The 57,178-nt window shown below is 73.0% G+C and carries 45 protein-coding genes and 10 pseudogenes (2 of these 55 only partly in view); 18 read left to right on the top strand and 37 right to left on the bottom strand.

All coding sequences use genetic code 11. From position 1 onward, the window contains the following. The 6 genes and pseudogenes from nuoF to ABEB13_RS23545 all read right to left on the bottom strand — a co-directional run. Positions 1–570: the 5' end (the start) of an NADH-quinone oxidoreductase subunit NuoF gene (nuoF, locus tag ABEB13_RS23570; RefSeq protein ID WP_345707088.1), read on the bottom strand. It extends 789 nt beyond the left edge of the window; 570 of the gene's 1,359 nt are visible here — the first part of the coding sequence; the start codon lies at positions 568–570; its stop codon lies beyond the left edge, outside the window. 154 nt (positions 571–724) lie between these two features. After that, positions 725–1,252 (bottom strand): annotated as a pseudogene (nuoE, locus tag ABEB13_RS23565) (NADH-quinone oxidoreductase subunit NuoE); the annotation flags it as partial. 53 nt (positions 1,253–1,305) lie between these two features. Further along, positions 1,306–2,634: an NADH-quinone oxidoreductase subunit D gene (locus ABEB13_RS23560; RefSeq protein ID WP_345707087.1), complete on the bottom strand. Its 1,329-nt coding sequence runs from the start codon at positions 2,632–2,634 to the stop codon at positions 1,306–1,308. Beyond that, positions 2,634–3,350, bottom strand: coding sequence for an NADH-quinone oxidoreductase subunit C (locus tag ABEB13_RS23555; protein WP_345707086.1), 717 nt, complete (start codon positions 3,348–3,350; stop codon positions 2,634–2,636). Before ABEB13_RS23555 ends, ABEB13_RS23560 begins: the two co-directional genes overlap by 1 nt. Beyond that, entirely contained in the window at positions 3,347–3,901 is a 555-nt protein-coding gene (locus ABEB13_RS23550; RefSeq protein WP_100888904.1) for a NuoB/complex I 20 kDa subunit family protein, read from the bottom strand. The genes ABEB13_RS23555 and ABEB13_RS23550 overlap by 4 nt, the downstream gene beginning before the upstream one ends. Positions 3,902–3,961: 60 nt before the next feature. Further along, on the bottom strand, positions 3,962–4,321 hold the full coding sequence (locus ABEB13_RS23545; protein ID WP_095873518.1) for an NADH-quinone oxidoreductase subunit A: 360 nt from the start codon (positions 4,319–4,321) through the stop codon (positions 3,962–3,964). A 444-nt stretch (positions 4,322–4,765) separates the two neighbouring features. On the opposite strand from ABEB13_RS23545, the gene ABEB13_RS23540 reads away from it, so the two are divergent. From ABEB13_RS23540 to ABEB13_RS23530, 3 genes and pseudogenes are all read left to right on the top strand, one after another. Further along, a complete protein-coding gene (locus tag ABEB13_RS23540) occupies positions 4,766–4,978 on the top strand; it encodes a hypothetical protein (protein WP_345710014.1) in 213 nt (70 codons plus the stop codon). Continuing rightward, complete coding sequence (locus tag ABEB13_RS23535) at positions 4,978–5,220, top strand: MazG-like family protein (protein WP_425559906.1); 243 nt, start codon at positions 4,978–4,980, stop codon at positions 5,218–5,220. Before ABEB13_RS23540 ends, ABEB13_RS23535 begins: the two co-directional genes overlap by 1 nt. After that, positions 5,217–5,734: pseudogene (locus ABEB13_RS23530) on the top strand (GNAT family N-acetyltransferase). Before ABEB13_RS23535 ends, ABEB13_RS23530 begins: the two are co-directional and overlap by 4 nt. Here the strand turns inward: ABEB13_RS23530 and ABEB13_RS23525 are convergent. The 8 genes and pseudogenes from ABEB13_RS23525 to ABEB13_RS23490 form a co-directional block, all read right to left on the bottom strand. Then, complete coding sequence (locus ABEB13_RS23525) at positions 5,721–6,266, bottom strand: FHA domain-containing protein (RefSeq protein ID WP_345707085.1); 546 nt, start codon at positions 6,264–6,266, stop codon at positions 5,721–5,723. The pseudogene ABEB13_RS23530 and the gene ABEB13_RS23525 overlap by 14 nt on opposite strands. Before the next feature lie 79 nt (positions 6,267–6,345). Then, complete coding sequence (locus ABEB13_RS23520) at positions 6,346–7,626, bottom strand: geranylgeranyl reductase family protein (protein ID WP_345709790.1); 1,281 nt, start codon at positions 7,624–7,626, stop codon at positions 6,346–6,348. An 81-nt stretch (positions 7,627–7,707) separates the two neighbouring features. After that, positions 7,708–8,400: a demethylmenaquinone methyltransferase gene (locus ABEB13_RS23515; RefSeq protein WP_100888907.1), complete on the bottom strand. Its 693-nt coding sequence runs from the start codon at positions 8,398–8,400 to the stop codon at positions 7,708–7,710. Between the two features lie 134 nt (positions 8,401–8,534). After that, positions 8,535–9,038, bottom strand: a complete 504-nt coding sequence (locus tag ABEB13_RS23510; protein ID WP_345707084.1) for a hypothetical protein — start codon at positions 9,036–9,038, stop codon at positions 8,535–8,537. 261 nt (positions 9,039–9,299) lie between these two features. Continuing rightward, positions 9,300–9,940 (bottom strand): annotated as a pseudogene (locus ABEB13_RS23505) (amidohydrolase family protein). Further along, a complete protein-coding gene (gene mqnC / locus ABEB13_RS23500; RefSeq protein WP_345709789.1) occupies positions 9,940–11,130 on the bottom strand; it encodes a cyclic dehypoxanthinyl futalosine synthase in 1,191 nt (396 codons plus the stop codon). The pseudogene ABEB13_RS23505 and the gene mqnC overlap by 1 nt, the downstream one beginning before the upstream one ends. A 143-nt stretch (positions 11,131–11,273) precedes the next feature. Further along, on the bottom strand, positions 11,274–12,989 hold the full coding sequence (locus ABEB13_RS23495; RefSeq protein ID WP_345707083.1) for a serine/threonine-protein kinase: 1,716 nt from the start codon (positions 12,987–12,989) through the stop codon (positions 11,274–11,276). A gap of 196 nt (positions 12,990–13,185) precedes the next feature. Next, positions 13,186–14,034, bottom strand: a complete 849-nt coding sequence (locus ABEB13_RS23490) for a menaquinone biosynthetic enzyme MqnA/MqnD family protein (RefSeq protein ID WP_380230237.1) — start codon at positions 14,032–14,034, stop codon at positions 13,186–13,188. Between the two features lie 377 nt (positions 14,035–14,411). On the opposite strand from ABEB13_RS23490, the gene ABEB13_RS23485 reads away from it, so the two are divergent. Both ABEB13_RS23485 and ABEB13_RS23480 read left to right on the top strand, forming a co-directional pair. After that, entirely contained in the window at positions 14,412–14,615 is a 204-nt protein-coding gene (locus ABEB13_RS23485; RefSeq protein ID WP_030287184.1) for a cold-shock protein, read from the top strand. A gap of 159 nt (positions 14,616–14,774) precedes the next feature. Next, a complete protein-coding gene (locus ABEB13_RS23480) occupies positions 14,775–15,845 on the top strand; it encodes a bile acid:sodium symporter family protein (protein ID WP_345707081.1) in 1,071 nt (356 codons plus the stop codon). A 130-nt stretch (positions 15,846–15,975) separates the two neighbouring features. Here the strand turns inward: ABEB13_RS23480 and ABEB13_RS23475 are convergent, their stop codons facing one another. After that, positions 15,976–16,992, bottom strand: coding sequence for a hypothetical protein (locus ABEB13_RS23475; RefSeq protein ID WP_345707080.1), 1,017 nt, complete (start codon positions 16,990–16,992; stop codon positions 15,976–15,978). A gap of 597 nt (positions 16,993–17,589) precedes the next feature. Between ABEB13_RS23475 and ABEB13_RS23470 the strand changes: the two are divergent. Continuing rightward, positions 17,590–18,102 (top strand): annotated as a pseudogene (locus ABEB13_RS23470) (YbhB/YbcL family Raf kinase inhibitor-like protein); the annotation flags it as partial. Positions 18,103–18,443: 341 nt separating this feature from the next. Here ABEB13_RS23470 and ABEB13_RS40720 read toward each other — a convergent pair. From ABEB13_RS40720 to ABEB13_RS23450, 4 genes and pseudogenes are all read right to left on the bottom strand, one after another. After that, positions 18,444–19,615 (bottom strand): annotated as a pseudogene (locus tag ABEB13_RS40720) (transglycosylase family protein). 192 nt (positions 19,616–19,807) lie between these two features. Beyond that, positions 19,808–19,978 carry a hypothetical protein gene (locus ABEB13_RS23460; RefSeq protein WP_345707079.1) on the bottom strand — a complete coding sequence of 57 codons (171 nt, stop codon included), beginning with the start codon at positions 19,976–19,978 and terminating at the stop codon, positions 19,808–19,810. Between the two features lie 573 nt (positions 19,979–20,551). Next, the gene (locus ABEB13_RS23455) at positions 20,552–20,974 is read right to left on the bottom strand and encodes an RCC1 domain-containing protein (RefSeq protein WP_345707078.1); all 423 of its coding nucleotides are present in this window, start codon (positions 20,972–20,974) and stop codon (positions 20,552–20,554) included. A gap of 207 nt (positions 20,975–21,181) precedes the next feature. After that, positions 21,182–22,522, bottom strand: coding sequence for a dicarboxylate/amino acid:cation symporter (locus tag ABEB13_RS23450; RefSeq protein ID WP_345707077.1), 1,341 nt, complete (start codon positions 22,520–22,522; stop codon positions 21,182–21,184). A 406-nt stretch (positions 22,523–22,928) separates the two neighbouring features. Between ABEB13_RS23450 and ABEB13_RS23445 the strand changes: the two genes are divergently transcribed. After that, entirely contained in the window at positions 22,929–23,768 is an 840-nt protein-coding gene (locus ABEB13_RS23445; protein ID WP_345707076.1) for an MFS transporter, read from the top strand. Next, the gene (locus tag ABEB13_RS23440; protein WP_345707075.1) at positions 23,705–24,145 is read left to right on the top strand and encodes an MFS transporter; all 441 of its coding nucleotides are present in this window, start codon (positions 23,705–23,707) and stop codon (positions 24,143–24,145) included. Before ABEB13_RS23445 ends, ABEB13_RS23440 begins: the two co-directional genes overlap by 64 nt. Before the next feature lie 102 nt (positions 24,146–24,247). Here ABEB13_RS23440 and ABEB13_RS23435 read toward each other — a convergent pair whose 3' ends face one another. The 5 genes from ABEB13_RS23435 to ABEB13_RS23415 form a co-directional block, all read right to left on the bottom strand. After that, entirely contained in the window at positions 24,248–25,210 is a 963-nt protein-coding gene (locus tag ABEB13_RS23435; protein ID WP_345707074.1) for a LacI family DNA-binding transcriptional regulator, read from the bottom strand. A 37-nt stretch (positions 25,211–25,247) separates the two neighbouring features. Then, positions 25,248–25,574 carry a DUF4229 domain-containing protein gene (locus ABEB13_RS23430; RefSeq protein WP_100888913.1) on the bottom strand — a complete coding sequence of 109 codons (327 nt, stop codon included), beginning with the start codon at positions 25,572–25,574 and terminating at the stop codon, positions 25,248–25,250. A 181-nt stretch (positions 25,575–25,755) separates the two neighbouring features. After that, positions 25,756–26,283, bottom strand: a complete 528-nt coding sequence (locus ABEB13_RS23425; protein WP_345707073.1) for a GNAT family N-acetyltransferase — start codon at positions 26,281–26,283, stop codon at positions 25,756–25,758. A 38-nt stretch (positions 26,284–26,321) separates the two neighbouring features. Beyond that, the gene (locus tag ABEB13_RS23420) at positions 26,322–27,623 is read right to left on the bottom strand and encodes an MFS transporter (protein ID WP_345707072.1); all 1,302 of its coding nucleotides are present in this window, start codon (positions 27,621–27,623) and stop codon (positions 26,322–26,324) included. Between the two features lie 107 nt (positions 27,624–27,730). Further along, positions 27,731–28,975, bottom strand: a complete 1,245-nt coding sequence (locus ABEB13_RS23415) for an MFS transporter (protein WP_345707071.1) — start codon at positions 28,973–28,975, stop codon at positions 27,731–27,733. An 84-nt stretch (positions 28,976–29,059) separates the two neighbouring features. On the opposite strand from ABEB13_RS23415, the gene ABEB13_RS23410 reads away from it, so the two are divergent. Continuing rightward, positions 29,060–30,121, top strand: a complete 1,062-nt coding sequence (locus tag ABEB13_RS23410; protein ID WP_345707070.1) for a GlxA family transcriptional regulator — start codon at positions 29,060–29,062, stop codon at positions 30,119–30,121. Between the two features lie 444 nt (positions 30,122–30,565). On the opposite strand, the gene ABEB13_RS23405 is transcribed toward ABEB13_RS23410, so the two are convergent. Further along, entirely contained in the window at positions 30,566–31,039 is a 474-nt protein-coding gene (locus ABEB13_RS23405; protein WP_345707069.1) for an ATP-binding protein, read from the bottom strand. A 555-nt stretch (positions 31,040–31,594) separates the two neighbouring features. Here ABEB13_RS23405 and ABEB13_RS23400 point away from each other — a divergent pair. Next, the gene (locus tag ABEB13_RS23400) at positions 31,595–32,149 is read left to right on the top strand and encodes a sigma factor (RefSeq protein WP_345707068.1); all 555 of its coding nucleotides are present in this window, start codon (positions 31,595–31,597) and stop codon (positions 32,147–32,149) included. Beyond that, a complete protein-coding gene (locus tag ABEB13_RS23395) occupies positions 32,146–33,261 on the top strand; it encodes a zf-HC2 domain-containing protein (protein ID WP_345707067.1) in 1,116 nt (371 codons plus the stop codon). Before ABEB13_RS23400 ends, ABEB13_RS23395 begins: the two co-directional genes overlap by 4 nt. A 54-nt stretch (positions 33,262–33,315) precedes the next feature. On the opposite strand, the gene purU is transcribed toward ABEB13_RS23395, so the two are convergent. After that, positions 33,316–34,182 carry a formyltetrahydrofolate deformylase gene (gene purU / locus ABEB13_RS23390; protein ID WP_345707066.1) on the bottom strand — a complete coding sequence of 289 codons (867 nt, stop codon included), beginning with the start codon at positions 34,180–34,182 and terminating at the stop codon, positions 33,316–33,318. Positions 34,183–34,297: 115 nt separating this feature from the next. Then, on the bottom strand, positions 34,298–34,816 hold the full coding sequence (locus ABEB13_RS23385; RefSeq protein WP_345707065.1) for an SCO4402 family protein: 519 nt from the start codon (positions 34,814–34,816) through the stop codon (positions 34,298–34,300). 173 nt (positions 34,817–34,989) lie between these two features. Between ABEB13_RS23385 and ABEB13_RS23380 the strand changes: the two genes are divergently transcribed. After that, entirely contained in the window at positions 34,990–36,300 is a 1,311-nt protein-coding gene (locus ABEB13_RS23380; protein WP_345707064.1) for an ABC transporter substrate-binding protein, read from the top strand. Positions 36,301–36,366: 66 nt separating this feature from the next. Here the strand turns inward: ABEB13_RS23380 and ABEB13_RS23375 are convergent, their stop codons facing one another. Further along, complete coding sequence (locus ABEB13_RS23375) at positions 36,367–36,972, bottom strand: hypothetical protein (protein WP_345707063.1); 606 nt, start codon at positions 36,970–36,972, stop codon at positions 36,367–36,369. 729 nt (positions 36,973–37,701) lie between these two features. Further along, positions 37,702–39,077: pseudogene (locus ABEB13_RS23370) on the bottom strand (NsdA family TPR-like regulatory protein). 316 nt (positions 39,078–39,393) lie between these two features. Between ABEB13_RS23370 and ABEB13_RS23365 the strand changes: the two are divergent. Next, positions 39,394–40,095 (top strand): bifunctional DNA primase/polymerase, encoded by a 702-nt coding sequence (locus tag ABEB13_RS23365; protein ID WP_345707062.1) that lies wholly within the window; start codon positions 39,394–39,396, stop codon positions 40,093–40,095. Positions 40,096–40,648: 553 nt separating this feature from the next. Here ABEB13_RS23365 and ABEB13_RS23360 read toward each other — a convergent pair. Continuing rightward, positions 40,649–41,341, bottom strand: a complete 693-nt coding sequence (locus ABEB13_RS23360) for an iron-dependent transcriptional repressor DtxR (protein ID WP_345707061.1) — start codon at positions 41,339–41,341, stop codon at positions 40,649–40,651. Between the two features lie 197 nt (positions 41,342–41,538). On the opposite strand from ABEB13_RS23360, the pseudogene ABEB13_RS23355 reads away from it, so the two are divergent. The 3 genes and pseudogenes from ABEB13_RS23355 (at position 41,539) to ABEB13_RS23345 (ending at position 44,302) form a co-directional block, all read left to right on the top strand. Next, positions 41,539–42,286: pseudogene (locus ABEB13_RS23355) on the top strand (sugar isomerase domain-containing protein). A gap of 164 nt (positions 42,287–42,450) precedes the next feature. Further along, positions 42,451–43,422, top strand: a complete 972-nt coding sequence (locus tag ABEB13_RS23350) for a DUF4231 domain-containing protein (protein ID WP_345707060.1) — start codon at positions 42,451–42,453, stop codon at positions 43,420–43,422. Positions 43,423–43,513: 91 nt separating this feature from the next. Further along, positions 43,514–44,302: an alpha/beta fold hydrolase gene (locus ABEB13_RS23345; RefSeq protein ID WP_345707059.1), complete on the top strand. Its 789-nt coding sequence runs from the start codon at positions 43,514–43,516 to the stop codon at positions 44,300–44,302. On the opposite strand, the pseudogene ABEB13_RS23340 reads toward ABEB13_RS23345, so the two are convergent. From ABEB13_RS23340 to pdxH, 7 genes and pseudogenes are all read right to left on the bottom strand, one after another. After that, a pseudogene (locus ABEB13_RS23340) lies at positions 44,262–45,259 on the bottom strand (2-hydroxyacid dehydrogenase). The gene ABEB13_RS23345 and the pseudogene ABEB13_RS23340 sit on opposite strands and share 41 nt — an antisense overlap. Positions 45,260–45,323: 64 nt before the next feature. Beyond that, positions 45,324–49,319, bottom strand: coding sequence for an FxSxx-COOH system tetratricopeptide repeat protein (gene fxsT, locus ABEB13_RS23335; RefSeq protein ID WP_380230215.1), 3,996 nt, complete (start codon positions 49,317–49,319; stop codon positions 45,324–45,326). 175 nt (positions 49,320–49,494) lie between these two features. After that, positions 49,495–50,559 (bottom strand): annotated as a pseudogene (locus ABEB13_RS40715) (TIR-like protein FxsC); the annotation flags it as partial. A 210-nt stretch (positions 50,560–50,769) separates the two neighbouring features. Next, a complete protein-coding gene (locus ABEB13_RS23325) occupies positions 50,770–51,579 on the bottom strand; it encodes an AAC(3) family N-acetyltransferase (protein WP_345707057.1) in 810 nt (269 codons plus the stop codon). Positions 51,580–51,788: 209 nt separating this feature from the next. Continuing rightward, positions 51,789–54,224 (bottom strand): FxsB family cyclophane-forming radical SAM/SPASM peptide maturase, encoded by a 2,436-nt coding sequence (locus ABEB13_RS23320; RefSeq protein ID WP_345707056.1) that lies wholly within the window; start codon positions 54,222–54,224, stop codon positions 51,789–51,791. Between the two features lie 5 nt (positions 54,225–54,229). Then, positions 54,230–54,412 (bottom strand): FxSxx-COOH cyclophane-containing RiPP peptide, encoded by a 183-nt coding sequence (gene fxsA, locus ABEB13_RS23315; protein WP_345707055.1) that lies wholly within the window; start codon positions 54,410–54,412, stop codon positions 54,230–54,232. Positions 54,413–54,673: 261 nt separating this feature from the next. Then, positions 54,674–55,297 (bottom strand): pyridoxamine 5'-phosphate oxidase, encoded by a 624-nt coding sequence (pdxH, locus tag ABEB13_RS23310; RefSeq protein WP_345707054.1) that lies wholly within the window; start codon positions 55,295–55,297, stop codon positions 54,674–54,676. Positions 55,298–55,695: 398 nt separating this feature from the next. Here pdxH and ABEB13_RS23305 point away from each other — a divergent pair. Both ABEB13_RS23305 and serC read left to right on the top strand, forming a co-directional pair. Then, positions 55,696–56,795, top strand: a pseudogene (locus tag ABEB13_RS23305) (citrate synthase 2). Positions 56,796–56,913: 118 nt separating this feature from the next. Next, on the top strand, positions 56,914–57,178 hold the beginning of the coding sequence (gene serC / locus ABEB13_RS23300) for a phosphoserine transaminase (protein WP_345707053.1). Its footprint extends 854 nt past the window's final position; only the first 265 of its 1,119 coding nucleotides appear in the window; it begins with the start codon at positions 56,914–56,916; its stop codon lies beyond the right edge, outside the window.

The raw sequence follows: 57,178 nt of genomic DNA, 5'->3' as shown, positions 1-57,178 counted from the left end.
CTCCAGCGAGTCGAGGAGGGCGGTCTCCTCGCCGCAGATGTACGCGCCGGCGCCGGCGTGCACGGTGATGTCGAGGTCGATGCCGGAGCCGAGGATGTCCTTGCCGAGGTAGCCGGCCTCGTAGGCCTCGGCGACGGCGGCCTGCAGGCGGCGCAGCACCGGGACGACCTCGCCGCGCAGGTAGATGAAGGCGTGGTCGCAGCGGATCGCGTACGAGGCGATGACCATGCCCTCGATGAGGGAGTGCGGGTTGGCGAAGAGCAGCGGGATGTCCTTGCAGGTGCCCGGCTCCGACTCGTCGGCGTTGACGACGAGGTAGTGCGGCTTGCCGTCGTTCTGCGGGATGAACTGCCACTTCATGCCGGTGGGGAAGCCGGCGCCGCCGCGGCCGCGCAGGCCGGAGTCCTTGACGAGGGCGATGACGTCGTCGGGGGGCATGGCGAGCGCGGCGCGCAGGCCGGCGTAGCCGTCGTGGCGCAGGTAGGTGTCGAGGGTCCAGGGGCGGTCGTCGTCCCAGGAGGCGGAGAGGACCGGCGTCAGGAGCTTCTCGGCCGGCTCGGCGGAGGTCATCACGCTTCGGTCCCTTCGTGCCGGGGGGCGACCACCTTGGTGCCCGGGGTGCCGGGCAGGGCCTCGCCCTTGGCGAGGCGCAGGCCGGCGAGGGAGGGTCGCCGCCGGCGCCGGACTCGTCGACGGCGCCGGTGCGCCCGTCGGGGAAGCCGGCCAGGATGCGGGCGGTCTCCTTGAAGGAGCAGAGCTTGGCGCCGCGGGTGGGGCTGACCTCGCGGCCGGCGCGCAGGTCGTCGACGAGCTGCCGGGCGCTGTCGGGCGTCTGGTTGTCGAAGAACTCCCAGTTGACCATCACCACGGGTGCGTAGTCGCAGGCCGCGTTGCACTCGATGTGCTCGATGGAGATCGCGCCGTCGTCGGTGGTCTGGTTGTTCTCGATGCCGAGGTGCTGCTTGAGCTCGTCGAAGATCTGGTCTCCGCCGAGGACGGCGCAGAGCGTGTTGGTGCAGACGCCGACGTGGTAGTCGCCGGCGGGCCGGCGGCGGTACATGGTGTAGAAGGTGGCGACCGCGGTGACCTCGGCGGTGGTCAGGTCGAGCTGCTCGGCGCAGAAGCGGATGCCGGTCGGGGTGACGCAGCCGTCCTCGGCCTGCACCAGGTGGAGCAGCGGGAGCAGGGCGGAGCGGGCGACGGGGTAGCGGCCGATCAGTTCGGCGGCGTCCGCGGTGAGGCGCTCGTGCACCTCGGTGGGGTAGGGCTTGGCCGGCAGTGCCGGCAGCCCGAGTTCGACGTTGCTCACCGGTCCACGCCTCCCATCACCGGGTCGATCCCGGCCACTGCGACGATGACGTCGGCGACCTGGCCGCCCTCGCACATCGCCGCCATCGTCTGCAGGTTGGTGAACGAGGGGTCGCGGAAGTGGACCCGGTAGGGCCGGGTGCCGCCGTCGCTGACCACGTGCACCCCGAGTTCGCCCTTGGCCGACTCGACGGCCGCGTAGGCCTGGCCGACGGGCACCCGGAAGCCCTCGGTGACCAGTTTGAAGTGGTGGATCAGGGCCTCCATGGAGGTGCCCATGATCTTCCGGATGTGGTCGAGGGAGTTGCCCATGCCGTCGGGGCCGATGGCGAGCTGGGCGGGCCAGGCGATCTTCTTGTCGCCGACCATGACCGGGCCGGGGGCGAGCCGGTCGAGGCACTGTTCGACGATCCGCAGGGACTGCGCCATCTCCTCCAGCCGGATCAGGAACCGGCCGTAGGAGTCGGCGGTGTCGGCCGTGGCGACCTCGAACTCGTAGTTCTCGTAGCCGCAGTACGGGTCGGTCCTGCGCAGGTCGTGCGGCAGGCCGGTGGCGCGCAGGATCGGGCCGGTGGCGCCGAGGGCCAGGCAGCCGGCCAGGTCGAGGTGGCCGACGTCGACGAGGCGGGCCTTGAAGACCGGGTTGGTGGTGGCGAGCTTGTCGTACTCGTGCATCCGGGAGCGGAACAGCTTGACCGCTTCGCGGATCTGGTCGACGGCGCCGGGCGGGAGGTCCTGGGCGAGGCCGCCGGGGCGGACGTACGCGTGGTTCATCCGCAGGCCGGTGACGAGTTCGAAGATGTCCAGGATGAGCTCGCGGTCGCGGAAGCCGTAGATCATCAGCGTGGTGGAGCCGATCTCCATGCCGCCGGTGGCGAGTGCCACGAGGTGGGAGGAGATCCGGTTGAGCTCCATCATCAGGACGCGGATGACGGTGGCGCGCTCCGGGATGTCGCCGGTGATGCCGAGCAGCTTCTCGACGGCCAGGCAGTAGGCGGTCTCGTTGAACAGCGGGGTCAGGTAGTCCATGCGGGTCACGAAGGTGGTGCCCTGGACCCAGTTCCGGAACTCCATGTTCTTCTCGATGCCGGTGTGGAGGTAGCCGATGCCGCAGCGGGCTTCCTTCACCGTCTCGCCGTCGATCTCCAGGATGAGCCGCAGCACGCCGTGGGTGGACGGGTGCTGGGGGCCCATGTTGACGATGATCCGCTCGTCGTCGGCGCGGCCGACGGCCTCGACGACCTCGCCCCAGTCGCCGCCGGTGACGGTGAAGACCCGTCCCTCGGTGGTCTCGCGGGCGGCTGCCTCTTCGTAGTGAGTGGTCATCAGCTGTACGACCTCCGCTGGTCGGGCGCCGGGATCTGGGCACCCTTGTACTCGACGGGGATGCCGCCGAGCGGGTAGTCCTTGCGCTGCGGGTGGCCCAGCCAGTCGTCCGGCATCATGATCCGGGTGAGGGCGGGGTGGCCGTCGAAGACCAGGCCGAAGAAGTCGTAGGTCTCGCGCTCGTGCCAGTCGTTGGTCGGGTAGACGCTGACGACGGACGGGATGTGCGGGTCGGCGTCGGGTGCGGTCACCTCGATGCGGATCAGCCGGGTGTGGGTGATCGAGCGCAGGTGGTAGACGGCGTGCAGTTCGCGGCCGGTCTCGGCCGGGTAGTGGACGCCGCTGACGCCGAGGCAGAGCTCGAAGCGGAGCGCCGGGTCGTCGCGCAGGGTGCGGGCGGTCTGCAGGAGGTGCTCGCGGGCGATCTGGAAGGTGAGTTCGCCGTGGGCGACGACGGTCTTCTCGATCACGTCGGCGACGTCGAGGCCCTGCTCCTCCAGGGCGCCCTCCAGCTCGTCGGCGACCTCGTCGAACCAGCCCCCGTACGGGCGGACGGCGGCCGGCGGGAGGGCGATCGGGCGGGTGAGCCCGCCGAAGCCGGAGGTGTCGCCGGAGCCCTGGGCGCCGAACATGCCCTGACGGCTGCCGACGACCTCGACCGGGATCTCCTTGCGGGTGGCGGGCACGGTCTCCGCCGGGGTGTTCTGCTCGCTCATCGCAGCAGCCCCCGCATCTCGCTGACCGGGGTGGCCTGCAGGGCGAACTGCTCGGCCTGCTCCTCCTCGCGGCGGCGGTTCACGCCGAGCTTCTCGTGCTGGATCTTCTCGTGCAGCTTGATGATCGCGTCCAGCAGCATCTCCGGGCGGGGCGGACAGCCCGGCAGGTAGATGTCGACCGGGACGATGTGGTCGACGCCCTGGACGATCGCGTAGTTGTTGAACATGCCTCCCGAGGAGGCGCACACGCCCATCGAGATGACCCACTTGGGGTTCGGCATCTGGTCGTAGACCTGGCGCAGCACCGGCGCCATCTTCTGGCTCACCCGTCCGGCGACGATCATGAGATCGGCCTGCCGCGGCGAGCCGCGGAACACCTCCATGCCGAACCGGGCCAGGTCGTAGCGGCCGGCGCCGGTCGTCATCATCTCGATCGCGCAGCAGGCCAGACCGAAGGTGGCGGGGAAGACCGACGCCTTCCGCACCCACCCTGCGGCCGCCTCCACGCTGGTGAGCAGAAAGCCGCTCGGCAGCTTCTCCTCGATACCCATCAGATCCCTCTCAATGCCCTCAAGTCCGGTGGCTTGTCCGCCCGTTCACAAAGTCAGCGGTCAGTCCCACTCCAGACCGCCGCGGCGCCACACATAGGCGTACGCGACGAAGACGGTGGCGATGAACAGGAGCATCTCGACCAGCCCGAAGATCCCCAGGGCGTCGAAGCTGACCGCCCAGGGGTAGAGGAAGACGATCTCGATGTCGAAGACGATGAAGAGCATCGCCGTCAGGTAGTACTTGATCGGGAACCGCCCGCCGCCCAACGGCTGCGGGGTCGGCTCGATGCCGCACTCGTACGCCTCCAACTTGGCCCGGTTGTAGCGCTTCGGGCCGGTCAGTGAGGCCATCACGACGGAGCCGACCGCGAACGCCGCCGCGATGGCACCGAGTACGAGGATCGGCGCGTAGGCATTCATAGCCCCCGCTCCCTCCGTCCAGTCGTCCTTGACTGCAGATAGGAATCGCCGGGTCACACTGGGGTGATCCCGTGATCCATTCCTTGAGATCCACCGCATGTGAGGCAGTTCACAAAGCCTGGAACGAGCGCATCCTATGCCTCCCGGCTTGTGATCTGCGACACGCGGTTCGGAACGATCTTTGTGATCTGCGCCACCTGACAAACGACCACCAAGGCGGTCGAGCCACGGCGTAACCACCCAACGAAGGCATATGGTCACAAACGGTCGCATTCATTTGTGAAGCGACTGGTCAGAGCCGTGCGCCTATATCAATCATGCGGCGGCCATCGCAAATTTCGGAGGCCCTCGGTTGACGTGATATAGGTCCTCACCCTTCGGGGGAGGGGGTGCTGCACGCGTTTGACCCTTTGTTCACAAGCTCACGAGAACCGCGCTCACGCCGTGGCGGACGCAGCAGGAACGGCCGCGCCGAACCCGGCCGCCACCGCGGCCACCCCGGTGACCGGAACGTCACCGGCCCTGCCCTACGGTGGGAGGCCCGCCGCCGCAGCGCAGAGGAGCCGCCGCATGGAGAGCAGCCACTGGGAGACCGTCGACCGGCTGGTCGGCCGGCTCGACGAGGCGGCCGCCCTGCCCCCGGCGAGCAGCGGCTGATGCGGATCCTCAAGCTGTCCGAGGAGGTCGGCGAGGTCGCCGCGGCGGTGATCGGCGCCACCGGGCAGAACCCGCGCAAGGGCGTCACGCACAGCTGGGACGACGTCCGGTCCGAACTGTGCGACGTGATGATCACCGCGATGGTCGCGCTGCGCACCCTCACCCCGGACGCGGAAGCGGTGTTCGCCGAACGGCTGCGCTTCGTCGACGCCCGCGCGGCGGCCGCCGGGAGCACGCCGTGACGGCCGGCGGGACGCCGGAGCCGGCACCCACCGGCCGCCTCGACCTGGTGCCGCTGCGGGTCGAGGACGCGGACGAGATGGCCGTGGTGCTGGCCGACCCGGCGTTGCACGCCTTCATCGGCGGGGAGCCGGAGGACGCCGAGCTGCTGCGGGCGCGCTACGCGCGGCAGACCGCCGGCTCGCCCGACCCCGCGCAGGCCTGGTTCAACTGGGTGCTGCGGCTGCGCGCCGAGGACCGGTTGGTCGGCTACGTCCAGGCGACCGTCACCGAGCGGGGCCGGGTCGCGGAGGTCGCCTGGGTGGTGGGCACCCCTGGCAGGGCCGCGGGCTGGCCGGCGAGGCCGCCCGGGCGCTGGTCGACGCGCTGGCCGCGGCGGGGGTCGAGCTGGTGGTGGCGCACGTCCACCCGGGGCACCGGGCGTCCGGCGCGGTCGCGGCCTCGGCCGGGCTGCACCGGACGGGCCTGGTGCACGACGGCGAGGACCGCTGGGAACTGCGGCTCAGCCCCCGCTGAGCCGGAACGACGTCCGGCCGAAGCCGACCTGGTCGCCGGGCCGGACCCGGACGGCGCCGGTCACCCGGCTGCCGTTGACGTAGGTGCCGTTGGCAGAGCCGAGGTCGTGCAGCACCCAGCCGCCGTCCTGGTGCCGCAACTCGGCATGGGTGCGCGAGACGGTGGCGTCCGACAGCCGCAGGCCGCTGCCGTGGTTGCGGCCGATCAGCAGCGGTGCGGGCCCCGGCGGCGGCAGCGCGAGCTCGGGGAGCTGCTGCACCCGCCACGTCCGGCGCAGCCGTACGTGGAAGGCGGAGACGCCGGCCACGGCCCGCAGCACCGCGCGCGACAGCGGGCCGCCGGCGGGCAGCCCGGTGAGCGCCTCGTCGATGTCGGCCCGGGTGCGGGCGACCAGGACGAGTTCCATCCGGCGCATGAAGGTGTCGTGCGAGAGCCGGCCGCTGCCGACGCCGTCGCGCAGTGCGCCGAGCGCGCGCTCCCGTTCGGCCTCCGAGGGCCTGGCCGCCCGCGCGCCGATTTCTGCTGACACCATGGGCCGATTGTCGGGCCCCTGACCTGGCCTGTCCAGCGGCCCGTCACCGGCGGTGCCGGGACGGGGCCGTGGTGGAGTCTCAGGCGTTCGGGGCGACCTTGGTGAGGCCGTTGATGATGCGGTCCATGGCGTCGCCGCCCCGCGGGTCGGTCAGGTTGGCGAGCAGCTTGAGCAGGAACTTCATCAGGATCGGGTGGGTGAGGCCGCGTTCGGCCGCCATCTGCATGATCTTCGGGTTGCCGAGCAGCTTCACGAAGGCCCGGCCGAGCGTGTAGTAGCCGCCGTAGACGTCCTTGAGGACCTGCGGGTAGTGGTGCAGGGCGCGCTCCCGGCCGGCGTCGGTGATCCGCGCCATGGCCTGGACGATGACGCCGGCCGCGATCTGGCCGGATTCCATCGCGTAGGCGATGCCCTCGCCGTTGAACGGGTTGACCATGCCGCCCGCGTCGCCGACGAGCAGCAGGCCGCGGGTGTAGTGCGGCTGCCGGTTGAAGGCCATCGGCAGGGCGGCGCCGCGGATCGGGTCGGTCATGTTCTCCGGGGTGTAGCCCCACTCCGCGGGCATGCTCGCGCACCAGCTCTTGAGCACCTCGCGCCAGTTGAGGTCGCCGAAGGCGGGCGAGGAGTCGAGGATGCCGAGGCCGACGTTGGAGGTGCCGTCGCCCATGCCGAAGATCCAGCCGTAGCCGGGCAGCAGCTTGCGCTGGCCGCCGCGGGTGTCCCACAGCTCCAGCCAGGACTCCAGGTAGTCGTCGTCGTGCCGGGGCGAGGTGAAGTACGTCCGGTAGGCGACGCCCATCGGACGGTCCTCCTTGCGGTGCAGGCCCATCGCGACCGACAGCCGGGTGGAGTTGCCGTCCGCGGCGACCACCAGCGGGGCGCGGAAGACCACGGGCCGCTTGTCCTCGCCGAGCTTGGCGGTGACCCCGGTGATCCGGCCGGTGCGCTCGTCCAGGACGGGGCCGGTGACGTTGCAGTTCTCGTGGAGCCGGGCGCCCGCCTTGACGGCCTGACGGGCCAGCAGCTCGTCGAAGTCGGCCCGCTTGCGGACCAGGCCGTAGTCAGGGAAGGAGGCCAGCTCGGGCCAGTCCAGCTCCAGCCGGACGCCGCCGCCGATGATCCGCAGGCCCTTGTTGTGCAGCCAGCCGTTGTCGGTGGAGACGTCGATGCCCATGTCGACGAGCTGCTTGGTGGCGCGCGGGGTGAGACCGTCGCCGCAGACCTTCTCCCGCGGGAACTCGGTCTTCTCCAGGAGCAGCACGTCCAGGCCGGCCTGGGCCAGGTAGTAGGCGGTGGTGGACCCGGCCGGGCCGGCGCCGACCACGATGACGTCGGCGCTGCTCTCGACGGTGCCACTCAGGTCGACGGCGGTCTCGGACACGGGGGCACACTCCTGCACGGGGGCTGCGGACGGCTGGCTGGACCTGAGTCTAGCCAGCGCTTACGCGCGGAAACCCCGGTGCAGGGCCACGATGCCGCCGGTGAGGTTGCGCCAGGCCACCTTGGACCAGCCGGCCTGCTGGAGCTTGGCGGCCAGCGCGGGCTGGTCGGGCCAGGAGCGGATCGACTCGGCGAGGTAGACGTACGCGTCCGGGTTGCTGCTGACCGCGGTGGCGACCGGCGGCAGGGCGCGCATCAGGTACTCGGTGTAGACCGTCCGGAACGGGGTCCAGGTGGGGGTGGAGAACTCGCAGATGACGATCTTGCCGCCGGGGCGGGTGACCCGGTGCATCTCGCGCAGCCCGGCATCGGTGTCCTGGACGTTGCGCAGCGCGAAGGAGATGGTGACGGTGTCGAAGGTGCCGTCGGCGAACGGGAGCCGGGTGGCGTCGCCCGCGGTCAGCGGCAGCTCCGGGTGGCGGCGCTTGCCCTCGGCGAGCATCCCGGTCGAGAAGTCGCACGGCACGACCTTCGCACCGGCCTCGGCGAACGGCAGCGAGGAGGTGCCGGTGCCGGCGCCCAGGTCGAGGATGAGCTGGCCCGGCTCGGCCGCGACCGCGTCGGCCACCGCCCGTCGCCAGGCCCGGGCCTGGCCGAGCGAGAGCACGTCGTTGGTGCGGTCGTACTTCTCCGCGACGTCGTCGAACATGGCGGCGACTTCGTGGGGCTGCTTGTCCAGGGAGGCTCGGGTCACGCCCCCATTGTTGCGCGGACCGGGGCCACCCGTGCACCCAGGGGCGCGCCGGAGCGGCGGGGTGGCGGGGGCCGGGCCGCGGAGGTCGTGCCGCGGACGGCCCGGGCGTGCTGCCGGGGGCTGCGGCGCCGGGCTCAGCGCAGGGCGCGGCGGCCGCCCCGGCGGCGGCGCGAGCGCTTGCCGTGGGTGAGGGCCGGCATGCCCTCGGCGGCGAACACGGCACCGGTGCCGACCCGTGGACGGGCGGCCGCCGCCGGGTGGGCCCGCCGGTGGCGCAGGATCCGGACGAGGCACAGCCCGAGGCAGAGCAGGGCGACCGGCACGCTGGTGCGGGCGAGGGTGATGCCGAGCGGCTGCGGGTAGCGGTTGCCGCAGACCCGGACGGCGGAGGGGTCGTCGGCGGCGTGCTCCAGGCAGACCGCGCCGCCGACCCGGGCGCCACTGGGCAGCGCGAGGTCCGCGGCGGTGAGCCGGCGGCCCTCGGCGGTGTAGCCGACCTCGCTGTAGGTGGCGCTGCCGCCGGGGAGCTGGATGACGGTGCCCTGGACGCGGACGGGGTTGGCGGTGATCCGGTCCGCCTGATCGGCCTGGCGCCAGCCGAGCAGGCACATGCCGAGCGCGAGCACGGCGCTCAGCACGGCCCCGAGGTACCAGCCCCGTCCCAGCCGCTCGGCTGCGGGGCGGGGGCGGTGGCGGGTCGCATCGTTCCTGTCCTGGCTGCGGACGGGGCTCCCGTTCGGAGGCCCGGTGGCGAGAAGGCGTCATCGGGCCGATGCCTGAGTGACTGTCCGGGATCGTATCCGCTGGCGGGCCCTCAGGTCACGACGAGAAGTGATCAGTTTGTATGAGTTGTGCATGGCAGGGTGCGGGCCGGCACCGGCCGCGGCCCGATCCGCGCCTCACCGGCGACGGAAGACCAACCGGCCGCCCAGGACGGTCGCCACGCAGCAGCCCGCCCCGGCGGCCTCCAGTTCCTCGACCGAACCCGCCGCGAACACGGCGAGGTCGGCCGGGCCGCCCGGGACGAGCACCCGGTGCACGGCCTCGGCCAGCCGCCGGCCCGCCAGGGGTCGAGGCCGCCCTCGGCCCCGGCTCCGCCATCGGCCCCGGCCACGGGCCCGGACCCGACCCCGGGCAGCACGGCGAGCCCGGAGCGGGACACCGCCGTCCGGACCGCGGGCAGCGTGAACGGCCCGGCCACCGCGGTCGTACCGAAGCCCAGCATCCGCTGGAGGCCGCGGCGGGCCGACCCGCCGAGCTGCGCCTCGGGCACCGCGACGGCCAGCGGCCCGGTGCCCAGCTCCTCGCGCGGGTCGGGGTGGTAGAGCGTCTCCAGCAGCCGGGCTCCGGCCGGATTGGCCAGGCCCGGGGCGATCAGCCCGGGCCACTCCCGGACCCGGGCACCACCCGCCGCACGGGCCAGCTCCGGGTACGGACCGAGAGCGGCGATCCGGTCGCCGTCGACCAGCACCGCCCCGTCGGCGATCGACGGGGCGGCGGGGTCGCGGACGAGCAGCGTGCCGCGATGCAGGGTCAGCATCAGCTGGCGGAGAGGATCTTCAGCTCCGGGTGGGCGGTGCCGCCCTCGATGGCGGTGGAGGCGATGTGCGAGGCCACCCGCGGGTCGACCGGGTCGTTCGCCGGGTCGTCCAGCACCCGCAGGTGCTCGTAGGTGGTGGAGCGCTGGGCCGGGACCCGGCCGGCCGCCCGGATCAGGTGGATCAGCTCGGTGAGGTTGGAGCGGTGCTTGGCACCGGCCGCCGAGACGACGTTCTCCTCCAGCATCACCGAACCGAGGTCGTCCGCGCCGTAGTGCAGCGACAGCTGGCCGGCCTCCTTGCCGGTGGTCAGCCAGGAGCCCTGGATGTGGGCCACGTTGTCGAGGAACAGCCGGGCGATCGAGATCATCCGCAGGTATTCGAAGACGGTGGCCTGCGTCGAGCCCTTCAGGTGGTTGTTCTGCGGCTGGTACGTGTACGGGATGAACGCTCGGAAGCCGCCGGTGCGGTCCTGCACGTCGCGGATCATCCGCAGGTGCTCGATCCGCTCGGCGTTGGTCTCGCCGGTGCCCATCAGCATCGTGGAGGTCGACTCGACGCCGAGGCCGTGCGCGGTCTCCATGATCTCCAGCCAGCGCTCGCCGGACTCCTTCAGCGGCGCGATCGCCTTGCGCGGACGCTCCGGCAGCAGCTCGGCGCCGGCCCCGGCGAAGGAGTCCAGGCCGGCCCGGTGGATCCGGGTGATCGCCTCCTCGACCGAGACCTTGGAGATCCGGGCCATGTGCTCGACCTCGGAGGCACCCAGCGAGTGGATCACCAGCTGCGGGAAGTCCGCCTTGATCGCGGAGAACGCCTGCTCGTAGTACTCGACGCCGTAGTCCGGGTGGTGGCCGCCCTGGAACATGATCTGCGTGCCGCCCAGCTCGACGGTCTCGGCGCAGCGGCGGAGGATCTCCTCCAGGTCCCGCGACCAGCCCTTGTCGCTCTTCGGCGCGACGTAGAACGCGCAGAACTTGCACGCCGTCACACACACGTTGGTGTAGTTGATGTTCCGTTCGATGATGTACGTCGCGATGTGCTCGACGCCGGCGTAGCGGCGCCGGCGCACCGCGTCCGCGGCCGAGCCCAGCGCGTGCAGCGGCGCGGAGCGGTAGAGCTCCAGCGCCTCGTCGGGGGTGATCCGGCCACCGGCGGCCGCGCGGTCGAGAACGGCCTGCAGGTCGGTGGCGATGGGGGCGCCCCCGGTCGAAGGGAGGGTCTGCTCGGACACCTGGCGGGCCTTCTTTCTGTCCAACGTCGGGTCGCCGCGGCCGGGTGGGGAAAGCTCGGCCGGAATGACCGAACCAGCCTACGCCAGGGCTTTTCCCCGACCGATCACCCCTGCTTCAGCAGGTCGCCGGACGGGTCCGAGCCCAGCGGCGCCTCGGTGACCCGCAGGTGCAGCACACCGGCGCCGTTGGGTGTGTAGGTCTGCTTCTCCGGCACGCCGGTGCAGGCCGGATCGCTGCCCACCGGCCGCTCCTGCAGCTCGATCCGGTCCGGACCGACCGTGATCAGGGTCAGCTCGCCGCGGCAGACCGTGTCGTCGAAGGCCGAGGCGTTGGCCGTCCGTCCGACCACCTGGCCCACCCGGCCGGCGGTGAACTCGACCTGGAAGGTGCTCGGCAGCGGGGCGATCTTCGTGGTGATGGTGCCCCTCCAGGTGCCGAGGTAGCCGACCGGGAGGCTGCCGCCGGCGGTGCCGGACGCGGAGGCGGAAGCGGAAGCGGAGGCGGATGCGGCCGGGGACGCCGGGGAGGACGGCCGGGCACCGGTGGCCGAGCCGGGCTGCTGCGCGGACGGCATGCCCGACGTGCCGGAGGCGCGGGTGCCGTCCTGGCTGCGCCCGTCGGGTGTGCCGCCCCACGGGGCCTCCCAGACGAGGACACCCGCCGCCAGCAGGGCCACGGCGAGCAGCGGGACGAGCAGGCGCCGGCCGCGCCGCCGGGCGGGCGGCACCGGGCCGGTCCCGGCCGGTGTGCCCGGATCCGGGCCGGGACTGGGGGCGGGGCCGGGAGGGTGAGGGGGGACGCGGTCGGCGGGACGGTCCACCTCGGTCGGCGAGCGGTCCGGGCCCGCGCCGGGAAGCCGGACGGCGGGAGCGTCCGCGGCGGGGACGGGACCGGGGACCGGTACCGCCGTGGGGCCGGGGTCGTGGGCCTCCAGGTCCAGCAGGTCGACCGCGCTGCGGGCGACCGCGGCGGAGACCGCGGGCGGCAGCCAGCCACCGTCGGCGAGCGGGGCGGCGTCCGGGGCGAGCAGGGCGCGCAGGCCGTCCGGGGAGGGACGGTCGGCGGCCGACTTGGCCAGGCAGGCCCGGACGGCGTCGTGCAGCGGGCCCGTGAGCCCGCGGAGGTCCGGCTCCTCGTGCAGCACCCGGTACAGCAGGACGGCCGCGCTGACGCCCTCCCCGAACGGCGGGACGCCGCTCGCCGCGAAGGCGAGCACCGCGCCGAGCGAGAAGACGTCGCCGAACGGCCCGGCCGTCTCGCCCGCCGCCTGCTCGGGCGAGAGGTAGCCGGGCGAGCCGACCACGTAGCCGGAACGGGTGAGCGCGGTCGCGGCGTCCAGGGCGCGGGCGATGCCGAAGTCGATCAGGCGCGGCCCGTCCAGGGCCAGCAGCACGTTGGAGGGCTTGACGTCCCGGTGGATCAGGCCGAGACCGTGCACCTGACCGAGCGCCTCGGCGAGTGCCGCACCGAGGGCGTGCACGGACGCCACGGGCAGCGGGCCGTGCCGTCGGACGGCGGCGTCGAGCGAGGGGCCGGCCACGTAGCCGGACGCCACCCAGGGCGGGTCGGCCTCGGTGTCGGCGTCCAGCACCGGTGCCGTCCAGCGCCCGCCGACCAGCCGTGCGGCGGCCACCTCCTGACGGAACCGGGCTCGGAACTCGGCGTCGTCCGCGAGCTCGCCGCGCACCACCTTCACGGCCACCGTGCGGCCGCCCGCGGTGCGGCCGAGGTAGACCCGGCCCATGCCGCCCGCGCCGAGCCGGCCGAGCAGCCGGTACGCGCCGACCTGCCGTGGATCCGAACCACCCAGTGCTTCCATTGCGCCCCCGTTCGCGGTGCCGCGCCTCCGGTACCCGGTCTCCCGCCGGACAGTACCGCGCCGGGCCCGGCCCCGCGGGCAGCGTCGGCCCTGTTTCCCGACCCCCCTGTCGGCCCGGGCGGGAAAGGGACGAGGCGGGGCGACGGTCGGGGACGGGAGCGGGACGAGGCCGAGGTCGAGGTCGGGGACGGAAGGGTCAGCCCACGGGCTGGAGCAGACGGACGGCCACATCCGGTGCGAAGCCGGAGGTGTGGCCGACCCGGCGGGCGAACTCGGCGATGCCCGCGAGCTGGCGCTCGCCGAGCGAGTAGTCCAGCGCCTCGGTGAAGTACTGCTCGAGCAGCGGGGCGTCGAAGGACTCCCAGCGGGACGCCTGCTCGGCGACCTTGGCCGCCTCCATGAGCGACAGATCGCGGGACTCCAGGAAGGCCCGGTGGACGGCCGCGGTCATCTCCGGGTGCCGCTCGACGTAGTCGCGGCGGGCGGCCCAGACCGCGAAGACGAACGGCAGGCCCGTCCACTCCTTCCACATCGCACCCAGGTCGTGGACGGCCAGGCCCTGGCGCGGTGCCTGCTCCAGCGAGGCGCGCAGGGCCGGGTCGCCGATCAGCACCGCGGCGTCGGCGGAGGCCAGCATGGCGTCCAGATCCGGCGGACAGGAGAAGTACTCCGGGCTGACGCCCTCGCGCTCCTCCAGGAGCAGCCGGGCGAGGCGGACGGAGGTACGGCTGGTGGAGCCGAGTGCGACCGGGCGGCCGTCCAGCTCGGCGAGCGGGACCTTGCTGACGATCACGCAGGACATCACCGGGCCGTCGCTGCCGACGGCGATGTCGGGGAGCACGACCAGTTCGTCCGCGTGCCGCAGGTACTCCACACAGGTGATCGGGCCGATGTCGAGGGCGCCGCCGACCAGCAGGTCGCTGAGCTTCTCGGGGGTGTCCTTGGTCAGGTCGAGATCGAGGAGGGTGCCGGTCCGGGCCAGGCCCCAGTAGAGGGGCAAACAGTTGAGGAACTGAATATGTCCGACCCGGGGCCTGACTGCCACCGAGCTGCTCTCGTCCCGACCGGTCACCGCGTGCTCCCTCTGCTGTTCGTACTCTCCTCGCAGGGTATGCCTGCCGATCCCGGCCTCCGACACCAGCCGTGCGACACACCGATGTGCCCTTCAGTCACCCCTGGTCGGGGCCGCCACCGCGTGCTAACGTCTCCCCCAGTTGCAGTTTGATTCCCCTTGCAGTACTTGAAGCCTGCGGAGCATGTGACCGCGGGCTTTTCGTAGTTTTTCAGCAGTTACAGCATCAATTGAGCATTGATTGAGCACTGTGCGAAAAATCCGGACCACTCCGGAGGCGGGGCGATCAGCGCAGCGGACCGGAGGTCACGCGGTGTGCCCTCCAATACGTCCCTCGCAAGGAGAACGGCATGGCTCAGGGAACCGTCAAGTGGTTCAACGCTGAGAAGGGCTTCGGCTTCATCGCCCAGGAGGGCGGCGGCCCCGACGTCTTCGTCCACTACTCCGCCATCAACGCGAACGGTTTCCGCTCGCTGGAGGAGAACCAGGCGGTCACCTTCGACGTCACCCAGGGCCCGAAGGGCCCGCAGGCGGAGAACGTCACCGCTGTCTGACCATCCTCTGATGATCTGATCGCTCGGGACCTTCGGGTCCGCCGGCGGCGCACCGGGCCGCCACCAGAGCACGACGCGCAGTACCAAGGGGGCCCGCCACGGCTGTGGTGGGCCCCTGCCTGTCAGCAGGACCACGGTGCGCGTCGCATGATCGACGGTATGCCCCGTCCGCCCCGGATCCGCCGTGCAGCCCGCACCCTCGACCGTGCCCTGCACCGGATCGGCATCGACGGCTACCTCCTGCTCCTGCTGGCCACGGTCGGCCTGGCCACCGTGCTGCCCGCCCGCGGAGCCGCCGCCGACGCGGTCGCAGCCGCCGTGAAGATCGCCGTCGGACTGCTCTTCTTCCTCTACGGCGCACGCCTCTCGCCCGCCGAGGCCCTGGCCGGCGCCCGGAACTGGCGACTGCACCTCCTGATCATCGGATGCACCTTCGTCCTGTTCCCGCTGCTGGGCGAGGCGGCAGGGCTGCTGCCACCCGCCGTACTGTCGCCCCAACTCGCCGGGGGCGTGCTGTTCCTCACGCTGCTGCCGTCGACCGTCCAGTCGTCGATCGCGTTCACCTCGATGGCCCGCGGCAACGTGGCGGCGGCGATCTGCGCCGCCACCTTCTCCAGCCTGCTCGGCATCGTGCTCACCCCGCTGCTGGCCGCCTGGCTGCTGACCGGGAGCTCGGCCGTGCACGTCAGCGGCGGCCAGGTGCTGGACGTGGTGCTCCAGCTCCTGGTCCCGTTCGCCGCCGGCCAGCTGCTCCGGCCGTGGATGGGCCCCTGGATCGTCCGGCACCGCACGGTGACCCGGGTGGTCGACCGCGGCTCGATCCTGCTGATCGTCTACGCCGCCTTCGGCGAGGGCGTGGTCGACGGCGTCTGGAGCAGGGTGACGGCCGGCCAGTTGATCTGGCTGGTGGTGATCTGCGCCGTGCTGCTGGCCGTCGTTCTCGCGTTCAGCGGCGCGGCCTCCCGGCGGCTGGGGTTCGACCGGGCCGATCGGGTCACCATCCGGCTCTGCGGATCCAAGAAGTCGCTCGCCAACGGCCTCCCGCTGGCAACGATCCTGTTCCCGGCGCCCCTGGTCGGCATCACCGTGCTGCCGCTGATGCTCTTCCACCAGATCCAGCTGATGGTCTGCACCGTCCTGGCCCAGCGCTGGGGACGGCAGGCGGAGGAGCCGCAGGGCCCGGAGCAGTTGGACCGAGGACGGCCGGACCGGGAGCAGCCGCCGGGCTGAGCAACGGTCGAGCAGGGTCGGCAGGTCGGACGGGGGCGTGGGCCGAGCAGGCGCGCAGGTCGAGCAGGGTCGGTCGGCAGGTGTAGGCCCGGCCGGGGCTCACCCGGGCCGGAGGGTACCGGGCCGTGCCTCACGAGGTGGGCGGCCAGGGGCCCGCAAGGAGCCGCCGGGCCTCCGCGACGATCGCGGCGGCGATGGCCTCGCGCGTTCCACCGGCCTCCGGCGTCCACTCCTCGTGACGGACCCCCTCGGCGGAGATCCGCAACAGAGGCTGCGGGTGCCCGAGTGCCGCCCAGGCCTCCTGGGCGATGAGATCGGCGCCGAGCGCCGGGCGTACGGTGCCGCCGGCGACGAGCTCCAGCCACCAGCGGGCCAGCTCCCAACGGATCCCCGCCTCGTCGGCGGGGAGGTCGCCCGCCGGGCCGAGCTCGTCCAGCACCTGCCCGAACAGGTCGGCGGCCCGTGCCTCCTCCGCCCCGGAGAGCCCGGCCAGCAGGCGCAGCGCGGGCGTGTCGACGTCGAGGACGAGGGCCGTCAGCGCCGTGGCGATCAGGGTGGCGTCGTCGACCTGGCGGCCCAGCCGTCGCTCCAGCGCGAGCATCCGCAGGTGGGCGAGGGCCTCCCCGGCATCGGTGGCGTACTGGTCGTGCGGGGTGGTGCAGGTGAACGTGGGGTCCGCCCCGTTGTTCTCACCGAGCACGTAGGACCAGAAGTCCACAGTGGAGCGTGCGGAGCCGAGCTGTGCGGGCAGGCCGGTGAACTCGTGCCGGACGTAGTCGGCGAGGTCGGCACCGTAGTAGATGATGTCGGTCTGGTGGACCGACAGCACCGGATGCCCGAACTGCCCCGGCGTGCCGGGCAGGTAGCGGTGGCCGTAGACGGGGACCAGTTGTGGGACGTCGGCGAGCCGGACCCGCGCGACGTCCAGCCTCTCGGCGGTCGCCTCCGGACGGACGCCCCAGCGGGGATGCCAGAAGCTGTTGTGCTCGACGTCGAAGAGGGTGCCCTCGACCGGCCAGTCGAGCATGCCGCGCAGCCGTGCCGGATCGCCGCCCCGCCAGTCTGGCCAGCCACCGCCCAACGGAAGCCCTGCGGCGAGGAAGACCCGGTGGTCGGCGGCGAATCGGAAGCCGTACCGCTCCTCCACGCCATCGAGTTCACACTCCGTCAACCCTGGTGCGGTCTCAGCACCTGTCATCGCGTGGAGCGCGCGGGCGCCCTCGGTGGTCAGCGGGCGCGGCGGCTGGAGTGTCACCCTTTCAGGCTAACGGTGGTGACGGGCCCGGATTCGCCCCCACAGGCGGGGCGGCGCACATCGGGCCGGGTGCAGGCCGGCATGTGAACAGTCCATCGGATCGGCTCCTCCTCCGTGCACGCTTCCTGCCTGCCGTGCCGCCGCGATGGGTACGTCCGGCCGGAAGCCCCCGCCCAGTCGCGGGGTTCGACGATAAGGAGCCAGTAACTCGCCCTTGCGTTCCTCACCCGTTCGAGTGATCGGCGGCGTTCGGATTCCGTCGGAGCCGAAGCCGGAACGCTCGGCGAGCCCTCCCCGTCGACACCGACGGGGAGGGCTCGCCGAGCGTTCCGGCGGGTCGGGCCGCGACCGAAGCCCTGGCGCATTTTCCGGTTTCCACTTTATCGAACAGCCTTGCGTAAGCAGGGTATTCAACGATGCGGGCGTGTCCGTCATCGACTGAACCAGTGTCCGCCCGGTATCGGCCACAACCGGGGAGACCGACCCGCCATGAACAGGCCACCCATGCCGCACGACTTCCAGCGCGCCGTCCCCTCCTTCGCCGCCACCAGCGAAACCATGACCGATGGCGCCGTGCTCTCCCCACTCCAGGTCCTCGAAGGCGGCAACGTCTCCCCGCAGCTGAGCTGGTCGGGCTTCCCGCCCGACACCAGGAGCTTCGCGGTGATCTGTTTCGACCCGGACGCGCCCACCGGCAGCGGCTGGTGGCACTGGGCGCTCCTCGACCTCCCGGCCGGCGTCACCGAGCTTCCCGCAGGCGCAGGCAGCGGCAGCCTCCCGGGCCTGCCGCCCGGCGCGATCCATGGCCGCAACGACTACGGGACCAAGGACTTCGGCGGCGCCGCCCCGCCGCCGGGCCATGGCCCGCATCGCTACGTCTTCACCGTGCACGCCCTCGGCGTCGAGAAGCTGGGCCTCGACGACGACGCCTCGGCCGCCGCGATCGGCGGCACACTGGGCTTCTTCGCCCTCGGCCGGGCACCCATCTGCGCACTGTACGAGAACCGGTGGAACGCGGCGAGGGGTCGGGACGCCCGGGTACTTCCCAGCCGGTGGGACCGGCGATCCGGTCGGTCTCGGAAGCGGACGCGAGGAGTCACAGGGCGAGGATGCCGTCGGCATCAGGCCAGGCCACGGGGCCGCCCGCGACCGATGCCGCGATCCGGTGAACTCCCGGTCACAGCGCCGGCCGTCTCCTGACGGCGCGCCGTGTCACCCGACCGGCTCTGGTCGGGCGACACGGCGGACGGCAGCACTCGACCTGCAGGCTGCGTCAGTTGGTGAAGGCGGCGGTGACGCCGATGGAGTCGGCACCGCCGGCGGGCTCGGCCCAGGTGTTCCAGCTACCGGTGTTGTAGTCCGCGTCGATCTCGACCAGGCGATTGTTGCCGTTGATCGCGAAGATGTGGTTGACGTCGGTGAGGAGGAGGTCGCGCTGGCGACACGCTTGAGGTTGGTGCCGCCCATGTTCGACCAGCCGCTCCAGCTCCAGCTGTCGTAGTTGCCTTCAGTGTTGTAGAGGTTGCCGTCCATCCCGATGGCGTCCAGGTGGACGGTGCCACCGAAGGCCGACGCGGTGACGTCCTGGCCGGTGAAACCACCGGCCGCCACCCCCAGCTGCCCCAGCTGCCGGCCGCGTAGTTGGCGTCGATCTCCTGAAGACGGTTGCTGGAGTCGATGGCGAAGACGTGGTTCACGTTGTCGGCGGTGGACGCGCTGGCAACGCGCTTGAGGTTGGCACCACCGTGGCCGGTCCAGCCGTTCCAGCCACCGTTGGGGTAGGCACCGTCGGAGTTGTACAACTGCCCGTCGGTGCCGATCGCGGTCAGGTGCACGGTGTTGCCGAAGGACGAAGCGGAGATCGCGGTGACGGTGGGGCTGCTCTCGGGCTGGAACCAGCCGGACCACTGGCCGGTTCCGTAGTTGCCGTCCTTCTCGTAGACGTGGTTGTCACTGCCGATCGCGAAGATGCGATTGATCGAGCCGGTCGACGCACTGGTGACCTGCTTGATACCGGAGGTGCCCATGTCGCTCCAGCCGCTCCACCCGCCGGCCGAGTAGTTGCCCTCCGTGTTGTGCAGTCCGCCATCCGGTGTCAGGTCCACCAGGTGCACCGTGTTGCCCGCCGCGGGTACCGGACCGGGCGCCGGGTAGGGATCGATGTGATCGTTGGTGAGTCCGGCCCGGGCGGAACAGCCCCATTGGCCGGGACCTGCGCTGCGCAGCACCGCTTCGGCTATGAGGATCTGCTGCTTTTCGGTCGCCTGGTGGGGGTACTGGGCATAGATATCGCCGTGGTACGCCAGCCAGGTGCTCTCTGCGAACTGGAGCCCCCGTAGTAGCCGTTTCCGGTGTTGATGCTCCAGTTCCCGCCGCTTTCGCACTGAGCCACCTTCTCCCACGTGCTCACGGACGCAGCTGATGCCGATCCCGCAAAGGCGAAAGGCGTGGCGACAGCGAGAAGTGACGTGGCGACAATGGCCGCTGCGGCGCGCCCTCGATTGCGTTCGGGCATGACGGTCTCCCGTTCCTCGTATGGTGGTTGGTCGCTGCGATGGCGCGGCGGTCAGAACTCAAGTGCATGGTGGTGGGCCCCGCGCGCCCACAACGCGTCCTCACGGCGGGCGGCCTCGGCCGTGCGTCCCGGGCGTCCTCTTCTCCCCCGCGAGCACCCCGAGGAGCATCGAGTGGACGAGAAACGTGCGGGTCAGTCCCAGCCGATGCCGTTGGCAGCCGGGGAGGTCGCAGCCACCGGTGCCACACCGCTCAGACCTGCCGACGTCGCTTCGGCAACAGCCGCTGAGGTCGGTACCACCGCGGCACCGGAGAGCAGGAGCGAAGCAATCGTGATGGTGAGACGGCGGGTGGTGCTGGACATGGCGATGCCCCCGAATCGGGTCGAGCGGATGAGGACCGGATCGGGCCGGCGGAGCTGCTGTCCGCCTGGCCTTGCTGGCGACCGGTGATCACCATCCTGCTCAGCCGCGAAGCCCTGTGTAAGAGCCCGGAGCGGGCAGCATCCGGACAGGCAGCATCCGGACAGGGCGCCTACCGGACCCGGGTGGCTGGTTCCCGGGAAAGACAGCGGCCTGACATCATCACGCCGAACGCGCCTTGATTCTTGTGCGACCTGCCGGGGACTGGACACCGGTGAATGCCACGGGACGCCGCCGTGCCCTTGCCCAGCACGCTGACGTCCGTTCCCAAGCGAAAGCCGAAATCGTCCGGGATGACGCCGAGATCGTGAGTGGGGTCCGGCCGGCAGGACTTCCGCGACGCGGCCGACACGAACGCCGACTGGGCGCTTCGGCCCTCAACTTCGAGGCAACGAAACGCCCGGTCGACGCAGTGGCACGTCGTGGGCTTCAGGACCGGTGAGCCACCCTTCCACCGCTGTGGCTGTCCACCCGGAGCACGGAACCACGCACAGGCAACGTCTCAGTAGCCGGCCTCACCCGAGCCGTCGCACGGTGCCCGCCACGGTGGTCGCCGCGACGGGCCTGTCTCTCTCGGTGCGGACTCCGGGCTGGCGTGACGGCAAGTCAGTTGGCCAGGGAGAAGTCTCCGCCCACCGGGCGGCGATCTTGTCGGCGCCGGTCAGTGCGGTGAGCGTGGTCACCGGGGTGGGGCTGTCGGTGGTGGTGCCGTTGCCGAGCGGGCCGGAGCCGTTGGCGCCCCAGGACTGCACGGTGCGGTCGGTCAGCAGCGCCGGCCCGTGCCCGGTGGCCGGTCCGGCCCCGCCAGCGGCGATCTTCACCACCTCCGCGCTGGTCGGCCCCAGCACAGTGGTCGCCGTGGTGCGGAAATCGGTCCAGGTGCCGTCACCGAGCTGCCCGCCGCGATTGTTGCCCCAGGGCTTGAGTCGCTTCTCCACTGCCGCTCCCGCGCATCAGGGTCGCCTGCAGGCGCCACCGGACCGGCCGCACAATCGTGCAGCCAACGGGCAGTCAATCGCACACGAAGGGTAATTTCATCGAGGCTGCCGGGCTGCGACGCGACGCCTTCCGTGGGCGGCGTGCGGGAGTGAAACGGCTCGAGCCCTTCCCCGGTCACAGGGAAGGGCTCGAAGCGTGCGCGGGCGTCAGGCGGCGACGGCCACCGGCTCCGCGACCTTCACGGCCTCGGCCGCGAGCAGGTCGCCGGTCGGGTTGTTGTACGCGTCGCGGTCGAGGGTCTTCTCACGGGCCGCCACCAGGATCGGGACGACCGCCTGTCCGGCGACGTTCGTCGCCGTCCTGACCATGTCCAGGATCGGGTCGATGGCGAGCAGCAGGCCCACGCCCTCCAGCGGCAGGCCGACGGTGGAGAGGGTGAGGGTCAGCATGACGATCGCGCCGGTCAGGCCCGCGGTGGCGGCGGAGCCGATCACCGAGACGAAGGCGATCAGCAGGTAGTCGCCGATGCCGAGGTGGATGCCGTACACCTGGGCGACGAAGATCGCGGCGAGCGACGGGTAGATCGCGGCGCAGCCGTCCATCTTGGTGGTCGCGCCGAACGGGACGGCGAACGACGCGTACTCGCTCGGGACGCCGAGGCGCTCGGTGACCCGGCGGGTGACCGGCAGGGTGCCGACCGAGGAGCGGGAGACGAAGGCGAGCTGGATGGCCGGCCAGGCGCCCTTGAAGAAGTTGAGCGGGTTGAGGCCGCCGGCGAAGCGCAGCAGCAGCGAGTAGACGCCGAACAGCACCAGGGCGCAGCCGACGTACACGTCGGCGGTCAGGGTCGCGAAGGGGGCGAGGAGGTCCCAGCCGTACTTGGCGACGGACTTGCCGATCAGGCCGAGGGTGCCGAGCGGGGCGAGCCGGATGACCCACCACAGGGCGGTCTGGGTGAGTTCGAGGACGGACTCGCCGAGCTTGCGGACCGGCTCGGCCTTCTCGCCGATCTTCAGGATGGCGGCGCCGGTGACGATGCCGAGGAAGACGATCTGGAGGACGTTGACCTCGACGAACGTGGTGGCGATGTTCGTCGGGATGATCCCGGTCAGGAAGTCGACCCAGCTGCCGGCCTCCTCGGGGGCCTTGAGGCCCTCCGTGGACAGGCCGGCGCCCTGGCCGGGGTCGGTGAGCAGGCCGAGGCCGAGGCCGATGGAGACCGCGATCAGCGAGGTGATCAGGAACCAGAGCAGGGTGCGGACGGCGAGCCGGGCGGCATTGGTGACGTTGCGCAGGTTGGCGACGCTGACCACGATCGCGGTGAAGACCAGCGGCGGAACGGCCAGCTTGAGCAGCTGGACGAAGGTCTTGCCGATGGTGTCGAGGGTGGTGGTGAGCCACGAGACGTCGCCGGCGCGGGCGATGCCGCCGAGCAGCAGGCCGAGGGCGAGGCCGCCGACGATCTGGGCCCAGAAGGGCGTCCGGCGGATCCGGGCGAGCGGGCCGGACGTGTCGGGTTCGGCCGGCGTGGTGGGCGCGGTGGGCATGGGGATGCGACTCCGGAGTGGGGCGGCAGGCGGGGGAGGGGAGAGCGCGGCGGCACGGCGGGACGCGCGGGCGGGGAAGGGCCCGGGTCGGGAGGAGGCGTGCCGCCTAGATACAGCTGGAGGCGCAGATACAGCCGAGGGCGCAGGCGCAGCCGGCGACCCGGGTGCGGTGGGAGGCGCGGGTACGGCCGGCACCGTCCGGGCGCGCGCCGCAGGGGGCGAGCGGAGTGCTCGTCCCGTGCCGGTGGGCTGCGCCTGGGGTGGTCATGGCCGGAAGATTAGCAGTAAACATTTGAGATGTTCAAAGCTCTTGTTTGAGAGACGCCGTGAGCTACGGCCACGAAGCAGCCCGCCCCGCCAGGGCCTCGATTGACCGACCGCTCTGGTTATACGTATAACTTCAGGTATGGGCTATCTCGCGCTGCTCCGCGCCCCGCACGTCTCCAGGCTCCTCCTCGGCACCCTCCTCGGCCGTCTCCCGGCCGGCATGACCGGCCTGGTGATCGCCCTCGCCCTGCGCGAGGCGGGCGCGCCGTACAGCAGGATCGGCCTGGCGACCGCCGCGTACGCCATCGCCGCCGCGATCGGCGGACCGGTGCTCGGCCGGATCGTGGACCGCACCGGCCAGCCCCGGGTCCTGCTGACCACCGCCGTCGTCGCCGGGCTCGGCTACGCCCTGCTCGCCGTCGCCCCCGGCTCCCCGGCCGCCGCGCTGACCGGCGCCGCCCTCGCCGGCCTCGCCATGCCACCGCTCGAACCCTGCCTGCGGGCCCTGTGGCCGGCGGTCGTCGCCGAGGAGCAGCTCGACACCGCCTACGCCTTCGACTCCGCCTCGCAGCAGATCCTCTACGTCGCGGGCCCGCTCGCGGTGGCCGGCATCACGGCCGGATTCGGCCCGTCGGCGGCCCTGTGGACGGCGGCCGCGCTCGGCCTGCTCGGCGCACTGGTGGTGGCGACGGCCGGACCGGCCCGCTCCTGGCGCGCCCCCGCCCGGTCCGCCTCCGCCGGCCTGCTCGGCCCGCTGCGCTCCCCGGCCTGGTCCTGCTGCTGGTCGGCCTGGCCGGGGCCGGCTGGACGGTCGGCGCGCAGAGCGTGCTGTTCATCGCGTACGCCGAGCGGCACCCTGGCGCGCTGCCCGGCGGGGCCGGGCTGCTGCTGGCGCTGGCCGCGGTCGGCGGGCTGGTGGGCGCGCTCGGCTACGGCGCGGTGCGCTGGCGCTCCAGCACCGCCACCCGCACCTGGGTGATCGCCCTGCTGATGGCCGCCTCGTTCGTGCCGCTGCTGTCGCTGCCCGCGCCGTGGGCGATGGCCGGGCTGGCGCTGCTGTCCGGCGTCGGGCTGGCTCCGCTGCTGGCGGCAGCCTTCGTGCTGGTCGCCGAACTGGCGCCGACCGGCACGGTCACCGAGGCCTTCGCCTGGTTGATCACGCTCTTCGCGACCGGCAACGCGGCGGGGTACGCCGTCTCCGGGGCGCTGGTCGACGCCTCGCTGTTCCAGGTCGCGCTGTGCGCGGTGGCCGGGATCGGGGCGGGCGCTCTGCTGCTGTTCGGCTGCCGCGGGTGGTTCCGCGCGGCGCTGCCGGGCGACCGGCTTCCGGCTCCCGAGGCCGTCGGCGCGCACTGACCCGGACCGCTCCCGGCCTCTGCCACGCGGCACTCCCGACCCGGCGGCACTCCCGACCCCGCACCGGTCCCGGAGGCTCCTGCGGCGGGCCCGTGCGGCGGCTCAGTCCGCCCGGCGGGTGGAGTCGCGGACGACCAGGGTGGTGGGCAGGGGGGCGGTCGGGGCGACCGGATCGCCGTCCAGGAGGGCGGCCAGTGCCGTGACGCCCCAGCGGCCGAGCTCCTCCCCGGGAAGGTCGACGGTGGTCAGCGGCGGCACGAGCAGGTCGGCCACCGGCACGTTGTCGATGCCGACCACGGAGACGTCCGCGGGGATGGCGAGGCCGAGTTCCGCCGCGGCCTGGTAGAGGCCGGAGGCGACGACGTCGTCGTCGCAGATGATCGCGGCCGGCCGGTCGGCCCGGCCGAGCAGCTCGCGCGCGACGACCCGTGCGGCGGCCGCGCCCTCGTTCAGGCTGACGCCGGCCTCGATCACCTCCAGGTCGGCGGTGGCGGCCTCGAAGGCGGCCTGCCGGACGCGGAAGGTGTGCGCCGAGAGGGTGGAGCGCAGGTGCCCGATCCGCCGGTGCCCGAGCGCGGCGAGGTGGTCGACGGCGGCCCGCATGCCGGCGGCGACGTCCAGCTCGACGGTCGGCCGGGCCGGGTCGAGTGCCGGGTCCGCGTCCAGGAAGACGGTGGGCATGGCGGCGGGCAGCCCGCCGAGCTGGCTGTCGTCCGGGGAGCAGACCAGCAGTCCGTCGAAGCGGCCGGCGGTGGCGGCCTCGGCAAGGGTGGCGCCGTCCCAGCCGGAGCTGACCACCACGGCCAGGCCGCGCCGGTGTGCCTCCTCGTGGGCGCCGGACAGCACCCGGCCGAAGAACGGGCCGAGCAGGTTGGGGACGGCCAGCATCACCATGCCGCTGCGGCCGAGCCGCAGCTGCCGGCCGGCGGCCTGCGGGCGGTAGCCGAGCCGGTCCGCGGCGGCGCGGACGCGCTCGCGGGTGGCCTCGGAGACGCGGTGACCGCCCTCGGGCCCGGAGAACACCAGGGAGACGGTGGCCTGCGAGACGCCGGCCAGCCGTGCCACGTCGCGCCCGGTGGGACGGCGCGCGGGCCCCGGCACGTCAGTTCTGGGCGGCGGCACGGGCGGCGTCGTCGGCCGCGTCCTCCTCGGCGTTCTGCGCGGCGATCCGCTTGGCGGTGCGCGACCGGATGCCGTCGACCCGGCCGGCGATCTGCTCGGACATCTCGTCCCGCTGGCGGCTGAGCGCCACGTAGCTGATCGGCGCGGAGACCAGGCCGGCGAGCAGCACCAGGAAGACCACGCCCGAGCCGCCGGCGACCGGGATGACGCCGAAGTGCCCGAGCAGCAGGGCGATCAGCAGGCAGCCGAGGAAGATGCTGGCCCGCAGGGAGGTGTAGCGGAGCGTGGCGTGCGACTTGCTGCTCACGGGTGGGCGTCCTTCGCTGCTGGGGTACGGCGGGTGGTGCTGCCGGCGGCGGGGGCGGGGCCCCCGGGAGCCGGATGGGATGTCACAGCCTCCCAGTGAAGCATGCCCTACGGCGGCGGCCGCAGGGGGCTGCGTGCGCTCCCGGCGCGGTCGGTGGGCTGGTGTACCCGGCCGGCCGGGCTCAGCGCAGGTCGAGCCACATGGTGACGTCGTCGCGGTCGTCGCCGGGGGCGACCCGGATCGCGCCGGGCACCCGGCCGACCTCGGTGTAGCCGCTGCGGCCGTAGAAGGTCTCCAGGTCGTGGCCGCCGCGCAGGGTCAGGCGCAGCCCTGCCAGGCCCCAGCCGCGGGCGATGCGCTCGGCCTCCGCGAGCAGTTGGCCGCCGTAGCCGCGGCCCTGCAGGGCCGGGTGCACCATGACCCGCTTGAGCAGTCGCCAGTGCTCCATGAGGTCGAAGCGCTGGGACTCGAAGAACAGGACGGCGGCGAGCCGGCCGGTGCCGGGCTCGCGGCCGATCAGGAGCCGGTCGGGACCGTCCGGGCCGATGCCGGCGAGCTGCCGTTCCGCGGTGGGGCGGACCCGCTCGGCGGTGACCGGGGGGACGAAGCCGACCGCACCCCCGGCGTTGCTGACCGCCGTCCAGAGGTCGACGACCTCGGCCCGCAGTCCGGGGGTGGGGTCCGGGTCCAGGGTGAAGACCATCGTCATGGTCACCCAGCCTAGATGACCCTTACGAGGAGCTCGCGTCAGGCCCCGGCCAGGGCCGGTGTCCCGGCCGGGCGTCCGCGCAGGGCGAGGCAGAGCAGGACGGCCACCGCGCACAGCCCGCCCGCTGCGTACCAGGCCAGGTCGTAGTCGCCGAAGCGGTCGCGGACCACGCCCGCCAGGGCGGCGACCACGGCGGCGCCGATCTGGTGGGCGGCCAGCACCCAGCCGAAGACGATCGGGGCGTCCGGGCCGAAGTGCCGCCGGCAGAGCGCGACGGTCGGCGGGACGGTTGCCACCCAGTCCAGGCCGTAGAAGATCACGAAGGCCAGGATCGGCGGCTGCAGCGCATGGCCGAACAGCTGCGGCAGGAAGAGCAGGGACAGGCCGCGCAGCGCGTAGTAGACGATCAGCAGCCGCCGCGAGTCGAAGCGGTCGGTGAACCAACCGCTGGCGATCGTCCCGACCACGTCGAACACGCCGACCAGGGCCAGCAGGCTCGCACCGGTGGTGACCGGCAGGCCGTGGTCGTGCGCCGCCGGGATGAAGTGGGTGCCGACCAGGCCGGCGGTGGTGGCCCCGCAGATCGCGAAGGAGCCGGCCAGCAGCCAGAACGCCCGGCTGGTCGAGGCGCCCCGCAGCACCCGCAGCGAGCGGGCCAGCGCACTGCCGTCCACCACCGGCGCGGGCGGCGGCTCGGTGGCACCGTACGGCAGCAGGCCCAGGTCGGCGGGGCGCTCGCGCATCAGCAGCAGGACGGGGACGGCGACGGCGGTCGCGGTCAGCGAGACGACCACCACGGCCGTGCGCCAGCCCTGGTTCTCCACCAGCGAGGCCAGCAGCGGCATGAAGACGAGGTTGCCCGCGGCGCCGGCGGCGGTGAGGACCCCGGTGACCAGCCCCTGCCGGGCCTGGAACCAGCGACCGGTGACGGTGGTCGCGAAGGCGCCCGCCATCGAGCCGCTCCCGAGTCCGACCAGCACGCCCCAGCACAGGATCAGCTGCCAGCTCTGCGTCATCAGCACGGTCAGTCCGGCGCCGACGGATATCAGCAGCAGGGCGCAGACCACCACCAGCCGGACGCCGAAGCGGTCCATCAGCGCCGCGGCGAACGGCGCGGTCAGCCCGTACAGGGTGAGGTTGACCGAGACGGCGCTGCTGATGGTGGCGTGCGACCAGCCGAACTCGCTGTTCAGCGCGTCCATCATCAGGCCGGGGGCGGAGCGCATGCCGGCCGAGCCGACGAGGACGAGGAGGGCGAGGCCGGCCACCACCCAGGCGTAGTGGACGCGGGGCGGTCGGGCGGGCTTCCGGGCGGTCGGACGGGTGGTCAGTTCGGTCACACCGGAGAGTCTCCCGGGCGGCCCCGGGAAGGACGAGTGGCCTGACTGCCAGCTTTCGTCAGGATCGGGCCACCCGCTCCGGCGGAGGGCGGTCGGCCGGCCACCGTTCAGCGCCCGTCGATCCGCCGCAGCTCACGGATCGGGCGGGCCAGCAGCAGCGCCGCGACCACCAGCAGGCCGACCAGGGCGCCCGCGCTCAGGACGGCCCTGGGCCCGAAGGCCGCGGCCGCGGGGCCGGCAAGCGCGGCACCGACCGGGGCCATGCAGACCGAGCCGGCCACCTCGTACGCGTGGATCCGGTTGAGGACCTCGCCGGGCACCTGGGTCTGCACGTTGGTCGCCCACATCACGCCCCAGAAGGTCGTGCCCGCCCCGGCGACCAGGAAGCACAGGGCGAGCAGCGGCACCGGCAGGCCGAGCACGATGGCGAGCGGGTAGAGCGGGAAGGCCAGCATCCCGAGCGCCCCGCCGAGCAGCGGACGCTGCGGCTTCACCCGAATGGCGATCAGCCCGCCGGCCACGGTGCCGGCCCCGAACGCCCCGTTGAGCAGGCCGTACGCCGTGGAGCCGTGGGCCGGGACGATCAGGCCGGCGGCGATCGGCAACAGCGGGCCGAAGCACAGCACGCTGTAGAACATCCAGATCACGATGACGCCCCACATCCAGCTGCGGGAGCGGAACTCGCGCCATCCGACGACCAGGTTGCGCCACAGGCTGTCCCCGGGCGGCGGCGCGGGAACGGTGCCGAGCCGCAGCGTCAGCAGGCAGCCGGCGCTCAGGCCGTAGGCGACCGCGGCGATCACCATCACCCAGCCGGTCGCGGCGGCGCCGGCCAGGACGCCGGCGACGGCCGGACCGAGCAGCGTGGTGAGCGCCTCCGAGGTGCGCAGCACGCCGTTGGCGCCCTGCACGTCGCGCGCGACCAGCGGCACGGTGGACGCGGCGCCCGGCTGGAACATCGCGGCGGCCGCTCCGGCCAGTGCGAGCAGGCCGTACAGCTGCCAGAGCTGCTGGACGCCGTGGAAGAACAGCACCGCCATCAGGATCCGGGTGACCAGGTTGACGAGGTCGGCGGTGATCATCAGCCGGCGGGCGGTGAACCGGTCGGCGAGGACGCCGCCGAGCAGGACCAGGCCGGCGAACGGGGCCATCAGGAAGGCCATCGCGTAGCCGACGCTGCCGAGCGGGTGGCCCGCGCCGATCAGGCCGGCGGAGACCGCGACCGGGAGCATCGCGTCGCTGAGCAGGCCGGAGCTGCGGGCGGTGAAGTAGAGCCGGAAGTTGCGGGACCAGATGGCCGGGCTCCGGAGGGCCGGGTCGACGGGGGCGGGCGCGGATCTCAGTTCGGGCACAGCAGAATTTTTGGTCCAGACCACTTCGGGTGCCAGGGGTTCCCGGGTCACAATGTGGCGGCAACCGGCGGAAGGACGCGCACGATGACCGAGCAGGGGCAGGTGCACCGGGTGGCGGTGCTGGCACTGGACCGCGTGATCGCGTTCGAACTGGGCATCCCGGCCCGGATCTTCGAGTCCGCCCGGGGTCCGGCCGGGCAGCCGCTGTACCGGGTGGCGACCTGCACCGTGGACGGGCTCCCGGTGACCACCAGCACCGACTTCAGGGTGGTCGTCGACCACGGGCCCGAACTGCTGGCCGAGGCGGACACCGTGGTGGTCCCGGCGCAGCGGGGCGGCGCCACGGCCGAAGCCGACCCGCGGGTGGCCGCCGCCCTGGCCCGGATCCGGCCCGGCACCCGGCTGGTGTCGATCTGCACCGGCGCGTTCGTGCTGGCCGCGGCGGGCCTGCTGGACGGCCGCCCGGCCACCACGCACTGGGCCTACACGGAGGAGTTCGCGCGGCTCTTCCCGAAGGTCCGGCTGGATCCGGACGTGCTGTTCACGGACGACGGCGACGTGCTGACCTCGGGCGGGGTCGCCGCCGGGGTCGACCTCTGCCTGCACATCGTGCGCCGCGACCACGGCAGCGCGGTCGCCAACGCGGTGGCCCGGACGTGCCTGGTCCCGCCGTGGCGGGAGGGCGGGCAGAAGCAGTACGTACGGGCGCCCGGACCGGTACCCGCCGACGCCGGTGCGGGCACCGCCGCCGTCCGCGCCTGGGCACTCGACCACCTGTCGCAGACGCTCGGCCTGCGGGAGCTCGCCGACCGGGCCGGGATGAGCGTACGGACGTTCACCCGGCGCTTCCGGGCCGAGACCGGCAGCAGCCCGGGCGAGTGGCTGACCGTCCAGCGCACCGAACTGGCACGGCAGTTGCTGGAGGAGACCGAACTGTCGATCGACGAGGTGGCGCGGCGCTCCGGCTTCGGCACGGCAGGTTCGCTCCGGCTCCAGCTGCGCGGCCGCCTCGACGTGGCCCCGACCGCCTACCGGCGGACCTTCCGCGCCGTCGTGCCGGAACCGCGGCGCGCCCCGGGCGGCGGCGTGGCGCCCGCATCCCGGATGCACGCCGCGCCGCCGTCCGAACGGGCGCACGGGGCCTGAACCCGCACGCCGGCACTCCGCACTCGCCGAGGAGGCCGGTCGGCGGTGGGCAGCGCTGTCCCCCCATGCTGGCCCGCCTGGGCTTCCCTCGGCGTCCCCTCGCAACGGAGAGCCGCACCCAAGGGTGATCAGTCGGATACGTCACGTCAATGGCTTGTCCGACATTCGGATCGGATCCGGGCGGCGGGTCGGAGGGCGGAGGTGGCAACGGCTGCCGGCGGCGGACGGCACGCCCCCGGCGTGCGCCGGGCAGAGGCAGAGAAAAGCGGAGAAAAGCGACGAACGCGGTCAGGGGCGGCAGGCAGGGCAGAGGGCAGCACCGGGGGTGGGTGGCGGCGCCGGGCGGGGCACGAGGCCGACGGATGCCGGGCGGGCGGCCGAAAGGCCTGCGGCGGTGTCTGCGGCGGGCGGCCGACGGGCGTGCGGTGGGCGTGCGGCGGGCGGTCAGAGCTGCCAGGCGAACTCGTCCATGACGGGCACCTCGGCCGCGACGGCGGCCGTGGCGTTCGGGTCGATCTCGCACCAGACCCGCTTCCCGGAACCGTCCGGGTACCAGCCCCAGCGGTCGCACAGCAGCTCGACGAGTTCCAGGCCCCGGCCGTTGGTGGCCTCGCCGCCGGCGTGCCGCGGCGCGGGCGCCGTCCGGCTGGCGTCCGCCACCTCGACCCGGACGGGGACCGACACGGCGTCACCCGACATCGCGTCCGGCACCGGCATGCTGAGCCGCAGCACCGCCGGACAGCCGGTGTGCACGACCGCGTTGGTGACCAGCTCGGAGACGACCAGCACCAGGGTCTCCGCGATCGGGGCGTCCGGGTCCAGCCCGTGGCCGCTCAGCCGGGTCCGTACCCACCGGCGTGCCCTGCCGACCTCGGACGGGTCCGCCTGGACCGCCAGCTGCACCTGAAGTACCTGCACCGCTCCACCACCCGCACTCGGTATTCGGCCACCCATCCCCTGACACCCGCCCGGGCGTCAGGGACTTTCGAGTGACCGGGAGCAGAGCCCGCAGCGTCCGCGTTCCCTGCTTCCGGTCGCTCCTCATCAAGCCGGTCGGTCGACCGCGCACGGCCGGTGCGCCTGGCCGGACCACCCATGGCTTCGACACGAATACGCCTCAGGATGAGACGGCCCAGGGGCCGCTGCAAGCGCTTCGGGCATATTCCAGCGATCGGGGGACAGCCCGGTGCATACTGTCCCGCTCACCCTGACGGGCTTCGTACCGGTGAACGCCGGCCGGGCGGGGCGTGTGCACGAGCACAACGACGGTACCGCCACGACACCCGAATGGCGTGACCGCCACGAGCGAACCACCCGTTCCGGCACAACTCGGGCCGCCCCCGCGGGGTACAGGCCGCCCCAGGATCTGACGCCCCGAAACTCCGTGTTCCCTTCTTCGCACAATCCGCACGGCCGGGAAAGCCGTCCCGCTACGGTGGTTCGAAGCACGGCCCGGGGCACCAGGGAGGGGCCATGAGCACGCCCGACGCGCGACTTCAACAGCGCCTCGCCCGCGGCGAGGAGGCCGCCCTCGGCGAGCTGTACGACCGCTTCGCACCACTCGTGCACGGCCTCGCCTGGCGGATCCTCGACGACCAGGACGCCGCCGAACAGCTCACCCGCGAGGTCTTCGCCCACCTGTGGACCACTCCCGCGGCCTACCGCCCCGACGAGGGCACGCTGCGCGCCTGGCTCGGCGCCCTCACCCACCGCCGCGCCGTCGAGCGGCTGCGCCACCGCTACGGCGACGGACGGGAACTGGCCGAACGGGCCGCCGGAGCCCGGGCGCACCACATCGTCGCGACCCTGCCCGAACCGCTGCGCGACACCATCGACACCCTCGGCACCGGCCGGCCGGAGGACGCGAGCTACCGGGACACCGCCCGCCGGCTCGGCATCAGCGAACACACCGCCAAACACCGGATGCGGCTGGGCCTGCACCTGGTCGCCACCGAACTGGCGGGCGACCACCCGCACGGCTGTCCGGACACCATGGCCGCCACCGGCCCCGGACGGCCCGCGCCGTGACGGCCGACGGGCGGCACGAGGCGCTCCGCTCCCTGCTGGGTGCGTGGGCGCTCGGTGCCTGCCCGCGCCCGGAGGCGGCCGAGGTCGCCCTCCACCTGGCCGGGTGCCCCGGATGCGCCGAGGAGGCCGCCCGGCTCAGCGGTGCCGCGGCCGAACTCGCCGCCGACGAGGCGCTCGACCTCTCCGGCACGCTGCGCCAGCAGGTCCTCGACCACTGCCTCGCCCGGCGCCCCGCCGAGTTGCCGATACCGCCCTGGGCCGCCCCGTACGCGGCGGAGAGCGCCCGGCTGGACGCCCTGCTGTGCGACCTCGGCCCCGACGAGTGGCAGGAGGTCGCCGAACTGCCCTGGCACGGCGGGGTGCAGCACTGGCGCCCGGCCGAGGTGCTCTGCCACCTCGCCGCGGTCGACGGCTACCTCTCCCCCGCGCTCGGGCTGGCCGACCCGCTCGCCGACGGCGCACCGCCGACGGACGGCCTCCCGCGGGTGCCCGGACGGGGCCGCCCCGCCGGGGTGCTGGAACGCACCGGAGCCATGCTCCGCACGGTCGGCGGCGACGATCCGGACCAGATCCGGGCCCGCTGGCGCGGCCAGAGCCACGCCCTGCTGCGGGCCGCCGCGCTCGGCGGCGACGGCACCGCCCCGGTGGACTACGGCTTCGCCGTACTGCCGCTGCGGGACGCCTTCCTGGACCGCGCCTTCGAGTGCTGGATCCACGGCGACGACATCGCGCGCGCGGTCGCCTACCCCTACCCGCCGCCGGCCCCGCAGCACCTGCACCGGCTGATCGACCTCGCCGCCCGGATGCTCCCGCACCTGCTGGCCGCCCTGCGCAGCCCCGCACCGGTCGGCGCGGGCGGCCGCGCGCGGGGCCGCAGCCTGCGGCTGGTCATCGACGGCCCGGCGGCCGGCGAGTGGCTGATTCCGCTCGACGATCCGGCGGCGCCGCCGGAGGGCACCGACACGGTGGCCGAAATGGTCGTGGACGGACTGGAGTTCTGCTACCTGGCGGCGGCCCACCGGGAGCCCGGGCGGCTGCCGCTCGGCTGCGACGGCGACCGCTCCGCGGTCGACGAGGTGCTGCGGGCACTGCCGATGCTGTCCCGGCCCTGAGCTGCGGACGGCCCTGAGCGGCGGACGGCACGGGGCCGGGCGGCGTGCCCGGTCTCAGGTGAAGACGACCGTCCGGCTTCCGTTGAGCAGCACCCGGCGCTCGCTGTGCCACTTGACCGCACGGGCCAGCGCCTGGCACTCGACGTCGCGGCCGAGCGCGACCAGCTGGTCGGGGGTGACGTCGTGGGTCACCCGGGCGACCTCCTGCTCGATGATCGGGCCCTCGTCGAGGTCGGCCGTCACGTAGTGGGCGGTGGCGCCGATCAGCTTGACGCCGCGGGCGTGCGCCTGGTGGTACGGCTTCGCGCCCTTGAAGCTCGGCAGGAACGAGTGGTGGATGTTGATCACGCGGCCGGACAGCGCCTTACAGAGGTCGTCCGAGAGCACCTGCATGTAGCGGGCCAGCACGACCAGGTCGACGCGTTCCTCGGCGACCAGGTCCAGCACCTGCTGCTCGGCCTGCGCCTTGGTGTCCCGGGTCACCGGGATGTGGTGGAAGGGGATCCCGTACGACTCGGTGAGCTCGCGGAAGTCGGTGTGGTTGGAGACCACGGCGGCGATCTCCACCGGAAGGGCGCCGATCCGGGTGCGGAAGAGCAGGTCGTTCAGGCAGTGGCCGAACTTCGACACCATCAGGACGATGCGCATCCGCTCGGCCGTCGGGTCGATCCGCCAGTCCATGTGGAAGGACGCGCCGACCGCGGCGAAGCTCGCCCGGAGCTTCTCCACGGTGACCGGTTCCTCGGCCGAGAAGTGCACCCGCATGAAGAAGAGCCCGCTGTCGGCGTCGCCGAACTGCTGGCTGTCCAGGATGTTGCAGCCGGTCATGAAGAGGTAGCTGGACACCGCGTGCACGATCCCCTGCTTGTCCGGGCAGGAGAGCGTGAGGACGTACTGTGCGCTGCCCGGAGTCTCTGCCACGGCTGGGTTCCTTCACTGGTTCACGACACGACGACCCAGCGTGTCACATCCCGGACACCCGGGGCGGCGCCGCCCGCACTGCGGGACGGCGTCCGTCCGAGGCGTCGGACAAGCCCTAGGCGGCCTGGGTGAGGATGCGGAGGATCTCCAGGCTGCGCGGCGGGGTGTCCGGGTCCTCGCCGTCGTTGACGGCCAGCAGGACGTGCGCCTCGCGGGCGGCCCGGACGGCCTCCGGCCAGCCGGCGTGCCCGAGGTACGCGCCTGCCGGGGCGTCCGCACCGACCTGGTGCAGCACCCGCAGCACCCGCAGCACGGCGGCGTCGACCGCGGCGGCCTCGGCCGCGTCGCGGACGATCGTGCCGACGTACTTCTCGGCGGACCAGCGGTCCAGCCAGGTGTCCTCGACCAGGCGGTAGACGGCGTCGGTGACGTCGCCGTAGCCGTTCTGGCCGGCCAGCCATGCGTGCTGCTGGAAGCCCGGGTCGGAGAGCATGTGCAGCGCCGAGCGGATCCGGGCCCGCCAGCGCCACCAGGGGAGATCGTTGAGCGGCATGCCGCCCATGGTGCTGGAGCGACGGCCGCTACGAGAAGAGGTGTTGGCGGACCGATACGAAGAATCTGTGGTGTCGGACATCGTGCATCGATCGTACGTGCCCCCGGAACCGGCGCTCTACACGCGTCACCCCTCGGTGTTCCACCCCCGTTTGGCCGTCGTTCGCTTTTCGTCCCTCTCTGCTTGCCCGGCCAGGTCAAGGCTTGAATTCGGCCGAAAATCCCGGCCGCGACCCGGGGAGGGGACAGATCATCATGAGGCGGAACGGATCGCCCGACGACCATCAGCCCACCAGCCGACGGATCACCGACCGCCCAGGCCTCCGCCGCAGAGCAGCCGCCCTCGCCACCGCCGCGGCCCTCGCACCCGCCCTGCTGGCGACCTCCGCCTGCGGCGGCCCCGCCGACGCCGCCTCCGCCGCCGGCGACCTGACCGTGATGACCTGGGCCCCGTCCGGCACCGGGTCCACCGACCGGCCGGGCATGACCGCCCTCGCCGACGCCGTCGGCCGGGACATCAACGCCAAGGGCGGCCTGCACGGCCGGCAGCTGCGCGTCCTCACCTGCAACGAGCACAACACCGCCGAGGGTGCCGCGGCCTGCACCCGGCAGGCGGTGGACGCCAAGGCGGTGGCGGTGATCGGCTCGTACAGCCAGTACGGCAGCACGTTCATCCCCACCCTGGAGGCGGCCGGCATCCCGTACCTGGGCGGCTACGGCCTCTCCACGCCCGAGTTCTCCAGCCCGCTCTCCTACCCGGTCGCCGGCGGGACGCCCGCGCTGATCGCGGGCAGCGGGCGGCAGCTGGTGGCGGCGGGCTGCAAGAACGTCGCGCTGGTGCGGCCGGACACCCGGGCCGGCGACACCATGGTCGGCTTCCTGGACGCCGCGCTGCGCCCCGCCGGCATCCGGCTGACCGACGTGAAGGCCCCGGAGCGGTCGAACGACTACACCCCGATCGCCCGGCAGGCCGTCGGCGACGACCGCAGCGGGAACTGCGTCACCGTCGCCCTCGGCGCCGAGCCGACCGCCAACCTGCTCGACCCGCTGCGCCGGCTGAACCCCAAGCACACCGCGCTGGCCTCGGTCGTCGGCAGCTTCCAGCAGTCCGTGGTGGACGCCACCGGCGGTGACAGCGGCCCGCTCGGCGGCGCGTACGCCACCGGCTGGTTCCCGCCCGAGTCCTCGCCGGTCTGGGACGCGCTGCGGGACACCGTGAAGACCTACGGCAACGGCGTCGCGATCGACGTCGCCGACCCCGGCGTGCAGACCACCTGGGTCGCGTACGAGGTGTTCCGGGCCGCAGCGAAGCGCGTCGACGCGGCCAAGCCGCTCACCGCCAAGACGCTGCGCACCGTGCTGGACAGCGGCGACCCGATCGAGACGAACGGCGCGACACCCCCGCTGAACTGGGGCATGACCAGCATGCTGCCCAGCGCGGACTCCCCGCGCCTGGTCAACACCTCGGTGACCTTCCAGCAGGTCCGCGGCGGCCGGCTGGTCGACCAGCAGCAGGGCTTCGTGGACGTCCGCTGGGTGCTGGCCGGGGGCAAGCCCCCGGCGTGACCCACCGCCCACGCCGAAGGGGGCGGCCCGGGGCGATCCCGGGCCGCCCCCTTCGGCGTGCGTCGGTCAGAGGTCGGTCTTGCCCCTGGTCGGCAGGCCGCTCTGGCCCGCGATCGCGTTCCAGAGCGAGGACGCCTTCTCCTTCGCCCCGGTCGCGGTGCCGCTGGCCGCGGTGCCGTCCTTGTAGTGCTGGTTGTTCTTGGCCGTGCCCGCGTCGCAGCCGGCCACCAGGTCTCCCGCCCAGGCCGCGTACTCGCTGTCCGCGGTGGCCGAGGCCTGCCAGGCCTTCTGCAGCTGACCGGCCAGCTCGGGGCCGGACGGCAGCTTGTCGACCTTGAGCGCCGCCAGCTTGGTGAGCAGGGCCTGACGCTGCCCGGCCGCGTCGGTCAGCTGCGCCTGCGACTGCGGGAGGTTCTGGCAGCCGGTGACCGCCGACACCGCGCCGACCACGGCCTGGCGGCTGGCGCTGGCCGTGCCGAGCAGATCGGAGAGTGCGCTCGCCTGCGCCTGCACGGCGGGGTCGGTGCCGCCCGCGGCGGACGCCGTGGCACCGTGCGACGCGGCGGTCGCCGGCGGCTTCGCCCCGGAGGGCTTGTCGTCGCCGCCGCTCATCAGCACCGCGACCAGGATGCCCACCACCGCGACACCGGCGATCGCCCCGCCGACGACCATCCGGTTGGACGGGCGCCCGGAGCCGCCCCGGCCCTGCCCCGCACCGGGGTGCGCGGGCCCGGCAGGCGGGGCCGGGAAGGACTGCCCGCCGAAGGTCTGCTGACCGCCGTAGGACTGCTGGGGCTGCTGGCCCGCATACGGCTGCTGCCCGCCGAAGGACTGCTGCCCCCGAAGGACTGCTGCCCCCCGAACGACTGCTGGCCTCCGAAGGTCTGCTGACCGCCGTACGACTGACCGGCCGGATAACCCGGCTGACCCGCTGTCGGCTGACCGGGCATCTGCTGCGGCGCACCGCCGCCGACCGCGGGGTCGGCGGTCGGGTACGGCGGCAGGTACTGCGTCTCCGGCGCGTGCTCGGCGACCGGCGGGGCCCCCTGGGGGCGGGCGCCGCACCCCAGTACTCCGGGCCGCCCTGACCCGGCACCGGCGGTGCCGGGGGCGGCATCTGGGGCGCGGCAGGCTGCGGCGCGGCCTGGCCCTGTTCCTGCCCCGGCTCCGGCCTGAACAGATCGTCCAGGTTGAAGTCATTGCTGGAATGGGAGTGGGAGAACGAGCGGCGCTGGCTCAACGCGATTCCTCACCTGTGCCGCGCGCTCGCTGACGGCGGACCACAACTGCTCGACGACCTCGATAACGCTGCATAGCACGCCCACGCTACCCGGTCACCGGTACGGGTGACTACGCAGGGAGGACCATCCTCACCTGCTCCTCACGAAGCCGGGCCGCTCCTCAGGCCGCCTCACCCGCCATCCGGGCCTGGAACTCGCGGACGACCCGGTGCTCCCGGTACGGCTCAAGCCTGCTCCGGAAGTCGTCCAGGTACTCCACGCCACGGTTCGATCGCAGCCCACTGAGCAGCCGCGCGGCCTGGGTGCCCGTCTCGCAGGCCCGCTCCACCTCGCGCTGCTGCAGCTGCGCGGTGGCCAGCAGCACCAGGTCGACCGCCCGCCGGCGCACACGGCTCACGGGGTGGAGTTCCAGCGCAGTACGGGCGTAGGCCTCCGCCTTCGCGCCCTGCTCCAGATCCCGGTGGCAGTGCGCGAGCTCGTCCGCGAGGTAGGCCTCGTCGAAGTGGACGATCCAGTCCGGGTCGTCGTCCGGGTTGCGCCCGGCCATCGCCTCCTGCGCGCGCTCCGCGACCGCCTCGCAGGACCGGGCGTCGCCCAGCAGGGCGTGGCCGCGGGCCTCGGCGGCGTAGAACATCGCCATCGCGGTCGGGGTGGCGACCGCCCGGGCGCCCTCCTGGGCCGCCCGGGCGAGCTGGGCGATCTCGCGCGGGTTGCCGAGGGTCGCGGCGAGGTGGCTCATCGACGCGGCCAGCACGTACCCCCGTAGCCCCGGTCGTCGGCGGCCTGGGCCAGCCGCAGCGCCTGGATGTAGTAGCGCTGGGCCAGCCCGGGCTGGCCGGTGTCGACCGCCATGTAGCCGGCCAGTTCGGTCAGCCGGGCCACTGCGGCGAACAACTGACGGCCGGTCTCGTCCCGGTAGCCGCCGGACAGCAGGCCGGACACCACGCTGTTGAGGTAGTGCACGACCACCGGGCGCACGTGCCCGCTGCCGAAGCGGTGGTCGAGCTCGACCAGCATCTGCGTGGTGGCCCGGACGGCGGCGACGTCCGTCGGACCGACCCGGGTGGGGCCCGTCCGGGCCACCACCGGGTCGGGCGGGGTGATCAGCCAGTCCCGGCTGGGCTCGACCAGCGCCGATGCGGCGACCGAGGCGCCGGCCAGGAAGTCGCGCCGCCCGACGTCGCTGCGCCAGAGTTCGCAGACCTGCTCCAGGGCGGCGGCGATGTTCGGTGCGAACTGCAGCCCGACGGAGGAACTGAGGCCCTTGCCGTCGGCCATGCCGATCTCGTCCACAGACACCCCGCGGCCGAGCTTGCGGCCGAGGGCCTCCGCGATCACCGCCGGCGCCTGGCCGCGCGGCTGCTGACCGCGCAGCCACCGGGCGACCGAGGTCTTGTCGTACCGCAGGTCCAGACCGTGTTCCGCGCCGCAGAGGTTGACCCGGCGTGCGAGGCCCGCGTTGGAGCAGCCCGCCTCCTGGATCAGCTGCTGCAAGCGCTCGTTGGGCTCCCGTGCGACGAGTTGTCTGGCGGCCATGTACTTCGCCTCCCCAACGCCCCCGGCCCTGACCGTGGGGCGACGATTCTGCTGCTCGGTGCGTGCGCCGGGCGGGCGGGGGCACGACCCTCCCCCGGCCGGAACCCGGTGACACCAGCGGAATACCCAGCGTGACGGATCCACTCCCCGCGCGCCCTGGCGAATGCCCCTGTGCGCCCCCACTGCGCCCGTTACCGCCCCCCGACCGAGGCGCCCGACCGGGCTACCGCTCACCTTCGAGAGTGACATCCGGGACACGCCGCTGACCACCCCCGTCCGGCCGTAACCCCATTCACGCACCGTAGTTGAGCAGCCCGTGGACAACACCCCAGGAGCCCGTGACCAGGGCCTGCCCCCGCTCCTCATCGAAGCCGTCAGTTACGCGGAGGACCGCCACTGGGAGGTCGTCCCCGGGACGCGGCTGATCGACGGCGACGGCCCCGCCCGCTGCTCCTGCGGCGACCGGAGCTGCCCCCTGCCGGGCGCGCACCCCGCGGAGGACGACTGGCGGCGCAGGGCGAGCGCCGGCCCCGGGGTGGTGCGCCGCTGGTGGACGGAGCAGCCCTCGTCCTCGATCCTGCTGCCCACCGGCAGCGCCTTCGACGTGCTGGACGTACCGGAGGTCGCGGGCTGCCTCGCGCTGGCCCGGATGGAGCGGATGGGTCTGCAGCTGGGCCCGGTGGTGGCCGTCCCCGCGGCGGCGGGGCTCCCCGGCCGGCGCCTGCACTTCCTGGTGCTGCCGGGGGTGGCGGCCAAGCTGCCCGAGATGCTGCGCAAGCTCGGCTGGGCACCCGGACGGCTGGATCTGGTCGCCCGCGGCGAGGGTGACTTCGTGGTGGCCCCGCCGTCCCGGATCGGCCCGTTCGGCTTCGCGCAGTGGGCGCGGCCGCCGTCCGCGATCAACCGCTGGCTGCCGGACGCCGAGGAGCTGGTCAATCCGCTCGCCTACGCCTGCGGCCGGGAGGCCCAGCCGGCGGCCGTCCGGCAGCCGCAGCCGGCCGTGGCGGGCCGTCGCTGAGGGGCGACTGACGGGGATTCACCCGTTCACCGAACGCCGCCCTGCTCCTATCGGGTGAGGGCGGGCAGCACGCGGAAGCCGCGTGCACCGTCGGCGGACCCGGGCTCCCACCGGAGGCCGGGCCCGCCGGACGCATGTCCGGATAACAACGGGATGTACCCGTACGCTCCGCAGCCAAGCCGCTCGTACGAGTGACATCGCTCAAGGATTGCCCCGACCTGCCGAGGGGAGGATTTCCGACGTGAGGGCAGCCGTCGGCAGACGAGGAGGGAGCAGGGGCCGGGGGAGCAGGGAGGGCGTCCGGTCGGGGAAGCCGGGCGCGGCAGGGGGACGCAGGGGTGGCGCGACACCGTCCGGGCTCGGGGTGGCCGGTGTCGCGGCGGGCGGATCAGGGAGGGATCCGCGAGGGGGCGGGGCGGGACGGAGGGGATGCAGGGCCGTGGAGCCCGGTGCCGGGGAGCACCGGGCCTCATGGCGTGTCCGCACCCGGGCACGACGAAGCGCGGCCCGGCGCCGGGGTGGCCGGCGGGCCGAACGGCGGCGGGCCGGGGCCCTACGCCTGCGCGACGAAGACGTGGGCCGCGATGTCCTTGCCGAGCTCGGCGGCACTGTCGCCCTCGCCGACGAGCACGCCGCCGACCATCGGGGAGACCAGCACCGTGGCGCCCGGGCGGACCCCGGCGCGACGCAGCGTTCGCATCAGGTCCTCGTCGGTCTGGATCGGCTCGCCGATCCGCCGGATGACCACGCTGGCGGCCGCGTCCTGCCCGGCGAGGGCGTCCAGGGTGAGCAGCGCGGCGTCGAAGCCCTCGCCCTCGGCCTTGGTGTCGCCGAGCTCGTCGAGGCCGGGGATCGGGTTGCCGTACGGGGACTGGGTGGGGTGGCCGAGCATGGCGAGCACCTTGCGCTCGACCGTCTCGCTCATCACGTGCTCCCAGCGGCAGGCCTCCTCGTGGACCTGCTCCCACTCCAGGCCGATCACGTCGACGAGCAGGCACTCGGCGATGCGGTGCTTGCGCATCACGCGCACCGCGAGGCGCCGGCCCTCCTCGGTGAGTTCCAGGTGGCGGTCGCCGGCGACGCGCAGCAGGCCGTCGCGCTCCATCCGGCCGACCGTCTGGCTGACCGTGGGGCCGCTCTGTTCGAGCCGCTCCGCGATCCGGGCGCGCATCGGCGTGATGCCCTCCTCCTCCAGCTCCAGGATGGTGCGAAGGTACATCTCTGTGGTGTCGATCAGACCGGACATCGCCGTTGGCTCCGTTCCTCGGTGTCCTCACCGCCAATTCTGACGTACCGCGACGACAACCTGTGACGCCCTGCGCCTATGCCCGGAGCTTTTCGTTCCTGTTGACAGCGGACCGCCGCAGGCAGGACGGTGCTCGCCGTATCTTTCTCCATGCGCGGTCTGGACCACCGGGCCGCCCGGACCGTTCGGAGATTCCGATGAGCGACCTGGTCGGGCAGTACTTCGACGCTGCCGTGGCCCATCTTCAGCGGGTGCGCGACGAGGAGGCGGCCGGTATCGACGCGGCCGCCGAGTTGCTGGCGGCCGCGGTCGCGGACGGCCGGCGCATCTTCGCCTTCGGTGCCGGCCACTCCTCGCTGGCCGCGCAGGACGTGGTGTACCGGGCCGGCGGGCTGGTCGTGATCAACCTGCTGAACGTGCCGGGGATGACCGGGGTGAACGTGATGCCGGCGCCGCTGGGCAGCGCGCTGGAGCGGGTGTCCGGGCTGGCCACGGCCACCCTCGACCTCACCCCGGCCGGCGCCGGCGACCTGCTCTTCCTGATCTCGCTCTCCGGCCGCCAGGTGATGCCGGTGGAGCTGGCCCGGCACGCCAGGGCGCGCGGCATGCACGTGGTCGGCGTGACCTCGCTGGCGTATCCGGGCGCGGTGACGTCCAACCACCCGTCCGGGACGTACCTCAAGGACAACTGCGACGTGGTGCTCGACAGCAAGATCGCGGTCGGGGACGGAGAGTTGTCCCGGCCGGGTGCCGAGACGACCTTCGGCTCGGTGTCCACCATCGTCACCAGTGCGCTGATGCAGGCCGTGGTGGCCGCCGCGGTCGGGAAGCTGGCCGACCGGGGTGACCCCGCCGCTGTTCCGCTCCGGGAACGTGGACGGCGGCACCGAGTGGAATGCGAAGGTGATGGCCGACAACCGGGAGCGCATCTACTACGCGTTCTGACCCGCGGCCGCGGACGGGCCCGAGGACGCGCCGGACGTCCCCTGTCCCCAAGGACCGTCGGCACCCATACTGGCCGGACGCCAGGCGTATCGCGCCGCGGCGCGGGGCAGAACACGGTGGGGCGGAACAGGCCTGCTGGGTTCCGAGCGACGGTGGGGGCCGAGATGACCACGGGACCGGTACGTTCGATCGGCTGGGTGCGCGAGGACGACCTGCTGCCGGAGCTGTTCTGGGCGGCGGACTCGTCGTCGTTACAGGGCCAGCGGAGGGCGGTGGCCCTCGCCCGCTGGGAGCTGGTGCTCCTGGTGGCGGCCGCCGCGGCCGGCTCCGCCGACGGCACCGGGTGGGCCTGGGCGGCGGCGTTCGCGTACCTGTGCACGGTGGCGATGGCCGCGCTGGTCAGCCGGCAGAACCCGCAGGGGCTCTGGTACGAGGGCCGGGCGGTCGCCGAGTCGGTGAAGACGCTGTCCTGGAAGTACGCGGTGCGGGCCGACTCCTACCAGCCGCCGCCCAAGAAGCTGCCCGACGCCGAACGCCTGTACGCGATCCAACTCGACGGGATCCTCGGCGAGTTCGAGACCGACCGGGTGATCCCGCAGATGAGCCGGGTGCGGGCCGACCTGCTGGCCTGGCGGGGCTCGGCGCGGCATCCGCAGATCACCGAGCGGATGCAGCAGCTGCGCGAGCAGCCGCTCACCGTCCGCCGCGACGTGTACCTGCGGGAGCGGGTGCACGCCCAGCGCACCTGGTACCAGCAGAAGGCCCGGCAGTGCGCCAACGCCGGGCGGCGGGCCGGGCGGCTGGGCATCCTGCTGCCCTTGGTCGGGCTCGTGCTGGCGGTGCTGCGGGCGCTGGGGTACTTCAGCTACGACGCGCTGGGCACCGTCTCCGCGGTGGCCGCCTCGGTGTCCGCCTGGGCCCAGCTGCGGCAGTACCGGCCGCAGGCCGCCGCCTACTCGCTGGCGGCATCCGAACTCGCTCTGGTGGAGCGGCAGCTGGACCAGCTGAAACCGGACTCCGAGGACGCCGAGGAGACCTGGGCCCGGCTGGCCCGGGACGCCGAGGACGCCATCTCGCGGGAGCACACGACCTGGCAGGCGCGCCGCGAGGTGCGCAGCCTGGACGTGCCCAACTGATCTGGAGGTACTGCGTGGTACTACGACTGGTCGAGGCCGCGGGGGCCGCAAACTGGCGGTCGAGACCTCCGGGGACCCGTACGGCAAGCCGGTGTTCCTGCTGCACGGCACGCCCGGCAGCAGGGTCGGGCCGGTGCCGCGCAGCAGCGTGCTGGCGCGGCTCGGGATGCGGCTGATCTCGTTCGACCGGCCGGGCTACGGCGAGTCCGCCCGGATGCCGGGCCGCCGGGTGGCGGCTGCCGCCGAGGACGTGGCGGCCATCGCGGACGCGTTCGGGCTGGACGGCTTCGCGGTGCTCGGCCGCTCCGGCGGCGGCCCGCACGCACTGGCGTGCGCCGCGCTGCTGCCGGACCGGGTGGAGCGGGTGGCGGCGCTGGTGAGCCTGGCGCCGCGGCACGCGGACGGCCTGGACTGGTACGGCGGGATGACCCGTTCGAACGTCCGGGAGTACACCGACGTGGAGCGCGGCGAGGAGCACTTCGTCGACACGTTCCGCTTCCGGTCGGGGCTGATCCGGGACAACCCGCATGCGCTGATCAACGACCTGGTGCCCGAACTGCCGCCCACCGACCGGGCACTGGTCTCCGACGCGGGGATCCGCCGGATGCTGCTGGCGACCTACCAGGAGGCGTTCCGCTACGGCGCGGACGGCTGGATCGACGACGTGCTGGCGTTCACCGCGCCGTGGGGCTTCGAGGTCGAGTCGATCGCGGCGCCGACCCGGCTGTGGCACGGGGCCGCGGACCAGTTCTCGCCGGTCGACCACTCCCGCTGGCTGGCCGACCACATCCCCCGTGCCGATCTCTACCTGGAGCCGGGGGCGGCGCACTTCGGCGCGCTCAAGGTGATGACGGAGGCACTGAAGTGGGCGGCGGGCTGAAGCGGCTGGGCAACGCAGCGCCGACCAGCGCGGCGAGGACGTTGTCCACCGCGAGGTCGCCCATCGCCTGACGGGTCCGGACGGTGGCGCTGCCCAGGTGCGGGGCGAGCACCGCGCGCTCCTGGGCGAGCAGCGCCGCCGGGACGGCCGGCTCGTGCTCGAAGTTGTCGACGGCGGCGGCGAACAGGTGCCCGGAGTCGAGGGCGGCGGCCAGCGCGTCCTCGTCGACCACGCCCGCGGTCATGCTCACCAGGACGGCGCCGCGCGGCATCCCGGCGATCCGCTCGGCGTCGATCAGGTGGCGGGTGCCGGCGGTCAGCGGGGCGGTGACGACCAGGACGGGCGAGCCGGCGAGGAGTTCGTCCAGGGGGAGCCAGCGGGCGCCGTGCTCGCGCTCGGGGGCAGCCGGTGGCGGTTGTGGTAGCTCACCGGCATGCCGAAGCCGGCGGCGCGGCGGGCGACCGCCTGCCCGATCCGCCCCATGCCGAGGATGCCCAGCGGAGTGCCGGCGAGTTCCACGCCGAGCATGAAGGTGGGTGCCCAGGCCCACGGCTCGCCCGAGCGCAGCAGTCGCTCGCCCTCGCCGAGCCGGCGGGTGGCGGCGAGCAGCAGGGCCCAGGCCATGTCGGCGGTGGCCTCGGTGAGCACCCCCGGGGTGTGGGAGACGGCCACGCCGCGGGCGGCGCAGGCGGCGTGGTCGATGTTGTGGGTGCCGACCGCGTGGTTGGCCACCAGGCGCAGGCCGGGGCCTGCGGCGTCGAGGAGTTCGTCGTCGACGATGTCGTCGAGGGTGGTGAGGAGCGCGGTGCAGCCGTCGGCGGCGGCGAGCAGCGCCGCGCGCGGCATCGGCTGCTCGCTGTCGTGGTGGACCACTTCGCAGGCGGCGGCGAGCCGCTCCAGGACGCCGGGGGCGAGCCGGCGGGTGACGAGGACGGTCGCCGTGCTGGTGGTGGTCATGGGGCCGCACGTTACCGCCGCCCCCGGGGTCGTGCGCGTCCCGGGGGCGGAGCGGGCGCGTCGCTCAGAGCGGCTGGGGCTCAAGGTCGCGGTTGATCCGCTGCCAACCGCGGGCGGAGACGACGGTGGGATGGTCGTCGCCGAAGAGCTGGATCAGCGCGGCGATGGCCTGTCGGCGCACGGTCTCCGCCTCTTCCTGGCGTCCGGTGCGGCGCAGGGTGACGGCGAGGTTGAGCCAGCAGACCACGGCGTCGGGGTGGTCCGGGCCGTAGCGGTTCTGGAGGCCGGCGTAGGCGGCCCGGCCGAGCTCCTCGGCCCTGGCCAGCTGGTGGTCGTCGGCGAGGGCGTTGGCGAGGTTGATGGTGGCGTTGAGGGTGTACGGGTGGTCGGGGGCGAGGGAGTGCGTGAGGCCGGCGACAGCCTCCTCGGCGTGCCGGACGGCGGCCGCGACGTCGCCGCTGCCGCGCAGGTAGACGGCCAGGTTGTTCTGGCAGGCGAAGGTGAACGGATGCTGGTCGCCGAGCAGCCGCCGGTAGCCCTCGTAGGCTTCGGCCGCGATGTCCCGGGCGGTCTCCTTGTCGCCGGCGGCACTGTGGTCGGCGGCCAGGTTGAGCCGGCAGGCGAGCGCGTCGGCGTTGTCGGGGCCGTACTGCGCCACGTACCGCTCGTAGGTCTGCTCGCTGATCCGGCGGGCCTCGCGGACCTCTCCGGCGCGGCGGAGCGAGACGGCGAGGGACTTGGCGTTGCGGAGGTTCTCCGGTGCGTCGGGCTGGAGGATCTCGTCGAGTTGCTCGGTGACCTCCCGGAGGAGTTCCGCGGAGCCCTTGTAGTCGCCCATCTCGCGCAGGTCGCGGGCGAGGTTGGACTTGCTGGAGAGGGTGTACGGGTGGCGGGGGCCGAGCACCGCGGCGCGCCGGTCGAAGGTCTCCTGGTCGAGGTCGCGGGCGAGCTGGGTGTTGCCGACCAGCCGGTGGTCGATGGCGAGGTTGTTGGTGACGGACAGGGTGCGCGGGTTGTCGTCGCCGAACAGCTCGCGGAACTGGTTGTAGGTGTCGATGTCCAGGATCAGCGCCTCCTGGAAGCGCCCGAGGGCGCGCAGGTCGGCCCCGAGCGAGCCGGCCGTCATCAGCGTGAACGCGTTGTGGTCGCCGAGGAGCTCCTTCTGTCCGGCGAGGGTCGCCCGGTCCAGGTCGAGTGCCTCGTCGTAGGCGCCCTGGGTGCGCAGCACGTTGGCGAGCTGGAAGTTGAGGCTGAGGATCTGGCGGCGCAGGAACCGCCGCTCGCCGGGGTTGGACTCCGTCCCGTAGCGCTCGCTCCAGGAGGCGTCGAGCTGACGGGCGAGCGTGAGGGCACGTTCGAGGTCGACGCGCTTCCAGAGGTAGCGGACGCGGTCGATGAGCAGTTCGCGGGTCTCCCGCTCGTCGCAGTCCTGGGCCCGGGAGGGCAGCAGGTGCGGCCAGATCTTCTCGAACGCCGGCCAGTTGGCCGGGTCGTCGGTGTCGCCGAGGGCCGGCCGGGCACTGACCAGGATGCGGTGCACGTCGTGCATGGCGTCCTGCCGCTCCACCTCGGACATGCCGCTGCGGACGACGGCCTGCACCAGGCGGTGCACCTGGAAGGTGTTGCTGGAGGCGTCGGTCTTGGCCAGCGCGTACCGGTTCACCGCCTGCATGACCTTGCCGAGCATGAAGCTGTCGGTGAGTTCCTCGTCGTAGGGGGCGAGGGCCCGGGTCATCTGGTCGTTGTAGAAGAGGGTGAGCGAGATCGGCTCGGGAGCGAAGAACGCCAGCAGCTGCAGCAGCCGGACGGCCGCCGGGGACTGCTCGCGGAGCCTGGCGATGGAGACGTTCCAGGTCGCGCCGACCGGCCGCGGGTAGTCGGCGGGGGTGTCGCCCGCGGCGAGCGCCTTGGTGGCCTCCGCCTGGAGCTGGGCGATGTACACGTCGACCGGGGTGTGGGTGGTGTCCAGCCAGGCGGCCGCGACCTCGACGGCGAGCGGAAGGTCGCCGACCGCCTCGGCGACCCGGTCGGCGTCCGCCCGGGCCAGGCCGCGGACCCGGCGGCGCAGGTGGTCGATGCTCTCACCACGGGTGAAGACGTCGACGCTGAGCACGCCGGCCTGGCCGGACCAGCCGTGGTTGCGCGAGGTGATCAGCACGTGTCCGGCGGTGTCGCCGGGGAAGTAGCGCCTGATGTCGGAGGGCTCGTCGGCGTTGTCGAAGATCAGCAGCCAGCGGGAGGTGGGGCTGCCGCGGCGCAGTGCCTCACGGGCCGCCTCGGCGGCCTCGTTGACGCTCTCGCCGACGCGCAGGCCGAGGGCGTCGGCGAGCTCGGAGAGGTCGTGGACGACGCTCTCCGGCTGCTCCGCGTCGATCCACCAGACCAGGTCGTAGTGGGACATGTAGCGGTGGGCGTACTCCAGCGCGATCTGGGTCTTGCCGACACCGCCGAGGCCGTACAGGGTCTGCGGGGTGGGCAGTACGGCGGTGGGGCCGCCGACCAGCTGCTCGCGCAGGTCGTCGAGGACGCCGATGCGGCCGGTGAACGAGGGGTTGCGCTGCGGCACGGACCAGTACCTGGGCCGGGTGCCGGGGAAGCGCGGCGCGGCCGGGGAGCGTTCGGCGAGCACCGGCTCGTTGTGGCCGAGGGCGCGCAGCAGGGTCAGCGCGGCCTGGGTCTCGTCGCGGCCGACCAGGTCGACCGGGTTGCGGTTGTTGAAGGGCGCGGTCAGCCGGACGTCGCCGACCCGGACGGGGATGACCTGGCGGCGGGTGCCGCTCGGGTCCGCGCTGACGATCCGCTCCCACAGGGCCTGGGCCTGCGGGGAGACGAGGTAGGAGGAGGACAGCACGGCGACCGTCCGGTACGCGGCGTCGATGCCCTCCTCGGTGGAGGCGCGCGGATCCGCGCCGACCCCCAGGTCGCGGGAGCGGACCCGGAAGCCGGCGTCGGTAAGCACCGAGGAGATCCAGTCGGCCCAGACCCGGTCCTCCGGCACGTAGCTGAGGTAGAGGTCGGCGGGCGCGGTGGGCCGGCGGCGGATGAACGACTCCAGGTTGCGCAGGCGCTCCAGTTCGTCCATCGGGCCGAGGGTGGTGACCCGGTCGCGGGTGATGACCGCGGTGAGCCGTTCGCAGGCGGAGAGCATCGAGGCCGGCTGTCCGCGCTGGTCGCCGAAGGGGGCGAGGATCTCCTCGTAGGAGTAGAACGGCCGGTACGGGATCTCGACGGAGGCCCAGTAGTGGTTGAGGTCGATCTCCGGGACGCCGTTGGGCAGCCCGGCGAAGCGGACCCGGACGAGGGCGCGGCCGGCGTCGGCCTTCTCCTTCTCGTTCTCGTCGATGCGCATCGGCACGGGCAGGATGCGGATGCCCCGGTCGGCGTAGCGGCCGTCGACCGTGTGCGCGATGCGGGCCGCGCCGTCGATGCTCTGGTCGCTGAGGGTGAAGCAGACCACGAGGTCGTCGGGCATCTCGACGGTGCAGATGTCGGCGGTGTCGGTGAGGCCCGTCCGGCTGTCGATCAGCACGTAGTCGTAGTGGCGGCGCATGTCCTCGCGCAGCGACTGGAGGAACCGCCGCCCCTCGAAGCGCTCGTAGAGCTCGTCCCAGTCGATCCGGTTGACCGAGTAGTCGCGGTTGATCTGGCCGGCCGGCACGTAGTCGACGCCTCCGGTGCCGGGGAACCGCCAGGCCAGCGAGATGGCGTGCGGGTGGATCCGCGCGAAGTCCTCGTGCCAGTCGGGCTCGCGCTCCACCGGGCGGCGGGCCTCGTCGAGGTACTCGGCGAAGAGGTCCATCACACCGGTGGTCCCGGCGACGGCGTCCGGGGCGAGGAAGGGGTGGAAGAACCGGCCGAGGCCCGGAGCCTCCAGGTCCCAGTCGACGGTGAGCACCCGGAAGCCGTTGCTGGCCAGGATCCAGGCGGTGTTGGCGAGCGCCATGGTGCGCCCGGTACCGCCCTTGTAGGAGTAGAAGGTGATGATCCGGCCCTGCCGGTCGTCGTTGGTGCGGTCCTCCGGCTCGGCTGCGGGCCTGCCCCAGGTCTGCTTCGCGGTCATAACAGTCCTCCCCGGGCGTGGCCCGTGCGGTGCCACCGCCGTTCTCGTCGTCGCCTGGCATGTGAAGCGGTGCGAGCCGGGGCCGCCGGCCGGATTCGAAGTCGGCCTGCTGGACGCTCCTGCGGGCCTCGGGTACATGGGTCTTCGGTTCGTGGCGCCGCTCGAAGCCGTCGCTGGCCCGCATGACGGCCCGCTCCATGGCGCCCCGGAACTCCTGGAGGGTGGCGGGGGCCGACGGGTTGCCGCCACGCAGCGAAGGGCGCAGCCCGCCGTGCGCGTTGCGCAGGACGTCCTCGCTGAGGCGGCCGAGTTCGCCGTCCTCGTCCGCGCACTCGTCGTCCGCGGTGTTCCACGGTTCGAGGGCGGTGAGCCAGTCGGGGTTGCGCCGGTCGACCCGGCGCAGGTCCTCGCGGCGCGGGCTGTCGTGGAGTGCCCAGCGATCGACCAGCAGCACACCCGGGGCCGCCGGGTCGGCGGTGCCGAGCATCGCGGTCGCCTCGGTCTCGAACTCGTGGACGGTGGGACGGAATCCCATGTTCCGGGCGACCTCGGCGGCGTCCTCGGCGAGCGGTCTGCGGGAGTCCGGGCGGTAGGGCTGCCAGTCGGTGCGGACGTCCCCGTAGCACTCCTCGCCGCGGCCGGCGGGGAGTTCGCCGCGCCGGCAGGAGTACACCGAGATGTGCAGGGCGCCGGTGGGCTCCGGCGTGCCGAAGGCGCTGGGCAGGCTCTCGAAGTCCAGCGGCGGGCCGACCGGGATGACCGTCTGCTCGGCGACCTCGACGATCCGCTCGGCGAGGCGGTGGACGGCCCGTTCGTACTGCGCCCGGTAGTCGGACAGCTTGATCAGCGCGTAGAGCCCCTCCGCGGCGTAGTCCGGGCCGAAACTCCCGTGGTTGAACTGGAGGTCGCTGGCGCAGCGGGGCAGCGTGTAGTGCTTGGTGGCGATCCACAGCCCGGGGACGATTCCGCTGGTCTCCTCGCCTTCGTGGCGGCGGCGGTAGACCGGCCGCTGGCTGAAGGCGTGCCACTCCTGCCCGCAGGCATGGCTCTTGAAGTAGCGCGGTGAGTACAGCGGAACGAACACCCGGCAGGTGGCGAGCTCCTTGGCCAGCCGCTCGGCCCAGAGCTGCCCCTGGTGCATCGATTGGTCCATGAAGCCGACCGGGGCGCCGTCGGGCACGTCGGTGATCATCGTGATCGCCTCGACGAGGTCGTCGTAGAGCTTGGCGACCCAGTGGTTCGGATCCGGCGCCCGGCCCGTGGGACGCGGAGCGTGCGCATACGAAAGGAAGAAATACGGGCGCGCAGGCTCTTTGTCCCATCCCCCGGTCCGTTCACACGCGCCTCCCCCGAGACTCTCCGACTCCCGACCGCGTTCGGGCTTGTCAGTCTAGGAAGGTCTTCTTCCCGATGGGAATAGGGCCGTAACTCGTACGAGGGACGGATGTGGTCAACGTGGTTGGTTGAGAAGCCATTTGGCTGCCATATCCACGCTCTCCGCAATCGGCATCAGGACACAGGCGGCGTCCCCGAGCCGGCCCGTGGCAGTCAGGTCGGGGGATTCGGCCGTGATGTCGGCGGCCATCCGCTCGAAGTGGCCGGTCTCCAGGCTCGGCGCACGGAAGCCCACCCACTGCCGGGCCCCGCGGTCGTCCTTGACGACCGTGGCGTAGGACTGCATCGGCGGGTCCGGCTGCCAGTACTCGGCGAGGTGGAAGACCGTGCAGCAGGACCAGGGCACGCTGACCAGGAGGACCCGGGCCCCCTCGTCGTACAGCCGCCTGACCGGGGAGCGGTCACCCAGATGGCAGTCGAGCGCATGATCGGACATCAGTTCCTCCGCCCGCGGGCCGACCGCGCTGAAGGAGGTCTGCGGATGGGCGCTGCGCACCGAGCCGGGCTGCAGTCTGATCTCCTCGGCGATCCGCCCCATGGTGGGCGATGCCGGGGTGGTCGCCGGGTCGTGCGGCAGCATGGCCGCCCGGAAGTCGTGGAGTTCGGCCGGACCGAGGGCGCGGGTGGCCAGCCGGTGCAGCAGGGACGTGGTGGAGTTCTCCGGGGTGGCCGTGTAGGCCACCAGGGTCCCCCGCGGACCGAGCGCCTGCCGCAGGGCCGCGACGACCGTCCGGGACCTCTCCCGGACGGCGCCGACGGCCCGCGCGGAGGCCTGGACGAGCAGGATCTCGCCCTCCCGGATGCCGAGCATCCGCAGATGGTCCGTCAGCTCCTCTTGGGAGTACAACCCGGCCTCCAGAGCCATGGCCACAGCACCGCTCCGGCACCTGCGGCCGGCAGCCCGCACACCGTACTAAAACCCCACCGGACGCGTCTCCACCTCCGCAGCGCCCGGGCGCTCCCATCACAGGCTCCGGGCGCGCCTGTTCGGCTTCCGGCAGCCCTGACGGAGGGCCCCGGAATTCACTCGCCAGAGCGTGGCCGGCTCTCCTCCGCAAGAATTGCGGGACTCCGTCAGACCCGCTCTCCCGCTCCGGTGAGACGGGCTTCCCAGGCGGCACGGTTGGCCTTGGCCTCCTCGTCGGCAGCGGCCTCCGCGGCGTGGCCCACCGGCAGGGTCAGCCAGGCGCCGACAGCGGCGCGCATCCCGGACACCATGCGAGCGCCGAGCACGGTGAGCGACCCGGAGTCGGCCAGGGTCTCGACGGCCGCGGCCGTGTGCGCCCGCCACGTGGCCAGTTGGCGCCGGGCGTTCTCGGCGGGCGCCCCCGGCAGCCCGTCGTACGCACGGACCCGGGTGCCCCAGAACTCGGTCACCGCCAGGTGGGCGTAGGTGCCCTGGAACAGGCCCTCCAGCGGGCGGGGGTCGGGTCGCCACGGGGCGTGGTAGAGCCGGTCGTCGGCCCGGTCGTACAGCTCGTGGCCGTCGAGGACGGCGCCCAGTTTGACGTGCTGGAACTCGTGCACGAGGAGCAGCGCGAGGATCGGTGCGGTGGCAGGGCGGGCGATGCCGACGGCGCCGAAGGCCTGCCGGGCCGCGGCACTGACGTCGCGACCGTCCGGGCCCGGCCGCAGCGGGGTGACGGTGCTCAGCCCGGCGGCGATCCCGGGCGCGTGGCCGGAGAGGTCCCGGCCGATCAGCTCCCATGCCTCGCGCAGCGCGCCCGTCCAGCCGTGCAGGGCGGACTCGTCGAGCCGGTCGGCCACCGGCCACTGGTGACTGGCCCGCTGGGGGTCGGTGTCCTCCAGGGCGACCGTCCAGCCGGGCAGGGCGACCCTGCGGACAGGCTGCCAGGCGCCCTCGGCCGGGGTGTCCCAGCCGATCCGGTGCCCGCGGACGGTGAAGCCGTCGGCGGTGCCGGCCAACCGCGCCTCGCCCACGCCGCCGACCATCAGCCGCCCGAGGGTGGGGAGGTGGACGAAGCCGTCACGGACGGGCACCGGCAGCTCGAAGGGGATCCCGGCACGCAGTGCCGCCGCAGCGGCGAGCTCGGCGAGCGTGCCGAGGTCGGCGCCCGGCTCTCCGAGCAGGCACCGGGCCGCCCAGGCACGGACGTACGGGTGCCCGAGCACCGCGTCCAGCCCGCGGGGGGCGTCCGCGTCCAGGGCGGTGAGCAGCTGCCAGGCGTCCGGCCGGCCTTCCCCGATGGCCGCCAGCATGGTGCGGGTGAGGCCGAGTTGGGATGCCGCCAGGGCCCGGACGACGGACGCATCGCCGTGTCCGGCGGCGAGCTGGTCGAACTGGCCGTCCGTCAGTACCGCTTGCACGGGCTCGGGCTGCCCGGATCGAGCGGGCGGGGCGGCATCCGTGCGATCCCGGACGGTGGTGATCAGGCGCATGAGGTCTCCGCAGAAGACCGAGGGATTGGCGAAGCCGCTGCCGGTGCGGTAGCGGTGGGCGTACAGTCCGCCGCCGCAGGAGCGGACGACGGGGCAGCTCCGGCACTGGTCGCCGAGTCCGGCCAGGCCGGACTGGCGTTCACGGATGCCGGGGTGGGCCGCGACCTGGTCGAGGGTGTGCTCGAAGACGGTGAAACCCGTGGCGGGTGCGCCGTCGTAGGCGGTCTTGAGGCTGTCGACCTGCTCGAAGGAGCCGTCGGTCTCGATGACGACCAGGTCGGCAGGGTCCAGGCCGAGCGACTCGGTGAGGCTGGACCGGCCGCGCAGCGTCCGGTGGACGGACTCGAACATCCGGACCGGCACCGGCCTGCCCCCGGACGTCCAGCGCTCGTACACGGCGAGCAGCCAGTCGGCGTAGGGGTGAGGGCCGAGCCGGGCCGGGCGGGAGGGCGGAGTGTCCCAGGTCGCGTGCGGCAGCAGGAAGTCGATCCTCGGCGGCTCCAGCGCGACCAGCGCGTCGTAAACCGCGACCGGGTCGTTCTCGACATCGATGGTGCACAGGAGCCCGGCGTACAGGTGGCGGTACTCGGGCCTGCGGAGCAGGTCGAGGGCGGCCAGCACCTTGGCGTGGCTGGAGCGGCCGTCCGCGAACCGGCGGTGCCGGTCGTTGGCGGCGCGGTCGCCGTCCAGGGAGATGCCGACCCTGATGCCGTACTCGGCGAAGAGGTCCAGGAACGCGGGGCTCAGGAGCACCCCGTTGGTGTGGATCCGCAGGTCCAGGGTGCAGCCCTGCGGCAGTGCCCGGTGGAGCTCCTCGGCGGCACGCCGCAGCAGGGCGGGACCGGCCAGCAGTGGCTCGCCCCCGTGCAGGACGACGTGCACGGAGGGCAGGGCGTGGCTGCGGACATGGTCTCCGATCCGCTCGGCCGTCCTGGCCAGGACTTCCTCCAGGACGGCCCGCGGTCTGCCGCGCCAGCTGGTGTCGGCGTGCTCGTACACGTAGCAGTGGTCACAGGCGAGATCACAGCGACTGTGCACCTTGAGCACGAACTGCGAGAACGGCACCAGCCCGGCGCAGGCCGGGTCGGGCGGGCCGTCGGGCGCCGCCATACCCGTCAGATCGAGGAGTTGAATGCCGCCACGGCCACCTGGCCGGAATCGGCGCCTGGGAGTACGCGGTACAGCTGCGCGGTCAGTTCGTCCGTTCCCAGTGCGGCGAGCGAGGCAAGCGAAGGCCGTGTGACGGGCTCCTCGACGGACGGGCCGTCGGTGGCCCGGGTGGCGAGTGCAGCGACCATGGGAAGTCTCTATTCTGCGAGGTCAAAGCGCCTAAGGGGAAAATGCAACCGGGCGCTCCGTCCTCGGCGCCGGGTGATCACCCCGCCGGGCGCGCAATGCCGCCACGGCCCGGCGCGAAAGCACCGGACCTCCCCAGGACCAGTCCACCCGCGCCAACATTACCGTCCTGGAGAAGGGATGTGACGCACTATCGGACACGCCGTTGGGCCATCCGTGGCCGGAACCGCTCCAACGGGTCATCCCCCTCGCTCGGGCGCACGTCAGGGGCACAGCCGCTCGACCCGCCAGCCGTCGCCCTCGGCGAGGAAGCAGAGCCGGTCGTGGAGGCGGTTCTCGCGGCCCTGCCAGAACTCCACGGCCTCCGGAAGGACCCGGTAGCCGCCCCAGAACGGCGGCACCGGCACGCCCTCGCCCTCCGGGTAGCGGGCCGCGAGCTCGGCGTAGCGCTGCTCCAGGACCTCGCGGCCGGCCACCGGGCTGGACTGTTCGCTGGCCCAGGCGCCGAGCTGGGAGCCGTGCGGGCGGGTCCGGAAGTACGCGGCGGTCTCGTCGCGGCCGACCTTCTCGACCCGGCCGCGGACGACCACCTGGCGGGCCAGCGCGATCCACGGGAAGAGCAGCGCCGCCTGGGGGTTCGCCGCAAGTTCGGCACCCTTCCGGGAGCCGTAGTTGGTGTAGAACACGAAGCCGCGCCGGTCGAAGCCCTTGAGCAGGACGGTGCGCGAGCTGGGCCGGCCGGCGGCGTCCGCGGTGGACAGCACCATGGCGTTGGGCTCGGTCACGCCGGCCTCGGCGGCGTCGTGGAACCAGGCCGTGAACTGCTCGAACGGGTCGGCGGCGAGGTCGCCCTCGGCCAGGCCCTCGTGCTGGTAGTGCTTGCGCATGACGGTCAGATCCGGACCCGGCCGATCCTCGCTCGGCGTGGTCAGGGCAGTCGGGGGGCGTTCCGCGGTAGGCACCCCAACATCATCCCGTACGACAAGCCTCGCGGGTGTTCACGTCCGGGCGACGCGGGGCGGGGATATGGTGTCTCGCCACCGCTTCGCGGGGCACCTGCCGGGGAATCGTCCCCGAGGGCCCGAATTCCCCCGTTTGTCCGACAATGGCGCCGGACACGGGCCCGGCCACGGCGCCGGTTGGGGGAAACATCACCGTGGTGGTGTATGGCGCAATGCACCGGGTGCCTGCAAGGCTGACACCGAGTGCCAACCCACCACCGGTCACCCGGCGCGCCGCCCCACCACCGCGGCCCGCCGGAACGGATCACTGAAGGAGCCGTCTGATGTCCGACTTCGTACCCGGGCTCGAAGGTGTAGTCGCCTTCGAGAGCGAGATCGCCGAACCCGACCGTGAGGGGGCGCGCTGCGCTACCGCGGTGTGGACATCGACGAACTGGTGGGCCACGTCTCCTTCGGCCACGTGTGGGGCCTGCTGGTGGACGGCAAGTTCAATCCGGGCCTGCCCGCCGCGGAGCCCTTCCCGATCCCGGTCCACTCCGGTGACATCCGGGTCGACGTGCAGTCCGCGCTCGCCATGCTCGCCCCCGTCTGGGGCCTCCAGCCGCTGCTCGACATCTCCGCCGAGCAGGCCCGCGACGACCTCGCCCGGGCCGCCGTGATGGCCCTGTCGTACGTCGCCCAGTCGGCCCGCGGCCAGGGCCTGCCGATGGTCCCGCAGCGCGAGATCGACAAGGCCGAGACGGTCGTCGAGCGGTTCATGATCCGCTGGCGCGGCGAGCCCGACCCGCGCCACGTCAAGGCTGTCGACGCCTACTGGACGTCCGCCGCCGAGCACGGCATGAACGCCTCCACCTTCACCGCCCGCGTCATCGCCTCCACCGGCGCCGACGTGGCGGCCGCGCTGTCCGGCGCCGTCGGCGCGATGTCCGGCCCGCTGCACGGCGGCGCGCCGTCCCGCGTGCTCGGCATGATCGAGGAGATCGAGCGCACCGGCGACGCGGTCGGCTACGTGAAGAAGGCCCTCGACAAGGGCGAGCGCCTGATGGGCTTCGGCCACCGCGTGTACCGCGCGGAGGACCCGCGCGCCCGCGTGCTGCGCCGCACCGCCAAGGAGCTCGGCGCGCCGCGCTTCGAGATCGCCGAGGCGCTGGAGAAGGCCGCGCTGGAGGAGCTGCACAACCGCCGCCCCGACCGCGTGCTCGCCACCAACGTGGAGTTCTGGGCCGCGATCATGCTGGACTTCGCCGAGGTCCCGGCGCACATGTTCACCTCGATGTTCACCTGTGCCCGGACGGCCGGCTGGTCGGCGCACATCCTGGAGCAGAAGCGCACCGGCCGCCTCGTGCGCCCCTCCGCGCGCTACATCGGCCCCGGCCCGCGCAGCCCGCGCGAGGTCGACGGCTACGAGTCGATCGCGCACTGACGCATTCACTCGTCAGGGGGTCCGGGCAGCCGCCCGGACCCCCTGGCGCAGGGAAGATCACATCTCAGCGGGCGGACGGCCGTAACCACTCCGCAACCCGGGGCAGTAGGCTGCGGCCGTGGCTCAGATCCAGATCCCCGCTGACATCAAGCCCGCAGACGGCCGTTTCGGCTGCGGTCCGTCCAAGGTGCGCCCCGAGGCCCTGAGTGCCCTCGCCGCCACCGGTACCTCGCTGCTCGGCACCTCGCACCGCCAGGCCCCGGTCAAGAACCTGGTCAAGCGCGTGCGCGAGGGCGTGAGCAGCCTCTTCTCCCTCCCCGAGGGCTACGAGGTGGTGCTCGGCAACGGCGGTTCCACCGCGTTCTGGGACATCGCCGCCTTCG

The sequence above is a fragment of the Kitasatospora paranensis genome, from assembly GCF_039544005.1.
GTDB classification, from domain to species: domain Bacteria; phylum Actinomycetota; class Actinomycetes; order Streptomycetales; family Streptomycetaceae; genus Kitasatospora; species Kitasatospora paranensis.
This window is presented reverse-complemented; position numbering and strand designations above follow the sequence as displayed.

Bases quoted from the DNA above. Each gene is read 5' to 3' on its own strand.
- ABEB13_RS23560 (WP_345707087.1), bottom strand. From the start codon at position 2,634: ATGACCACTCACTACGAAGAGGCAGCCGCCCGCGAGACCACCGAGGGA.
- ABEB13_RS23555 (WP_345707086.1), bottom strand. From the start codon at position 3,350: ATGAGCGAGCAGAACACCCCGGCGGAGACCGTGCCCGCCACCCGCAAG.
- ABEB13_RS23550 (WP_100888904.1), bottom strand. From the start codon at position 3,901: ATGGGTATCGAGGAGAAGCTGCCGAGCGGCTTTCTGCTCACCAGCGTG.
- ABEB13_RS23545 (WP_095873518.1), bottom strand. From the start codon at position 4,321: ATGAATGCCTACGCGCCGATCCTCGTACTCGGTGCCATCGCGGCGGCG.
- ABEB13_RS23535 (WP_425559906.1), top strand. From the start codon at position 4,978: ATGCGGATCCTCAAGCTGTCCGAGGAGGTCGGCGAGGTCGCCGCGGCG.
- ABEB13_RS23525 (WP_345707085.1), bottom strand. From the start codon at position 6,266: ATGGTGTCAGCAGAAATCGGCGCGCGGGCGGCCAGGCCCTCGGAGGCC.
- ABEB13_RS23495 (WP_345707083.1), bottom strand. From the start codon at position 12,989: ATGGAAGCACTGGGTGGTTCGGATCCACGGCAGGTCGGCGCGTACCGG.
- ABEB13_RS23485 (WP_030287184.1), top strand. From the start codon at position 14,412: ATGGCTCAGGGAACCGTCAAGTGGTTCAACGCTGAGAAGGGCTTCGGC.
- ABEB13_RS23480 (WP_345707081.1), top strand. From the start codon at position 14,775: ATGCCCCGTCCGCCCCGGATCCGCCGTGCAGCCCGCACCCTCGACCGT.
- ABEB13_RS23460 (WP_345707079.1), bottom strand. From the start codon at position 19,978: ATGTCCAGCACCACCCGCCGTCTCACCATCACGATTGCTTCGCTCCTG.
- ABEB13_RS23450 (WP_345707077.1), bottom strand. From the start codon at position 22,522: ATGCCCACCGCGCCCACCACGCCGGCCGAACCCGACACGTCCGGCCCG.
- ABEB13_RS23445 (WP_345707076.1), top strand. From the start codon at position 22,929: ATGGGCTATCTCGCGCTGCTCCGCGCCCCGCACGTCTCCAGGCTCCTC.
- ABEB13_RS23425 (WP_345707073.1), bottom strand. From the start codon at position 26,283: ATGACGATGGTCTTCACCCTGGACCCGGACCCCACCCCCGGACTGCGG.
- ABEB13_RS23410 (WP_345707070.1), top strand. From the start codon at position 29,060: ATGACCGAGCAGGGGCAGGTGCACCGGGTGGCGGTGCTGGCACTGGAC.
- ABEB13_RS23400 (WP_345707068.1), top strand. From the start codon at position 31,595: ATGAGCACGCCCGACGCGCGACTTCAACAGCGCCTCGCCCGCGGCGAG.
- ABEB13_RS23385 (WP_345707065.1), bottom strand. From the start codon at position 34,816: ATGTCCGACACCACAGATTCTTCGTATCGGTCCGCCAACACCTCTTCT.
- ABEB13_RS23380 (WP_345707064.1), top strand. From the start codon at position 34,990: ATGAGGCGGAACGGATCGCCCGACGACCATCAGCCCACCAGCCGACGG.
- ABEB13_RS23375 (WP_345707063.1), bottom strand. From the start codon at position 36,972: ATGGTCGTCGGCGGGGCGATCGCCGGTGTCGCGGTGGTGGGCATCCTG.
- ABEB13_RS23360 (WP_345707061.1), bottom strand. From the start codon at position 41,341: ATGTCCGGTCTGATCGACACCACAGAGATGTACCTTCGCACCATCCTG.
- ABEB13_RS23350 (WP_345707060.1), top strand. From the start codon at position 42,451: ATGACCACGGGACCGGTACGTTCGATCGGCTGGGTGCGCGAGGACGAC.
- fxsT (WP_380230215.1), bottom strand. From the start codon at position 49,319: ATGACCGCGAAGCAGACCTGGGGCAGGCCCGCAGCCGAGCCGGAGGAC.
- ABEB13_RS23325 (WP_345707057.1), bottom strand. From the start codon at position 51,579: ATGGCTCTGGAGGCCGGGTTGTACTCCCAAGAGGAGCTGACGGACCAT.
- ABEB13_RS23320 (WP_345707056.1), bottom strand. From the start codon at position 54,224: ATGGCGGCGCCCGACGGCCCGCCCGACCCGGCCTGCGCCGGGCTGGTG.
- fxsA (WP_345707055.1), bottom strand. From the start codon at position 54,412: ATGGTCGCTGCACTCGCCACCCGGGCCACCGACGGCCCGTCCGTCGAG.
- pdxH (WP_345707054.1), bottom strand. From the start codon at position 55,297: ATGCGCAAGCACTACCAGCACGAGGGCCTGGCCGAGGGCGACCTCGCC.